We start from the raw sequence: 57,671 nt of genomic DNA, 5'->3' as shown, positions 1-57,671 counted from the left end.
ATGCAGTATCAGCCGAGCCATGTGGCTGTGGTCTTTGATGCGAAAGGTAAAACCTTCCGTGACGAACTCTTCGAGGATTACAAATCACATCGACCGCCTATGCCGGATGACCTGCGGGCGCAGATCGAACCCCTGCATACCATGGTTAAAGCCATGGGCCTCCCTCTGCTGGCCGTCAGTGGCGTAGAAGCTGATGATGTGATCGGTACGCTTGCGCTTGAAGCCGGCAACAAAGGCCAGTCGGTGCTGATCAGTACCGGTGATAAAGACATGGCACAGCTGGTTACTCCGAATATCACGCTGATCAACACCATGAACAATACGATCCTCGGTCCAGAGGAAGTTGAGCAGAAATACGGTGTTCCCCCTTCACTGATTATCGATTTCCTCGCCATGATGGGCGACAGCTCAGATAACATTCCTGGCGTTCCTGGAGTGGGTGAGAAAACTGCGCAGGCACTGTTGCAGGGTCTGGGCGGGATGCAGTCAATCTATGAAAATCTGGATAAGGTCGCTGATTTGGGCTTCCGTGGTGCAAAAACCATGGGTGCAAAACTGGAACAGAATAGAGACGTTGCGTTCCTTTCTTACCAGCTGGCAACAATTAAGACTGATGTTACGCTTGATTTGACCTGCGAGCAGCTCACCGTTAACGAACCTGATGTCGCGGCACTACAAACCCTGTTTGCCCGTTATGAATTCAAACGTTGGCTGGCTGATTTGGAAGATGGTACATGGTTACAGGGCAAAAAGGGCGGCACCAAAGCAGCACAACAGGCATTGCCAGATGAGCCACCGGCTAAGGCTGAGGCCTCAAGCGTATTATCCTCAGAGGGCTATGTCACCATTCTGGATGAGAGCACCTTCGATGAGTGGTTTGAAAAGCTCTCAAATAGCGAGGTGTTCGCTTTCGATCTGGAAACGGATTCTCTCGACACGCTCAGCGCCAATATTATCGGACTCTCTTTTGCCACAGCGCCTGGTGAAGCGGCTTATCTTCCCGTCGCACATGACTATCTTGATGCGCCAGCACAGTTAGATCGGGATACGGTATTGGCCCGCCTCAAACCACTGTTGGAAAATGGCAAAGCAGCCAAAGTGGGGCAAAATCTCAAGTACGATCGTGGCGTGCTGAAGAACTACGATATTGAGTTAGAGGGTATCGAATTCGACACCATGCTGGAGTCCTATATTCTCAACAGTGTGGCAGGAAAACACGATATGGATTCGCTGGCGGCGCGCTGGTTGAACCATAAAACCGTCACGTTTGAAGAGATTGCTGGTAAGGGAAAAAATCAGCTCACTTTTAATCAGATCGCGTTAGAACAAGCCGCACACTATGCCGCAGAGGATGCGGATGTTACGTTACAGCTGCATTTAAAGCTCTGGCCTGAACTGGAGAAAGCCAGCGGACCGAAGAAAGTCTTCCAGCAGATCGAAGTTCCGTTGGTGAATGTGCTTTCCCGTGTCGAACGCACCGGAGTGTTGATCGATCCTGCGATACTGTCTAAGCATTCGCAAGAGCTGGCTATTCGCCTCAGTGAACTGGAGCAGAAAGCCCACGAGCTGGCTGGTGAGCCGTTTAATCTCTCTTCGCCAAAACAGCTGCAAACCATCCTGTTCGAAAAGCAGGGGATTAAGCCTACGAAGAAAACCCCTGGTGGAGCACCTTCAACCAGCGAAGAAGTATTAGCGGAGCTGGCTCTGGATTACCCACTACCAAAAGTGATCCTTGAACACCGTGGTTTATCGAAGCTGAAATCCACTTACACCGATAAGCTGCCGCTGATGATTAACCCGAAAACCGGCAGAGTGCATACCTCCTATCATCAGGCAGTGACAGCTACCGGACGCCTCTCTTCGACCGATCCTAACCTGCAAAATATCCCGGTGCGCAACGATGAAGGTCGACGTATTCGTCAGGCGTTTATTGCGGCGAAAGGTAACCGGATTCTGGCAGCGGACTACTCGCAGATTGAGCTGCGCATCATGGCACATCTGTCACAGGATAAAGGCCTACTGGATGCGTTCGCCGCAGGTGAGGATATTCACCGTGCGACTGCATCCGAAGTGTTTGGTGTAGCGTTGGATAAAGTGAGCGGCGAACAACGCCGTAGTGCCAAAGCCATTAACTTTGGTCTGATCTATGGCATGAGTGCTTTTGGTTTGTCTCGTCAGTTAAGCATTGGTGCGGGCGAAGCGAAAAAGTATATGGATCTCTACTTTGAGCGTTACCCTGGTGTGCTGCGTTATATGGAAGATACACGTCGTCTGGCGGCGGAAAAAGGCTATGTGGAAACCCTTGATGGCCGTCGTCTCTGGCTGCCGGATATCAATTCCAGCAACGCTATTCGTCGTAAAGCCGCTGAACGTGCGGCGATTAACGCCCCAATGCAAGGTACTGCTGCGGACATCATCAAGCGTGCGATGATCGCTGTAGATGCCTGGTTAGAAGAGCAACAGGGTGATGCAGTGAAAATGATCATGCAGGTTCACGATGAACTGGTATTTGAAGTTCGGGCTGAAGATGTCGAGGCTGCAAGCGTAAAAATCCAGCAGCTGATGCAAAACAGTATGCAGCTGGACGTACCTTTGCTGGTTGAAGTTGGTGTGGGTGATAACTGGGATCAGGCTCACTAAGCCCGACGATCTGCAAAACAACAGCGTTTAAAGGTGATGCCCGTCTCAGGATGGGCATTTTGCTAACTGACTAAACAATAAGCATTTTTTAAGTAATTAAACTACAACTATAAGACAAATATGTGACGCATCTTGTATAAAAATACTCTTTTGCTGAAAATTAACTACAAAAAAGCCTTTGTCACGCACGGAAATTAAGGTAAAGTTTGAGGCGTAGGGTACAGAGGTAAGATGTTCTATCTTTCAGACCTTTTACTTCACGTAATCGGATTTGGCTGAATATTTAGCCGCCCCAGTCATTTATGACTGGGGCGTTTTTTATTGGGCCGCGTCTGGCCCGACAGGATCAATTCTCGTCTTCAGCGACAGCAGGTTCCAGTTCAGCGAACCAGTTATCCAGCTTGAGACGCAGCTTATCGACACCGAGTTTTTTCAGTGAAGAGAACATCTCCACCTGGATATCTCCGGCGAATGCCTGAGCGGCTTCACGCACCATGTTTAGCTGTGCCTTACGTGCGCCAGATGCCAGCTTATCTGCTTTAGTTAACAGCACCAGAACCTGGATGCCACTCTCTACTGCCCACTGGATCATCTGCTGATCGAGATCTTTCAATGGATGGCGAATATCCATCAATACCACTAATCCCTTCAGGGACTCACGTTTTTGCAGATATTCACCGAGTGAACGCTGCCACTTACGTTTTACTTCTTCTGGTACTTCGGCATAGCCATAGCCCGGCAAATCGACCAGGCGTTTTCCCTCAGCAACCTGGAAAAGGTTGATTAATTGGGTTCGACCCGGTGTTTTACTGGTACGAGCCAGACTTTTTTGGTTCGTCAGGGTGTTCAGTGCGCTGGATTTTCCTGCGTTTGAGCGGCCCGCAAAAGCCACTTCAATCCCTGAATCGCTGGGCAAATGGCGGATGTCCGGTGCACTGAGGACGAAATGTGTAACGTGATAATTCAAAGCAGACAAATGAGGACTCCACAGACCTGTTCAGGTGATGCGCTGATTATACGCATAATCGCACTAAAGTACCTGATGGCGTCTTTGCTGTGTGCTTTGTAAGAGATCGCCGATAATTCATGCCAGTGATTGCTGTTTTAATTATTTAACAATTAAATAATAGTGTTAAATTTCAAATAATTAAATTATCAGCGTTCTTGAAGAACATAAATTACAGAAAACTCCGGGTTGAGACTTTTAGTAGTTAGTCTACATTTTAATGCAGTGCGGGGGCGCACCCATCAGGATGATGTGTTCAGGAACGTTGGGATAACGAAGAGCATTAGGCTAAGGAAAGGGGTCAACGGAAAGACCTGACAAGGAAAAGGAACGGCCCTGGAGTGGGCAGGCGCAGGATAAACCGGGATGTTGCGAGCTGGCAGGGAATGACAACCGAATTCCTTCATCTGAAGGTGTGAAAAAAGGCGACAGCAGTGAGCTGTCGCCTTTTCTCTTTGCGCAGTTTCTGCTAGATTTCGCCGCAATTCTATACTGTTTAAAAACCGCCGAGAAACACCATCATGAAGCAACCCGCACGAGCGCCGAACGCTAAACGTAAAACACGTAAATCGCGTGAAGAACTGAACCAGGAAGGACGCGCCCGCAAGCGCGATCAGAAGAAGAGTGGCCACTCTGCTGGTAGCCGTGCTAACCCACCGGCGAAACAGAATAGCGGCTCAGCGGGCAATAAAGCCGATCGCGATCCACGTACCGGTAGCAAAACCCCGGTGCCATTAATTGCAGAAGGAAAAACGCAGCCTGTGGTGAAGGCTCAGCCAAAACCTAAGCCTGCGGTACAGAAAGTACGCCTGACGCCTGAGGAAGAGCTGGCGAAACTTGAAAATGACGATCGCCTAGATAGCCTGCTAGATCGCCTTGAACAAGGTGAAACACTGTCTGCTGAAGAGCAAGCATGGCTGGATGAAACCCTTGATCGCATCGATGAGTTGATGGAACAGCTGGGCATCAGCATGGATGATGAAGAAGAGGACAAAGCCGCAGAAGACGATATGTATCGCCTGCTGAAAGGTCACTAATTCGACATTGGCATGGGGCTCACCCCATGCCAGAACCCGGTATCTGACAATGCTTTGGCCTGGATCAATTTTAGCGCTAATGCTGGCGTGTTTTCTCGCGGCGCTGTTGTTTAAACTACGGCGACTGTCGCGCCTTAAGTCACGATTACGCCGTGCTGTAACCGCTTCTGCGCTGCGACCTTCCTACAGAACTTCCCGGAAGGAGCTACCATGTCCACGCAGCAAGCGGAGTGGCACCAGGCGCTGATTGAGAAATACAACTACGCTGGGCCACGTTATACCTCATATCCTACTGCGCTCTCTTTTCAGGAGCGTTTTAGTGAAGCTGATTACCTGCACGCTGTTGAGCAGTATCCAGAACGCAATCTCTCGTTGTATGTTCATATCCCTTTCTGTCATCAGCTCTGTTACTTCTGTGGCTGTAATAAGCAGGTTACGCGTCAACCCCAAAAAGCCGACCGTTATCTTGAAGCGCTCACACTCGAGATTCGCCAGCGCGCGCCGATGTTTCAGGGCCGCCGGGTAACGCAACTGCATCTCGGTGGTGGTACACCGACCTTTTTGACCAAGAATCAACTTAGTCGCCTGATTGAGCAGCTACGGCGGCAATTCAGTTTTAGCGCAGACATTGAGATGTCGATTGAAATTGATCCCCGTGAACTGGCCAGTGGCATGATTGAACATCTATGGCTATTAGGGTTCACGCGGCTGAGCATCGGTATCCAGGATTTTGATCCGGCCGTTCAGCAACGGATTAATCGCATTCAGGATGAAAGTAGCATTGAGCAGCTGATGCGTGAGGCGCGCAGCGTTGGGTTCCGTTCAGTAAGCTTTGACCTGATTTATGGCCTGCCGCTGCAAACCCCAGAGAGCTTTGCCGCCACACTGGCAAAAGTCATATCACTGGCACCCGATCGTCTCAGTGTCTTCAACTATGCCCATTTACCCGAACTGTTTGCTGCACAGCGTAAGATAAAATCCCATGAGTTACCGAGTGCGGGTCAAAAGTTAGTGATTTTGCAGCAGAGCATCGCAACCCTTACGGCGGCCGGATATTGCTACATCGGTATGGATCATTTTGCGCTGCCGCAGGACGAGTTAGCCGTCGCTCAGCGTGAGGGGCGGCTACACCGTAATTTTCAGGGCTATACCACGCAAGGGGAGTGTGATCTGCTTGGGCTTGGGGTCTCGGCGATCAGCTCGCTGGGTGAGAGCCATGCGCAAAATCACAAGGTGTTGAACACCTGGTATTCCTGTCTGGAGAATCAAGGTAGCGGGCTATGGCGCGGTGTAACGCTTAACGATGATGACTGCTTACGGCGAGATGTCATTAAGCAGTTAATTTGCCACTTCCGGCTCGACTTTAGCGCCATCGAGGCGCGCTGGCCAATCGATTTTTGTCGCTATTTCGCTGAAGATCTCGCGCTGTTAGCACCTCTGGTAGCGGATGGACTGGTGACTCTGGATGATGAAGGTTTGAAGGTAACATCTGCGGGAAGGCTGCTGATTCGCAATATCTGTATGTGCTTTGATCGCTATGCCCGTCGCACTGCGCAACTGCAACAGTGCTCAAGGGTAATCTGAATTACTGAAACAGCTGGAACATGATGGCGCACATCAACGCAGCAATGGCGGTTTGTGGAGCATGGCTGGCAGCGGTAACGATAGCCATAACATCATGGCTGATGATGCGGATAAATGTCTCGAACATGGTCTCTTCTCCCGGTAGCCGCCGTATAATACTCAGCGGCACCGTGGAGTAAAGCTTTTAACCGATCAAAATTCATCCAGCTTGTTCGGCTTATTCCATACCTAATTCTTTTAGCTTACGTGTCAGGGTATTACGCCCCCAACCCAGTAAGCGAGCGGCTTCCTGCTTATGGCCTTGAGTATGGCGCAGCGCTGTAGTGAGCAGCGTACGTTCCATTTCAGGCTGTGCCTCGGAAAGCAGGTTTTGATGACCGGAACGCAGCGCTCGATCGGCCCATTGTGCCAGTAACGTTGCCCAGCTGTCGGGTAGTGACTGTACCGGGCTATCTGGTGCAGTGGATTCAAACAGCTCTGGCGGTAAATCCTGAATCAACACTTCCTGACCGGCGGCCATCACCGTTAGCCAACGGCAGGTATTCTCCAGCTGGCGCACGTTACCTGACCAATGCAGGCGTGTTAAGGCGGTTTCAGTCTCTGGGTGCAGGATCTTAGCCTCAACGCCCAGCTCTTTTGCTGCAATTTGCAGGAAATGACGCGCCAGGCGAGGGATATCCTCACGACGCTCACGCAGAGGCGGAAGGTGAACGCGAATCACGTTCAGGCGATGGAATAAATCCTCGCGAAATTTACCTTCCTGAACGCCTTTCTCCAGATTCTGGTGGGTCGCAGCGATAATACGGACATCAACTTTGACCGGCGCGTAACCGCCAACACGATAAAACTGCCCGTCAGCTAAAACACGCAACAAACGCGTCTGAACATCCAGTGGCATATCACCGATTTCATCAAGAAACAGTGTGCCGCCATCGGCCTGTTCAAAGCGGCCCTGACGGATCTGATTTGCGCCGGTAAATGCCCCTTTTTCGTGGCCAAAAAGCTCCGACTCGATCAAATCTTTGGGGATTGCCGCCATGTTCAACGCGATAAATGGCGATTTAGCGCGAGGACTATGCCGATGCAACGCATGTGCGACCAGCTCTTTACCCGTTCCTGATTCACCGTTGATGAGCACGCTGATGGACGAGCGTGACAGACGACCAATGATGCGAAACACATCCTGCATCGCTGGCGCTTCACCAATGATATCGGTGGTAGGGCCATTAACCTGCTGATTACGCGGCTGCTGCTGTTCCTGATAGTGACTAATTGCGCGTTCAACCAACGCAACTGCCTCATCAATATCAAACGGCTTAGGCAAATAATCGAAAGCCCCTTGCTGGTATGCGCTAACGGCAGCATCCAGATCAGAGTGGGCGGTCATAATGATGACCGGCAACATCGGATGACGTTGTTTAATCTGTTTCAGTAGCGTCAGGCCGTCCATGCCTGGCATACGGATATCTGATAACAATACGTCCGGGGTTTTACTGGCAAGTGCTTCCAGCACTTCATTTGCGCTATCAAATGTGGCGCAGCTTAAACCGGCTCCAGTGAGCGCACGTTCGAGCACCCAGCGGATGGAGCTATCGTCATCGACGATCCAGACTATCCCTCGTTGCATAGAAACCTCACTGGCGAATAGGCAGGTAAACCGAAAATTCGGTATGACCTGGCCAACTGTTAAATTCTATTTTTCCTGAATGCTGATCAATCAGGCTACGCGCAATGGACAGGCCAAGACCTGTGCCTCCCTCGCGGCCACTAACCATGGGGTAAAACAGGGTATCCTGCAGCAAGGCGGGAATACCGGGGCCATCATCTTCAATATCGATACGCGCGACGAGCCGGTAGCGGGTGCCGTGCAGGGTCAGTTGAAATGCAGTGCGGGTGCGCAGGGTAATCGTGCCACCGGCTTCGCCCAGCGCCTGCAGTGCATTACGAACCACATTCAAGAGGACTTGCTCAATCTGGTCGGGGTCGTGCGGTAATTCTGGCAGGCTGGGATCGTAGTCTCTCACCAGCACTACGTTATCCGGCAGCTCCATCGAAACGAGGTTAACCACGCGTTCCGCGACCTGATGAATACTCTGCGTGACGTGCATTCCCGGCTGTTGTGGTCCGAGTAAGCGGTCTACCAGATTACGCAGGCGATCGGCCTGTTCGATAATGACTTTGGTGTATTCATGCAAAGAAGGGTCCGGTAGCGCACGCGTTAACAGCTGGGCTGCACCGCGTAATCCACCGAGTGGGTTCTTGATCTCGTGCGCTAGTCCCCGCACCAAATCGCGAGCAGCCACCTGCTGTGCATGTTGCAGCTGTTCCTGACTGAGACGACGCTGATTATCCATCGGGGCCATTTCAATCAGAATTAAACCATCGGGCAGGCGTTGTGCCGTCAGCGCCATAATGTGCGCCTTGCCATCGACTACAAGAGTGACTTCGCTATCGGTAAAGCCCTGGCCTGCTTCCAGACTTTCACGCATGACCTCAATATTCAGCGAAAAATAGCCGATAAGGTCGGGCAAAGGGGTGCCAAACAGTTTGCGTGAACTTTGTGCCAGAATCTGTTGCGCCGCAGGATTAGCGTAATGGATGACGAGATGGTCATCTACCAACAGAACACTGTTAATCAGGGAGTTTAGAATCTGCCCTGCATCGGGTAGTGTGCCAGTTGCCATACAACGTTCCTCTGCACCAATTTAGTGCATTATAGTCTTTGAGCCGGGGTTTTGGCGTCTGAACGATGAATTCGTGGAGAAAAAAACCCATCCGAAGATGGGCTGAAAAGTTTCCACGGCAACAAAAAAATTTCCTCAGGGTTTCGTGTCGCTACGACACGACTGCGTCACGAAACCTCTGGGATTTTAAATATCCACGGCGAATTAAACGCTGTAGTACATCTCGAACTCTACTGGGTGCGGAGTCATGCGCACGCGGTCTACGTCTGGCTTAAGCAGTTCGATGTACGCGTCGATAGCGTCATCAGTGAACACGCCGCCACGGGTCAGGAACTCGCGGTCTTCGTTCAGTGCGTTCAGTGCTTCTTCCAGAGAACCTGCAACTTTTGGAATCTCAGCTTCTTCTTCCGGTGGCAGGTCATACAGGTTTTTGTCCATCGCATCGCCAGGGTGGATCTTGTTGATGATGCCATCAAGACCAGCCATCAGCAGCGCGGTGAATGCCAGGTATGGGTTAGCCGCTGGATCTGGGAAGCGAGCTTCGATACGACGAGCTTTCGGGCTAGCAACCACTGGGATACGGATAGAAGCTGAACGGTTACGTGCTGAGTAAGCCAGCATTACCGGTGCTTCGTAGCCTGGGACCAGACGCTTGTAAGAGTTGGTGGTTGGGTTCGCCAGGGCGTTGATCGCTTTAGCGTGCTTGATAACACCACCGATGTAGAACAGCGCAGTTTCAGACAGGCCGCCGTACTTGTCGCCAGAGAACAGGTTCACGCCGCCTTTTGACAGGGACATGTGGCAGTGCATACCAGAACCGTTATCGCCGAACATTGGCTTAGGCATGAAGGTAGCAGTTTTGTTGTACGCGTGAGCAACGTTGTGCACTACGTATTTGTAGATCTGAATTTCGTCAGCTTTTTTGGTCATGGTGTTGAAGCGGGTAGCCACTTCGTTCTGACCAGCAGTTGCTACTTCGTGGTGATGGGCTTCAACAACCAGACCCATCTGCTCCATGGTCAGACACATAGCAGAACGGATGTCCTGAGATGAGTCGACTGGTGGAACCGGGAAGTAGCCGCCTTTCAGCGCTGGACGGTGACCTTTGTTACCGCCTTCGTATTCTCTGCCGGTGTTCCAGCACGCTTCGATATCATCGATAGCAACGTGTGAACCAGAGGTAGAAGAACCGAAACGGATGTCATCGAACAGGAAGAACTCTGGCTCTGGTCCGAACAGTACGGTATCCGCGATGCCAGAAGAACGCAGGAACTCTTCTGCGCGCTTAGCAATGGAACGTGGGTCGCGGTCGTAACCCTGCAGGGTACCTGGCTCCAGAATGTCACAACGGATGATCAGGGTAGAGTCCGCGAAGAACGGATCCATTACCGCAGAAGTTGAGTCTGGCATCAGAACCATGTCTGATTCGTTAATGCCTTTCCAACCGCCGATGGAAGAGCCATCGAACATTTTGCCTTCTTCGAAGAAGTCAGCGTTAACCTGGTGCGCAGGGATAGTAACGTGCTGTTCTTTACCTTTGGTATCGGTAAAACGCAGGTCAACAAACTTAACTTCATGTTCGTTCATCATCGAGAGAACGTGTTCAGCGGACATACTCAACTCTCCTGGAAATGGTCTTTATCGTCGTGGTGTAGAGAACTTTTTCGTTGCCTGGACTGTGTCTCGGGTGGAAGACATCCTGACTAAGATCTCGGCAAGCTCTGCAACCGTCGTAAAACTGTCGTTTTCGCTTGAAAGATATAAAGCGAATTCTGTGCCAACTTTTCAGTCGAGGGCAAAATCGCGCTATACTGCGCCCTCTCATGAAACGGAGACTGCACCAGTATGGAAGAGATGCACCAAAAGTGTGCTTTTTATTTGTGTGTAGGCACTGTTTTGGTGCAAAAACCGAGTTCAGTGCGAATCCTGCACCATCATTGATGCGGGAAATGACCGTTGAATTAAACTTTACCGCGTAAAGTGTGATCGTATTCAGTCTTCCGCTTAATCCGTGTACAATAGCGCGCTATTTCTAAATGCCTGAGGCAAAGCTGTGATCGAAAATTTGCGTAACATCGCCATCATCGCGCACGTTGACCATGGTAAGACCACCCTGGTTGATAAACTGCTACAACAGTCCGGTACTTTTGATGCCCGTACCGAAGCGACTGAGCGCGTAATGGACTCCAACGATTTGGAGAAAGAGCGTGGGATCACCATCCTCGCTAAAAACACCGCCATCAAATGGAACGACTACCGTATCAACATCGTTGACACCCCAGGACACGCCGACTTCGGTGGTGAGGTAGAGCGTGTAATGTCTATGGTGGACTCGGTGCTGCTGGTCGTTGATGCGATGGATGGCCCGATGCCGCAAACCCGCTTCGTGACCAAAAAAGCCTTTGCTCATGGTCTGAAGCCAATTGTTGTTATCAACAAGATTGACCGTCCAGGCGCACGTCCTGACTGGGTTGTTGATCAGGTGTTTGACCTGTTCGTTAACCTCGATGCGACTGACGAGCAGTTAGATTTCCCTATCATTTATGCTTCAGCGCTGAATGGTATCGCCGGTCTGGATCACACCGACATGGCAGACGACATGACCCCGCTGTATCAGGCGATTGTTGATCGTGTTTCTCCACCACAGGTTGAAGTTGAAGCGCCATTGCAGATGCAAATCTCGCAGCTGGACTACAACAACTACTTGGGTGTTATCGGCATTGGCCGCATCAAGCGCGGTAAAATCAAGCCGAACCAGCAGGTCACTATCATTGATAGCGCAGGCAAAACCCGTAACGGTAAAGTCGGTAAAGTACTGGGCCACCTCGGTCTGGAACGTATTGAAAGCACCGAAGCAGAAGCTGGCGATATCATCGCGGTAACTGGCCTGGGCGAGCTGAACATCTCTGACACCATCTGCGATACGCAGAATGTGGAAGCGCTGCCAGCCCTGAGCGTCGATGAGCCAACCGTAACCATGTTCTTTAACGTCAACACCTCACCTTTCTGCGGTAAAGAAGGTAAGTTCGTGACCTCGCGCCAGATCCTTGAGCGCCTGAACAAAGAACTGGTTCACAACGTTGCTCTGCGCGTTGACGAAACCGAAGACTCGGATGCATTCCGCGTTTCTGGTCGTGGTGAGCTACACCTGTCTGTTCTGATCGAAAACATGCGTCGTGAAGGTTTCGAACTGGCGGTATCCCGTCCGAAAGTTATCTTCCGTGAGCATGAAGGTCGCAAGCAGGAGCCATTCGAGAACGTAACCCTCGACATCGAAGAAACCCACCAGGGTTCTGTGATGCAGGCGATGGGTGAGCGTAAGGGTGATCTGAAGAACATGGACCCAGATGGCAAAGGCCGTGTGCGTCTTGACTACAGCATCCCAAGCCGTGGTTTGATTGGCTTCCGTAACGAATTCATGACCATGACTTCAGGTACTGGTCTGCTGTACTCCACCTTCAGCCACTACGACGATGTTCGTCCAGGCGAAGTGGGCCAGCGTCAGAACGGTGTACTGATCTCTAACGGCCAGGGTAAAGCAGTAGCATTCGCACTGTTCAGCCTGCAGGATCGCGGTAAGCTGTTCCTGGGTCACGGTGCTGAGGTTTATGAAGGCCAGATTATCGGTATTCACAGCCGTTCAAACGACCTGACTGTAAACTGCCTGACCGGTAAAAAACTGACTAACATGCGTGCGTCAGGTACCGATGAAGCAACCACTCTGGTTCCGCCTCAGAAAATGACGCTGGAACAGGCTATCGAGTTCATCGATGATGACGAACTGGTAGAAGTGACTCCACTGTCAGTACGTATTCGTAAACGTCACCTGACTGAGAACGATCGTAAGCGCGCTTCACGCGGCAGCAAAGAGTAATCGAGCTGTTTGATTGCGCCAGTCTGGCGCATCAAAGATCAGTAATAAAAACCCCGTACTCAGGTGCGGGGTTTTTTTATGTCAGAACTTCCAGCCAGCGCCTAATGTATAAGTACTGATGCGTCGTTCATACAGCTTTGTTCCTTCATAGCTGGCATCAAGAAACACATTCTCTACCGGATAGACCTGAAATCCGACGCTGTAAACCATGCCGGTTTTATCGTGTTGGCCCTTCTCTTTGTGTGTGCCATTCGTCGCGGTATATTTTTCGCCTAATCTGGCAGCACCTAACATGGCATACGGACGTAACCACGGCGTGCTCTCATAACTCAGACCACCCTGTAATGAATGGTAGGTCACCTTACTGATTACCCAATTACCCCGTAGGTCTTCAGCCGTGCTTTGTGCGGCATAGCTGTAAGAGGTCATTAAACCCAGCGGGCTATTGTCTGGCTGATAGCCCGCTTTGACATTCATACCATTCAGATTGCTGCCTTCGAATCGGCTTGTTGCCCAGCCTGCTGAGAGCGTGATGCTTTCAGCAAGTGCCGATCCCGACAGTGTGAGTAACAGAGCCATCAGTGGATATTTCATTCTTTCCTCTTTCATTGAACTTTAAAAGTTCAGTCTAAGGAGTCGTACTATTACCGCCCAGACAGACTGGTCTCGATAATATTCATGCAAGGGAAAACAGACAAAATAGTGCCAGATAAACAGGGTATTGCTGAAACTCCGACGCGGCGAGAGCAGAAAGTGATTGGGGTAAAATTCAGTTATCCGCGTTAGCGATCGCATGAAACCCATGCTCAGATACACACGCCTTTTACGACGTATCGCGCAACCGCTGTTTTCCTGAACATCGTGCCTGTTCAGCATCTGTTTTTCCCGCTAGAGTGAATACTCCAGGGAAAATGCAGGAGGCTATATGCTTTACATTTTTGATTTGGGCAATGTGATTGTAGATATCGACTTCAACCGCGTGCTCGGCGTCTGGAGCAATCTGGGTCGAGTCCCTTTGGCGAACCTGCAAAGTCGCTTTCATCTTGGAGAGGCGTTCGAATATCACGAACGCGGAGAGATCAGTGACGAGGAGTTCGCAGCAAGATTATGTGCTGAACTGGATGTCGCACTCAGCTATCCTCAATTCGAAGCGGGCTGGCAGGCTATTTTTGTCGGCGTACGGCATGAAACGCTGGCGATCATGCAGCAGTTGCGCCAGCAGGGAGAGCGGGTTGTTATTCTCTCCAACACCAATAAGCTTCACACCCAATTCTGGCCGAGCCAGTACCCGGAAGTGCAGCAGTCAGCCGATCATATTTATCTCTCGCAAGAGCTAGGGATGCGTAAACCTGAAGCACGTATCTATCAGCATGTGTTAGCGCAGGAAGGGTTTAGCGCTGAGCAGGCGGTATTCTTTGACGACAACCAGGATAACATCAACGCGGCCAGGGCCCTCGGTATCACCAGCGTATGGGTCGAGGATAGCCGTACTGTGCCGGGTTGGTTTGCACGGTGAAGCAGTGGCACTATGCGCACCACGGTTGCCATGCCTTTTTACTCTGGCTGAAGCTGCTGTGGCGGCGTATTAATGAAGACAAGATGACCACGCATGCGGGAAATCTGGCCTATGTCTCTTTGCTGGCGCTGGTCCCGCTGATTGCCGTGGTTTTTGCCCTGTTTGCCGCATTCCCGGTGTTCTCTGATATCAGCGTGCAGCTAAAAAACTTCATCTTTAATAATTTTGTGCCCGCTGCGGGTAGTGTTATCCAGCGCTATCTGGAGCAGTTTGTCACCAACGTTAATAAAATGACGGCGGTGGGTGCGGTTGGTTTAATTGTCACTGCGCTGCTGCTGATGCATTCGGTGGACAGCGCACTTAATGAGATCTGGCGCTCTCACAAAAAACGTCCTCTGGTTTACTCGTTTGCCGTGTACTGGATGATTCTTACGCTCGGTCCACTGCTCGCAGGTGCAAGCCTGGCAATTAGCTCCTATTTGCTCTCGCTGCGCTGGGTTAACGTCACAGGCGTTACCGGGCTCATCGATCATGCTTTACGCATCTTTCCCTTACTCCTCTCCTGGTTGGCTTTTTGGCTGCTCTACAGCCTTGTCCCGGTGAAGCGGGTAAAACCACGGGATGCTCTGATCGGTGCGCTGGTTGCGGGTGCGTTGTTTGAGCTGGGTAAAAAAGGATTTGCCCTCTATGTTACGATGTTCCCTTCGTATCAGTTAATTTATGGCGTTTTGGCCGTGGTGCCAATTCTGTTCCTGTGGGTCTACTGGACCTGGTGTATTGTGTTATTGGGTGCGGAAATTACGGTCACACTTGAGGATTATCGCCTGTTTAAACAACAAGAAAGAGAAAAAGAACGAGAGGAATTATGATTGCGTTAATTCAACGTGTACGTCACGCCAGTGTAAAGGTAGACGGCGCGGTGGTTGGAAAAATTGATCAGGGATTGTTGGTTCTTCTCGGTGTTGAGCAGGGCGATGATGATAAAAAAGCCCAGCGACTGAGTGAGAAAGTGCTGGGATATCGCGTCTTCAGCGATGAACAGGGAAAAATGAACCTCAATGTTCAGCAGGTTGGCGGCAGCGTTTTAGTTGTGTCGCAGTTTACCCTCGCCGCAGATACCCAGAGCGGAATGCGCCCCTCTTTTTCCAAAGGTGCCGCACCAGCAGAGGCTAACCGCCTGTACGAATGCTTTAGTGACAACTGCCGTCGTCAGGGAATAAACACTGAAAATGGCCGTTTTGCTGCAGATATGCAGGTATCGCTAGAGAACGATGGTCCAGTCACCTTTTGGTTGCAGGTTTGAGTCTGTTAGCTGAGCGGCAAGGGATTGGTCAGGCTAGCAGCGAACGGGAGAACCCCTTTATGTATCATCTTCGTGTACCACAAACCGCCGAAGAGCTGGAAACCTACTACCAGTTCCGCTGGGAAATGCTGCGTAAGCCACTACACCAACCCAAAGGCTCTGAGCGAGATGCCTGGGACGCCTTAGCACATCACCAAATGGTGGTGGATGAACACGGTGCACTGGTCGCCATTGGCCGGTTATATATCAACGCAGAAAACGAAGCAGCAATCCGTTTTATGGCCGTTGATCCTTCCGTTCAGGGGAAAGGACTGGGGACACTGGTGGCGATGACGCTGGAGTCGGTTGCGCGTCAGGAAGGGGCAAAACGTATTACCTGTAGCGCCCGTGAAGACGCCGTCGGCTTCTTTGCCAAACTGGGCTACGTGAATCAGGGTGAAATCACGGCGGCGCAAACGACACCGTTACGCCACTTTTTGATGATAAAACCGATCGTCACACTGGATGACATTCTGCATCGTGCAGACTGGTGTGGGCAATTGCAGCAGGCCTGGTATGAGCATATCCCTCTCAGTGAAAAAATGGGGGTGCGCATACTGCAATACACCGGGCAAAAATTCATCACTACCATGCCTGAAACGGGAAATCAGAACCCTCATCACACCTTGTTTGCGGGGAGCTTATTCTCTCTGGCAACCCTCACGGGATGGGGCTTGATTTGGCTGTTACTGCGCGAGCGCTGTCTGGGCGGGACAATTATTCTGGCCGATGCGCATATTCGCTATAGCAAACCGATTCAGGGGCGGCCTGGCGCGATCGCCGATTTAGGTTCACTGAGTGGCGATCTCGATCGTCTGGCGCGGGGTCGCAAAGCACGGGTACAGATGGAAGTTGAACTGTTTGGCGATGAAGAGTGTGGTGCGGTGTTTGAAGGTGTTTACATTGTTCTGCCAGCCGATCCGGATGAGCCGCTGGAAGAGGGCGGTTCCGGAGCGCGTATCAACTAACCAAGAAAAACGGGGCTAACAAGCCCCGTTTTTTTAAGGGAGTTGTCCGGCGTGCAGGGTCTGTTGCTGTGACTGGCTGTCGGTCTGAATATTCAGGGTTGCGTTAACCGAGGGCCTTAAAGGTGATGCTGCCGCCAGCGATGCCTTCAGTTCCAGTTGGAGGTTGCTGTCACCCTCCAGGGCAATTTGCGGCCATCCCCAGTTTTGCAGCACATTCACCGGTACCCCACGACCTTTGAGGCTGAGAGATAATGGGCGTTCAGGTTGCTGGCCAATATTGGCAGTCCCTTCAAGCAGTCCTTTGTTATTAAAAGCGCTCATCTCAGTAATTTGAATCCCACTCTCATTGGCCGCTAGCGTCAATGAAGGATGGCGCAAGTCTGTGCGGTTAAACGTGGCTTCGGCGGCGTTGAAGCTGGCTTGACCCTCCCAGATCCCCCACTGTTGCTGCTTAGCCAGTAACAGATTGCTGGCGTTGCCATCCAGTGAAGTCATCTGGAATGGCCAGGCAGGATTAATATCTATCACCAGGTTGTGATTAAACTGTGCTCGTTGTACCAGCACGCTCTCCAGCCATTCAGGCAGGGCTGCTTGCCATTTATCCCGCCAGTCTTGTGGCAGCGTATACTCCAGCCCGGCTACGGCGAGGTTGTTCAGCGTCAGGCGTTTATCACTCCGTGTCCAGTTACCATCAGCACGTACTACACCGTTCACCCAGCGTGAGCTGAACTGCTTCAGGGCAATACCCTGTGTGGAAAAGTCAGCGGCAATAATGGGATCGTTTAACGTCAGGCTGCCATTAATAAAGTTACCGGCATTGAGGACCAACGAGCCATCTTCACTTTGCCAGTCACCGTTGTTCCACGTCAGATTTTTCAGCGTCAGATCAAGGTCGGTCACCGCCCAGTCGGGGCCTTGCAGGCGTGCATCGGTCATATCCAGACGGTTGATTGCAATCGACGGACCGCCAAGGAATTGTTGCAGGAAATCGTGCAGATTATCTGCGGACTGGTAACGGATATCGTTCAGACGCAACTGATTAATATCCCAGTTGCCTGCGGCGTCACGGCTGGCGCTGCCGGTCATTGAGCCCCGCGCGATATCCGCACCCACATTGGTCAACTGCAGGTTACCCTTATCTACACTTCCTTCAATCAGAACGTTTTCACCGACGACTTTATTCAGCTCCAGGCGTTTGGCACTGAGGCGGAATTGGGTATCGTGACCCAGCAGATCGTGTTGGCCTGGTTGCCAGGGCGTAATGCCGCCGTTCACCGCAACGGAAGAAAAGGCCTGGCGATGAGCAGGGCTGTCGATACGCATATTATGCAGTTGTAACCGGTCAGCTTGCATCGGTAGCGTCGTGTCATCGGTCAGGTTAGCCAAATTAGCCGTGCCATCACTCAGCCCAATACTGGCGAAATGGAGCGGGTCGCTAAACTGCACCAGTGAAAGGCCAAGATCGACCTTAGCGACCACGATCACTGCCGGTTGGCCATCATGACCAAAGCTAAAATCATCCAGAATGATATGTGAGGGCGAAGAGAAGTTGTGCTCAATTTTACTGATCGAGAGATGCCATGCAGTTTTATCGCTGATCCAACGGCTGAGCCAGCCTGCTCCCCACTGTGTCTGGAGCATGACGTAGATCACCACAAAGCTGAAAACAATCAGCAGCAGTAAGGTGAGGAAAAATTTGCCGAGGAATTTCATCGCATCCATCCCGAGAGTTATCCGGTGAGTGGTTGTTATGCCTGAATTACCGTTACAGCTCAACAGCCTGGATGTAAAGAGGGATAAATAGCAGGCAGGCGCATGGCCTGCCTGCTGGCTGTTATTTTTCCTGCGGGAAGATGAGGTTCAGCACGATGGCGGTAATTCCACCTGCGGCAATACCTGAAGAGAGCAGGGTTTTGAGCCAGTCTGGGGCGAATTGCAGGATCAGTGGCTGCTGAGAAACACCCAGACCCACGGCCAGCGACAGCGCGATAATCATGATGGCACGGCGATTGAGCGGCTCACGTGACACGATACGCACGCCAGAGGCAGCAATGGTGCCGAACATGACAATCGTTGCACCACCCAGCACGGGTTCTGGAATGTGCTGCACAAAGCCGCTGACTGCCGGGAACAGGCCCAACAGAACCAGCATCAGTGCGACGACAAACCCAACATAACGGCTGGCAACTCCAGTTAACTGGATAACGCCATTATTCTGGCCAAAGCAGGAGTTAGGGAAGGTATTAAACAGCGCTGAGACGCAGGAGTTGAGGCCATTCGCCAAAACGCCCCCTTTCAGGCGCTTCATATACAGTGGGCCGCTGACGGGTTGCTCTGATACATCTGAAGTGGCGGTGATATCACCAATGGTTTCCAGTGAGGTCACCATAAATACCAGCATCAGTGGGATCAACAGGTTCCAGTCAAAGCCAAGGCCATAATAGAAAGGCTTCGGAATGGCGATAAGGTCATGATTGGTGGTAGCGGTGGACGTTGGCAGCATATCCATTGCCCATGCGGCCAGATATCCCACTGCCATCGCGATCACCAGGGAAGCCACACGCAGGTAGGGGTTACGCTGACGGTTGAGCAAGATAATCACCGCCAACACAATCCCGGCCAGCAGCAGGTTCTTCGGTGCACCGAAAGTATGGTCGCTCATGGCGGCAAAGCCTCCGCCGATGGAGGTCAGGCCGACCTGGATCAGTGACAGGCCGATAATCATCACCACAATCCCAGAAACCAGCGGCGTAATCACTCGACGTGCCAGATGCAGCACCCGGGACAACACCATTTCGGTGCAGGAGGCAATCATCAGGGTGCCAAACAGTGCCGCCATCATGGTCGGTACATCAGCTCCGCCATTTTTGAGCGCCATACCACCCATGATCAGGGGAGAGACGAAGTTGAAACTGGTGCCTTGAATAGACAGCAAGCCAGAGCCGACCGGTCCCCAGGTTTTAATTTGCAAGATTGAAGCAACGCCCGAGGCGAACAGTGACATGCTGATAATATGCTGGGTATCTTGTGCTGGTAGACCCAGCGCCTGGCAAATCAGCAGTGCCGGAGTGATCACCGCCACAAACATTGCCAGCAGATGCTGGCATGCAGCAAACAGGGTTTGCGGCAGCGGCGGGCGGTCTTCAAGGCGGTAAATCAGTTCGCTTTTTGCCTGACCAGCAGGACTGGATGGCTGATGCGGATCGGCAGTTTTGGTCGACATCTCAAGGTTCTCAATCACAACAAAGGGGCGATTTTAACCGGTTGCGCGCTGAAAGCAATCGTTTGCAAAGCGTCGACAAATGTGAAAATGCGCATCCAGAGTCAGCTCGCAAATTTGCGGATTTTAGGCGGGATTTTTGTCGAGGTTTTCCTGGCGGCTGATAAATGAAAGTTGATTATTACGGTGAGACTGAAAATAAGTTATGCCGGGTTTCCCCGGCATATAAACATTATTTTGGCTGTTTATTAAACCATTTAACGTAGATTTTGTTATAGGTGCCATCAGCACGTAAATCTTTCAGCGCGGCATTAACCTTTGGTGTCAGGCTGCTGTTTTTCTGCATCGCAAAACCGTATTGCTGTGGCAGGATGCTGTCCGTTTCTCCGGTTGATTTGACTTTGCCATCTCCCGCAGTCTTCACGTAATACAGCACATTGGGTGAGTCATGTACAACCGCATCCAGATTGCCGGCTTGCAGGTCGAGATACGCGTTATCGATATTAGGGAACTCAACGTAGTTAGCTTTATATTTGGCTTTCATAAAGCTGGCCGCTGCGGTGCCCTGTTTTAAACCCACGCGCTTTCCTGCTAAGTCACTGAATTTTGTGATTGAGGTGTCGCTGCTTTTTACTGCCATGAGTAAGTCGGCGTTATAGTAGCCATCACTAAAATCGACCACTTTTTTACGTGCATCGGTAATGGTAATACCCGCCATGGCGACGTCGAGGTTACGTGCCTGCAAACCAGGAATCAGTCCGCTGAAATCCATTGGATGTAATTCATAACTTACGTGAATTTTTCTGGCGATCGCATCCCAGAGATCAATATCAAAACCAACATATTTATCACCCTGCTTGAATTCAAAAGGAACAAAAGCAGTATCAACACCCACCATAATTTTATCTTGTGCCAGTGTGGAAAAGCTGGCGGAAAGAATTGCAACGGCGAATGTGGCTTTAAGCTTATTAATAATTGCTGACATGATAACCCCTGGCGTTAGTAAAATAACACGCAAAATTATGTTCTACTGCTGAAGTTCTGGGGTTTATAGTGCCGGATTCATTTGAATCCTGTCAACTCACCAATGATTCAGATGCATTCTGTTTTCTTATGACGCAGCCAGGGGCGAGATTAAGCGTTGCTGTAACGTGAAGTCTCTGGCAGCCAGCGCTCAATCAGGGCGACAGCTTGCTCAGGATAGTGCTGATGGATATGGCGCGCGACGCGTTGTACTTCGGGGATCATTTTCTGATCGCGCAGTAAATCGGCCACTTTAAATTCAGCATTGCCGGTTTGACGGGTGCCTAACAGTTCTCCAGGACCACGAATTTCCAGATCGTGTTGGGCAATCACAAAGCCATCATTACTGTCACGCAGGACTTGCAGGCGGCGCTGCGCGGTTTTACTCAGTGGCGCTTTATACAGCAGCACGCAGTGGGAGGCGACCGCTCCGCGCCCGACCCGGCCACGTAGCTGGTGCAACTGAGCCAGCCCTAGTCGCTCTGGGTTTTCGATAATCATCAAGCTGGCGTTTGGCACATCCACCCCAACTTCAATCACTGTTGTTGCCACCAGTAGCTGAATCTCATTGGCTTTAAATGCCTGCATGACGGCCTGTTTTTCCGCCGATTTCATCCGGCCATGGACCAGACCGACCTGTAAATCCGGCAGTGCTAATTTTAGTTCGGCCCAGGTCGCTTCTGCGGCCTGAGCTTCCAGCAGTTCCGACTCTTCAATCAGAGTGCAAACCCAGTAAGCCTGGCGCCCTTCACCACAGGCGAGACGCACGCGTTCAATAATATCGGCGCGGCGGCTATCTGGAATAGCGACGGTGGTGACCGGAGTACGGCCGGGCGGCAGTTCATCAATGGTTGATGTATCCAAATCGGCATATGCCGTCATTGCCAGCGTTCGCGGGATTGGTGTCGCGGTCATAATCAGCTGATGGGGATGGAAACCTTGCTCTTCCCCCTTTTCCCACAACGCCAGGCGTTGGTGTACGCCGAAGCGATGTTGTTCATCGATGATGACCAGAGCCAGCCCGTTAAACTGAACTTGCTCCTGGAAAAGGGCGTGCGTACCCACCACCATTGCGACCTGGCCGTTGGCAATCGCTTCCTGCTGCGCCAGACGTGCTTTGCCTTTTTGTTTACCGGCCAGCCAGCCAACGTCGAGGCCCAGCGGCATCAACCATTGGCGGAAGTTATTGGCATGCTGCTCTGCTAACAGCTCGGTAGGTGCCATCAAAGCAACCTGCTTGCCGTGGGCGATAACATTTAAAGCCGCCAGCGCAGCCACCAGCGTTTTACCGGAACCCACATCACCCTGTACCAGACGCATCATCGGGAAATTTTTTGCCAGGTCTTGCTCGATCTCGCGGCCAACACGCTGCTGCGCGCTGGTGGGAGAAAAGGGCAGAGCGGCTAACAGTTTGTCACTCAGTTCATGGCGCGCCGGCAGGGGTAAAGCGTAATGGCGCTGTGCGCCTGCTCGTACCGCCAGCATACTCAGATTATGTGCCAGTAACTCTTCCAGAATCAGTCTGCGTTGGGCGGGATGCTGCCCCTGCTCCAGCTCCGACAGGCGTAAATCTGGCGGCGGACGATGCAGTGTCCGCAGCGCATCCTGTAGGCTCATTAGCCCCTGGCTTAGCTGGGGCGGGAGCAGTTCTGCAATCGCACAGGTATCCAGCAACGTTAGCGCCTGATCGGTCAGATTACGCAATGTTGCCTGACGGACGCCTTCCGTCGTGGGGTAAACGGGTGTTAGCGTCTCTTCCAGACTGAGCGTGCTTTGTTCGCCCTGAATACGGTATTCGGGATGGATAATCTCAGCACCACGCTGCCCGCGTTTAATTTCGCCATAGGCGGTAACGCGTCGACCTGTGGCGAGGCTGTTTTTCATCCCGGCATTGAAATTAAAGAAACGCATTGCAAGCACACCGCTGCCATCGCTGATTTGGCACACCAGCATTCTGCGGCGACCAAAAGTGACTTCGGTATGGAGGACTTCACCTTCGACCGTCGCCCAGACGCCGGGCAACAGATCATTGATGCGATAGAGCTGCGTGCGATCTTCATAACGCAAGGGCAGATGCAGCAGAAGATCCTGAATGGTGTGGAGATGCAGTTTTGCCAGCTTAGCTGCCTGGCTGGCACCGACGCCGGTCAGGGTACTGAGCGGTATGGCATCCAGCAGACGACCCTGCATTATTTACCCGTAGACTGCATTGTGGCCCACCAGCTTGGGTCGGCTTCTACTTCGCCTTGCTGGTTAACGCGTGGATAAGGTAAGCCTTTCTGTTTTGCCACTCGTGCCAGAACCGGATAGCCGCCTTCGAACAATAAGCGCTGCTGCTCATCTTCTTCCAGGGTGCTATAGGTACGCTGATACATCCCGGCATTTTGTCGCTGGCGCTGGGCTTCATATAAAATCAGCGCGGAGGCAACGGACACATTGAGTGACTGCACCATGCCGACCATCGGGACAATAATATCCTGATCCGCCAGCGCTAAGGCCTCTGCGGTAATGCCGGTTTTCTCCTGCCCCATCAAAATACAGGTTGGGCGGGTATAGTCGATTTCACGGAAGTCGACGGCTTTGTCTGACAGATTGGTCGCCAGCACCTGCATGTTTTGGGCTTTAAGATGGCTCACCGCTTCAGCGATGTTTTGGTGCGTTTTGACTTTGACCCAGCTATTACTGCCCGCAGAAGAAGAAACCATGACCTTCATACGCTGGCTAGGCCATACGGCATGTACTTCATGGATACCCACAGCGTCAGCTGTGCGGATGACTGCAGAGACATTGTGCGGTTTGTGAACCTGCTCCATGCAGACGGTAAGGTCATGCTGGCGCAGGGCCAGCATCTCCTGGATTCGAGCAAAACGTTGAGCGTTCATGCACTAATTACGGTTTCGGTGAACTTTAATCACATCAGGCATCACGCGGATTTTTCGCATGATATTCGCCAGATGGACGCGATCGTTGGCGGTAAGGCGAATAAAGGCGCTGTATACGCGGCCATCGCGCTCTTCAGTATTCAGGCTTTGAATATTTGAGCTGGCGGTATTGATCGCTGCCGTCAGATTGGCTAATGCCCCCTGATGATTGAACATGTCGACTTTAATTTCGGCGACAAATTCCTGATCGGTCACTTTATCCCATTCCACCGGCATAAACTTCTCCGGCTCTTTTTGGTAACCGCGAATGTTGCGGCAGGATTCGTGATGCACCACCAGACCCTTACCTGGGCTGACATGCGCGATAATCGGGTCGCCTGGAATCGGACGGCAACACTTCGCAAAGGTGATCAGAACGCCATCGGCGCCCTTGATAGGCAGTTTGCCAGGTTTGCTGTTCGCCTGAACTGTTCCGCTCTGCTGTAGCAGATTTTTAGCCACGACGACGCTCATCGCATTACCGAGGCCAATTTCAGCCAGCAAATCGTCCAGCGTGGCGAGCTTCATACGCTCTAATTCGTGCTGTACAAAGTCAGCCGGGATTTCAGCCAGTTTACGGCTGCCACCCAATGCGTGGCTCAACAGACGACGCCCCAGATTGACGGAGTCTTCGCGCTTGAGGTTCTTCAATAGCTGGCGAATTTTAGCGCGAGCTTTGGAACTGACGACGAAATTAAGCCAGGCGGCATTAGGGCGAGCACCCGGTGCCGTTATAATTTCGACAGTCTGTCCGCTGGTCAGTGACTGCGAGAGCGGATAAGGCTGACGATCGACGCGTGCACCTACACAGGCGTGACCGATATCCGTATGAACGGCGTAAGCAAAGTCTACCGGGGTCGCGCCCGCTGGCAGTTCAACAATACGCCCTTCAGGCGTGAAGACGTAAATCTCATCTGGGAAGAGATCGGATTTTACGCTTTCGATAAATTCAAAGGAGTTACCGGCACTCTGTTGCAGCTCCAGCAGGCTTTGTAACCAGCGCTGAGCACGAATTTGTGCCGTAGTACCGCTTTCACCGGCCTGTTTGTAGGCCCAGTGTGCCGCAACACCCATTTCAGCCATCTGATCCATATCTTCGGTACGGATCTGAACTTCGACGGGCACGCCGTGCGGGCCAATCATCGAGGTATGCAGAGATTGATAGCCGTTAGCTTTGGGAATTGCGATGTAATCTTTGACACGTCCTGGACGTGGCTTATACAGACTGTGCATCTGGCCGAGCACGCGATAGCAGGTATCAACATCCTTCACGATGACGCGGAAGGCATAGATATCCATGATCGAGTGAAAACGCTGCTCTTTCAGGTGCATTTTACGGTAGATCGAATAGAGATGTTTCTCACGGCCACTGACACGGCAGGGAACACCGGCTTCCTGTAGGCGTCCGTCGATTTCAGAAAGGATCTTCTGAATCATCTCTTTTCGGTTACCGCGCGCCGCTTTCACCACCTCTTTAATCACCCGGAAACGATTCGGATAGAGGGCTTCAAAGCCAAGCTCTTCCAGTTCGGTTTTCAGGTGATGGATACCGAGACGGTGCGCCAGAGGGCTGTAAATCTCTAGCGTTTCCAGCGCGATGCGACGTTTTTTATCCGGTCGCAACGCGCCGAGGGTGCGCATGTTATGGGTGCGGTCAGCCAGTTTGATCAGAATGACGCGGATGTCTTGCACCATCGCCATGATCATCTTGCGAAAGTTTTCGGCCTGCGCTTCTTTCTTGTCGCGGAACTTCAGCTTATCCAGCTTGGATACGCCTTCCACCAGTTCGGCAACGCTCTTACCAAACAGCTGTTCCATATCCTGATAGGTTGCGGGCGTATCTTCGATGACATCGTGGAGCAGCGCGGCCATGAGTGTCTCATGGTCGAGCTTCATCTCGGCCAGAATACAGGCCACAGCAACCGGATGGGTAATGTAAGGCTCACCGCTGGAACGTGTTTGTCCCTCGTGAGCATCACGTGCAACAAGATAAGCTTGCTTGAGGCGCTTGATCTGCTCCTCTGGCAAGTATTTTTCAATCAGTTGATTGAGACTTTCAAACAGATACAAGGGTGACCTGCGGCTGGCTGTTAACGACGACCTTCAGCGATAGCAGTAACCGCTTGCAGTTCCGCAGCTTCCTGCTCTTGCTGTTCCTGGCGATCGCGCACATCCAGAATCTGGTTGGTGATCAAGCCTTCTTCGATTTCGCGCAGAGCGATAACGGTAGGTTTATCGTTCTCTTCTGGTACTAACGGATCTTTACCGCCTACCTGCATCTGACGTGCACGACGTGCAGCGACCAACACCAGGTCAAAACGGTTACCAATTTTTTCTACTGCGTCCTGAACGGTTACGCGTGCCATAGGTGTGCTACTCCACAGATGAAGAAATGACTGGGCATCATACTGAAAGTGACTTCAGACTGCCAATAGTTTGCTGATTAAAGCATCATGCCGCATTTTCTGCCGCGACATGCGCAGACGCTCGGCACGAATAATGTGTTTTAGATCGGTCAGCGCCAAATCGAAATCGTCGTTGATGATCAGATAATCGTATTCCGCGTAGTGGCTCATCTCAGCGACGGCCTGTTCCATACGACGGGTGATGACTTCTTCGCTATCCTGGCCTCGGCCACGCAAACGGCGATCCAGTTCATCGGTCGACGGTGGCAGAATGAAAATGCTGCGTGCGGCGGGCATTTTCTGCCGAATTTGCTGCGCGCCCTGCCAGTCGATATCCAGGAAAACGTCAACGCCAGTCGACAATACGTGCTCGATGGTTTTACGCGATGTACCGTAATAATTGTCAAACACCTGCGCGTGTTCAAGGAAGTCATCCGCAGCGATCATGCCTTCAAACTCTTCTTTGCTGACAAAGAAATAGTGTTCGCCATGAACTTCACCGGGACGCACGTTACGCGTGGTGTGAGAAACAGACACCTGCGTATCGTACAGTGGCTGTGTCTTTAACAGTGCCTGAATCAGGCTAGATTTACCTGCGCCGCTGGGGGCAGAAACAATAAAAAGCGTGCCTTGAGCCATGATCTTCTTGAATTGCGTAAAGAGCGGAGTTGATTTCCTGCACAGTATACACGGCTTAAGCCACTCTCGCAGCGTTTGCGCGAAAGCGTAGGGTAATTCTTTTTATCGAGCCCGGTCGCAAACGCTAATGAATACCCTGTATTTGCTGCTGATTGTTTGCGAGGGGCTTCCGGAAGAGGAAGATTTCACCTGGCAGCAATACGGGAAAGGCGCTGCAATAGCCGCCGGGAAAAACCGGAGGGTGAGTTATGCAGGGATGCTTTTTTGTACTCTTTTCACTGATGCTATTCGTCTGCCCAACCGTTGCCGTTGGGCTCTGTCCCGACTGGACACCCGCTCGTGCCGAAAAGGAAATGACGCAGTTACAGCAGCAACTTCGGTACTGGGATGATGCCTACTATCGCCAGGGGAAAAGCCTGATTGAAGACGCTGACTATGACCGTCTGACTCAGCGCCTACAAGACTGGCAAGCGTGCTTTTCACCCGAACTCGCACGCTATAGCCCGAACCTTCCCGATCAGGGTGGGCAGTGGCATCCGATAGCGCACACCGGAGTACGTAAGTTACGTACTGCTTTGGATGTCGCCTGGTGGATGCAAAATCGAGGCGAGGTCTGGTTACAGCCCAAAGTGGATGGCGTTGCAGTTACGCTGGTCTACCAACAAGGAAAACTGGTCTCTTTGATCAGCCGGGGAGATGGATTGAGAGGAGAAGAGTGGATAGCTAAAGCTCCCTTCATTCCCGCTATTCCGCTAAACATTTCTACGGATCTTGCTGAAGTGACGCTTCAGGGGGAATTGTTCCTGATGATGACCGGTCATCGTCAGTCGCAGGCGGGTGGAATGAATGCCCGCGCCCAGATTGCTGGAGCGATGATGAGTAAAAAGAATCCGCCCTTGCTGAGCCAGACAGGCATATTTATTTGGGCCTGGCCCGACGGGCCGCGCACCCTCTCACAGCGCCTGCAACAACTGACTGAGTGGGGCTTTCCTCTGGCCGAGCAGTGGAGTGAACGGGTAGCGAATGAAGACGAGGTCGCGGCCTTACGCGAACGGTGGTTCAGGCCACCGCTGCCGTTTGTGACGGATGGTGTGGTGTTACATCAGTCTGCGGTGCCGCAGGGAAAACACTGGCGTCCGGGGCAGGGAAGTTGGCTGGCAGCCTGGAAATATCAGCCGCCGCACGTCACTGCTGAAGTGCTTTCCGTGGCGTTTAACGTTGGGCGAACAGGTAAAGTCACAGTGGTGCTTAACGTGCAGCCGGTACAACTGGACGATAAAACAGTTCGGCGTGTTAGCCTGGGATCTGTGCGGCGCTGGCGCGAACGGGATATTGTGGCGGGAGACCAGATAACCTTGAGCCTTGCCGGACAGGGTGTGCCCAGGCTGGAACGGGTTATCTGGCGGGTGGAGGCACGTGACTACCCACAGCCACCCGCAGAGCAGTTCCATGCTTTGAGCTGTCTGGCTTTTTCCGCAGGGTGTCAGCCGCAGTTTCTGGCCCGTTTGGTGCATCTCAGCGGCAAGAAATCCCTCGCTATTTCGGGGATGCAACGCAGCAACTGGCTGCGCCTGATCGGCGAGGGAGATGTTTCACATCTGTTTTCCTGGCTGGCGTTGACGCCGGAACAGATTGCGCATGCCGGTGGTTTTACGCCGCAGCGTGCAGAGAAAGTCTGGCAGCAGCTACAGCAAACCCGTCGCCAGCCATTTCAGCGTTGGGTCGCAGCTCTCGGGCTACCCATACCACATCAGGCATTAAAGGCACTTGATGATGAAAGTTGGGAGCAGTTGCTGGCACGAGATCAGCAGGCGTGGCAGTTGTTACCTGGAATTGGCAATCAGTTGGCGCAACAGCTTGTGACGATGTTAGCGAATGAAGAGCTGCGTGCCCTGATACTGTTTCTCCAGCAGCAGGGCATTCCACAGACAGAGTTAGTGGTCGGCGTCGGGGTAATTGAAGATAGGTAAGCCAAGGCGGAAACGGAGTGCCAGCAAGCGCGAAGCGAAGCCAAACAGCAGAGTAATAATCACGACAACTTCGTTAGGCAACGCCGTTTTCAGCAGCAAAATATAGAGCCAGCCAGAAGCAAAGGCTATGCCGGCATAAATCTCTTTCTGGAACACCAGCGGAATCTGATTACAGAACATATCGCGCAGCACGCCGCCAAAAACACCCGTAACTACAGCGCTGATTGCGGCGATTAACATGGCATGACCGGTATCCAGTGCGACCTGAGCACCAATAATTGAGAAGACCACTAAGCCGAGTGCATCCAGTACCAGAAATACTTTGCGTAAATGCGTCATCAGGCGTGCGACTAAGGTGGTGATAACTGCAGCGGCTGCAACAATCATGATGTATTCAGGATGCTTAACCCAGCCCAGTGGATAGTGACCCAGCAGGATATCGCGCACTGATCCTCCGCCAATGGCGGTCACGGAGGCAATAATGATGACCCCAAACAGATCCATTTTACGTCGCCCGGCCGCTAACGCACCGGTCATGGCTTCTGCGGTGATGCCAATGATATACAGGACAGTTAATAACATAGTGGACTCCTCAAGAGAGGCGCTATGTTACTTCAGCTCTTGATGTTCGTCAGCCCGTGTACCGTGGAGGATGAAAAATAAAAATGATGCCGCAAGTAACCCGTTCAGGGTGCACAAAGCGGCTTCAGTTCTGAGCGTGCAATACCAATTTAATGCATTGTTTTATTTGGTTAATATTGCATCTAGTCGTGCCAGGTCTTTCTTCACCCAGGCGATGTCCTCAGCGTATTTCTCATCGGACATCAGCGGCTGACGATAAACGGTGATGAGAATTTGTGCCCCTGCCTCATTAGCGATGACGCGCATAGGCATATAGATCTCTTTACCAAAACCAGTATCGACCCAGTGATCCATTACGCCCAACGTGTTGTGCGGGGTAAAGCGAATTTTCACGCTCCCTTCAGGGCCAGTGGCGCGCCAGGCATTGCCCTCGGGTTCTAATGTGCCATTACTAATTCCTGATGCCCATTTGGCAAAGAACTCCGGCTTCCAGATGGTTTCATACAGATCTAACCAGTGTCGGGCTATGGTGATGCTTAGAGTTTGTGATGGCAGCATGATCCCTCCTGAAAAAGTGCTAAAAATGCATTAAAGCATGTCCGGCACAGCGGGAAAATGCCGTGTATGCAGAAGTGTGGAGTAAAAGCGGCTTTGGCAGTACGGGCCGAATGCCCGTACCTTAAGTTAAATAAACTGGCCGCGTGCGTCGATCAACATCAGTTGGCTATTGCCATCCTCTTCTCGTAGCACGTAGCTGTTCGACTGCGCCATGACAGCACAGCTGTGGTTCGGATAGATGCGAAGCAAGCTACCAGGCTCTGGCGTCACCCCGGACAGGTTAAGGAACCCGTGCTCTTCCGAAAGTTTAGCCACTTCCCATTGATTGCCATTTGCATCCATAGCAATCCCAAAGCCACTGGCATTTGTGCCGTGTGGGCCTTTGTCCGAGCTCAGCATTTTCGAGCCTGCATCAACAATGATGTAGTGAGCATTCACCGAAACCACGCGCGTTGTAACGCTCATGGCTAACTCGTTGGGCTGGCACAAGCCGAGCCGCCAGGCTGTCAGATCTAACAGCGCATAATTCCCGGGGCGAATCTCATTCACGCCTGCAGCAACGGGGGCTGCCAGCGCGGTAGGTGTGGAACCGACCGAGATGGGGCATTCGCTGACACCCTGCGCCAAAATGCGCTCGCGCAATGCCAGCAAAGTGGCGGCTTCTTGTTGGGCGATCTGTGCAATCGCATCCGGCGCACCAGCACCATAAGCGTGGCCCGCGTGAGCGACTAGCCCTGCGAAAGGGATGTGATGCATATTAAGCGCGTCGAGCAGTTCAAGTGCTTCATGACCGTCAGGATTAACCCCAATACGATGCAGGCCTACATCCACTTTAATAGCGACACGAACCCGATCGTTGGGCGTTATGCGCAATGCCTCCGCGATGGCTGCAACCGACCCCTGAGTCGCAACAATCAGCGTCAGTTGCGCCTGGTAGCGCCGCGCTTCTTCCAGTAATGGTTGCAATGTACTGGCAGTAACAAGGGGATAGGCCACCAGAATATCGCGTACGCCTGCACGCAGAAACACTTGTGCTTCACTGGGTTTGGAGGCCGTAACCCCTTGTGCTCCTAGCGCAATTTGCTGCTGAGCAATATAAACGCTTTTGTGGGTCTTAATGTGTGGACGTAATGCAACACCTGCCTGATTAGCTTTGTGCTGCATCTGCGCCAGATTACGTTGCAGTCGCAACGCATTGACTTCGATATACGGGGTGGGGCGATCGTCAAACAGCGGACAGGAAGCCTCGCGAGGCAGAGAAAACTCCATTCGTTGATCCTTTCACATGACATCGGCGAAAGGGGATAGTAAGCGGAAAACGAAAAGGAAAGCCAGACGGAAAGAGATAACGGGTAACCGCGGAGAGCAGTTACCCGTTAAGGCGATTATGGCTGGAAGCCACCGCCCAGATTTTCAATCAATACCACGGCAAGGTTAATCTGCTGTGCTTTCAACTCAACCATCTTCTCGTCGGATTCGATAAGCTGGTTCTGGATGCTCAACACGTCCAGGTAAGGGCGCAGACCGCCGGTGTATTCGCGATGCAGGTCTTCCCACGAGCTGTGAATCAGCTCATCAGCACTCTCTTCCTGGGCAATTTGATCCTGGAGTGAGGCCATCTGGGTAATGGTATCGCTAATATTGTTTACTGAGCTAATAAGTAGCTGGTTATAACGCGCTACGGCTAAGTCGTAGTCCGCATTGCTGGCCGCCAGATCCGCACGGCGTTTTCCACCGTCAAAGATAGGCAGTGACAGGCTTGGGCCAACGTTAAAGAAGCGGCTTGGGGCACCGAACAGGGCATCGCCCAGCAGTGAACGCGTCCCCGCTTCAGCCACCAGGTTGATATTCGGGTAGAACTCGGTGCGTGTCGCCGCGATAGTTTTCGAGGCGGCCTCAACGCGCCAGCGCGCCGCAACAACGTCCGGCCTACGACCCAGCAAGTCTGCGGGGATGGTGGTTGGCAGTGTTGCTTCAATCGGAATATTGATGGTGGTTGGTTTCAGGCTGTGCCAGTAGTCCGGCCCTTTACCGACCAGCGTTGAAAGCTGAATACCGGCATCGGTAACGGCTTGTTTAGCCGCAGTCAGAGAAGATTGTGCACTGCGTTGCTGTGAGAGCGCTTGCTTATATTGATAATCAGAAGCGAGGCCAGCAGAGACGTACTGCTGCTGGATTTTGGCAATGCCATCCGCGCGGTCAAGAGTATCTTTCGCCAGCTTTTGCTTCGCCCAGGCCAGATTCAGGTTGATCCAGCCACGAGTGACGTTAGCCGCCAGGGTGAGCTTACTCGCCTGGGTATCCAGTTCGCTGGCGCGCGCAGCACCAATGGCGGCTTCAGCGGCATCTTTCTGGCCGCCCCACAGGTCAAACGTATAGCTGGCGCTCAGGTTCGCAGTGCGCAGCGTACTGTAGCTTTTGCCCTGCAATAATGGGTCATCAACCTTGGCAACTCTCGAACGGGTAATCCCCGCATTCGCGTCCAGGGTTGGATAACGCGCAGCCTGAGCCGCGATCACGCCCGCGTTCGCCTTGGCCGCCTGTGCATTGACTACTTGCAGATCCGGGCTGGATGCCATGGCATCGCCAATCAAACGGTTGAGTTGGCCATCGTTAAACCCTTTCCACCACTCGGCTTTTGGCCAATTAGCGGGACTCAGTTTAGCGGATTTAAGCGTATCACTAGCCTGGAGTGTATTTGCATCCAGTTTATGATTACTGGTGTGCAGCCCATGAGGATTGGCGCAGCCAGCGAGCAAGGCACTAGCAATAGCGACACCGAGCATAGCACGGCGTTGAGCATGAAAAGGGATTGTCATGATTACCGGTCAGAAAAAAGAAATGGACACCATTACAAAAGGCTGCACAAATTTTGACAACCTGTTTTTCGTTAAGAATAGTTGATAAATGTTTGGCTGCCAGAAAAAAACCAGGAATTTTAAGATGATGTGACAAGGGTCATTTAATGCGGTTTGGGAGGCGGCGGCGCGGATGAAAAATTACCCGCGCCTTTTGCTGGCGCATTTCGTGCTGTGAAATGGTCAGTTTTAAACGTAGAGCGAAGCCTCACCCGGTGGACGGGTTTTAAAGCGGCGGTGCAGCCACAGATATTGCTCTGGTGCGCGCAAGATCTCGCTCTCAATCACTTTATTCATGTAAGCAGCAGCAGCCGCTTCATCATCGTGCGGGTAATTCTCCAGCGTTGGCCCAATGATAAGCTTATAGCCATCTTTGGCACTGTTACGAATCAGCACAATGGTCAACATGGCAGGCCTTGCCAGGCGTGACAGCACAAAGGTTCCGTTGGTGGTTGCCGCTTTTTCGACAGCGAACAACGGGGCAAAGGTGCTGCCTTTCGGGCCATAATCCTGGTCTGGCGCAAACCACACCGATTCACCCTGTTTTAATGCCTGAACCATGCCACGCAGATCGCGACGGTCAATCATGGCTTTGTTAGAACGCATGCGGCCTTTGGTTTGCGCCCACTCCATCGCACGATTGTTGTGCGGGCGATACATCGCCATCATGGGTTGGCACAACCCGCTGATACGTCCACCTAATTCCAGCGACATAAAGTGTACGCCAATCACCATCACTCCACGCTTTTGATCCTGTGCGGAGTGGAGGTTGTGGAGGCCGCTGACCTGGAACAGCTTCTTCACTTTACGGTCGGACCAGAACCAGGCAATACCGGTTTCCGCTAACGCCATCCCCAGCGAAGCAAAGTTAGCCGCGATCATTTTCTCGGCTTCCTCATCACTAATCCCTGGGAAGCACAGTTCGATGTTGCGACGCGTGATCCGCTCTCGGCGTTGCAGGAAGTGGCGCGACAGACGCCCAGCGCCCGCCCCAAGGCGAATCAAAACCGGATAAGGTAACTGCACCAGCAGCCAGAGAACACCAAGGCCAAACCAGGTAAACCAGTAGCGTGGGTGCAGCAGAGATGAGTTGAAGCAACTGCTATTTTTCATGACAACCTTCGTTGGGGCGAGCAAATGTAGCGCACAACCATTGGTTGTGCTTCTTCTTCAGACGTTACAGCCGTATAGGATGTGACCGGCAATGTAGCAAAAAGTGCCGTGATTAAAAGGTAAACTCTGCAATCAGCAGGATTTATTTCGTTTATGGTGCTATGAATTATCAATCAGTTCACTAATTTATTTCGTTTTTTTTGATTTAAATCATAAAGTTATTAATTTCACCATACTTTCTGTGTTTGCGTACTCAGATACAAAAACACATGATTAAGAATATGAAAAAATGGTTCCTTACGATTTATTTACATCTGTCTTGCGGCGAATATTCTTAAAAAATTAGGGGCCTGTTAATAACGACACATTAATTTTTTTTATTAGTATGAGGTCTTACCTTCTGGATAAAAAGGCTAATAGTCTGAATTATGATCAGGATAGCTCTCAAGGTTAAAAAATGACCTGATGGCAGCCTGGCGAACAACGTGAAAAGACCGGAGATTAAGCAAGGTTATCATAACGCGGCAAAATTTTTTTTTAAATTTAAGCGATAAAAGGTTAAACTCTTTTTTCAATTATTAAGTTTTTGTATAAAAGTACCGCCAAAATGTTTAAATCAAAAAATTTCACGCCTGTCATTACTCTCTCGGCTTTGTTAGTTTGTTCAAGCAGTTACGCTAATACCACCCCGGAAAAAACCGATGTATTGCTGATCGGCGGCGGTATCATGAGTGCTTCTCTGGGAACCTGGCTGGAAACGCTGCAACCGCAGTGGAAGCAGCTGATGGTTGAGAAGCTGGATGGCGTAGCGCTGGAATCGTCCAATGGCTGGAACAATGCCGGAACTGGACACTCCGCTAACATGGAACTGAACTATACGCCTCAGCGTGCCGATGGTTCGATTGACGTCAGCAAAGCGCTGGAGATCAACGAAGCCTTTATGATTTCGCGCCAGTTCTGGACGGCTCAGGTCAAACAGGGCGTATTGCACGATCCACACTCATTCATTAACTCAACACCGCATATGAGCTTCGTCTGGGGCGATGCGAACGTTGATTATCTTGGTAAGCGTTATGCTGCACTGCAGCAGACCACGCTGTTCCAGGGCATGAAATTCTCTACCGATCACAAGCAAATTGAACAGTGGGCACCACTGATCATGGAAGGTCGCGATCCGCAGCAGAAGGTTGCCGCAACCTGGACTCCGGTTGGTACCGACGTAAACTACGGCGAAATTACGCGCCAGTTGATTGGTAGCCTGAAGAAGAATGATAACTTCAAGCTGGAAACTTCTGCTGAGGTCACTGATTTCAGCCGTAACGCTGATAACAGCTGGCACGTCACAATCAAAGATGTGAAAAGCGGTGAAGAGCACGCGGTAGATGCAAAATATGTGTTTATCGGTGCTGGCGGCGGCGCATTGAAGCTACTGCAAAAGACCGGTATTCCTGAAGGTGAAAACTACGCAGGTTTCCCTGTAGGTGGCTCATTCCTGGTGAGTGAAAACCCAGCCATTACCAGCCGTCATCTTGAGAAAGTTTACGGCCAGGCTTCTGTTGGTGCACCGCCGATGTCGGTTCCACACCTTGATGCCCGTTTCCTGGATGGTAAGCGTGTGGTGCTGTTTGGGCCATTTGCTACCTTCTCGACCAAATTCCTGAAACAGGGTTCATTCCTCGATCTGCTGAGCACCACAACCACCAAAAACCTGCTGCCAATGTCTCACGTTGGTATGGATAACTTTGACCTGGTGAAATACCTGATTGGTCAGGTGATGTTGAGTGATGACGATCGTTTCGCCGCGCTGAAAGAGTACTTCCCGAACGCGAAGAAAGAGGACTGGAAGCTGATTCAAGCCGGTCAACGCGTGCAGATCATCAAGAAAGATGCTGACAAAGGTGGCGTGCTGAAGTTGGGTACTGAGATCGTTACAGACCAGCAGAAAACCGTTGCTGCCCTGTTGGGTGCTTCACCTGGTGCTTCAACAGCAGCACCGATTGCTCTGAACGTAGTGAAGCAGCTGTTCCCGCAGGAGTTCAAATCAGCGGAATGGCAGGAAAAAATCCGCACCATCGTGCCAAGCTATGGCCAGGAGCTGAACGGCAATGTCGCACTGACACAGCAGGTCTGGGATGACACCGCAGCAACGCTGCAGTTGACCAAACCACCGGTGATTCAGATGCCAGCCGCTGCACCAGCGGAAGCAATGCCACAGGCAAAACCTGTTGAGCATAACGCTCACGATATGGCGCTGTAAGCTATTTCCCCCAGCTTCGGCTGGGGGTTCTCTAAAAAATAAGTCAGTGATCCTCGGTTTTAACGTTATTTCCCTTCTTGTCTTTTTATTATAAAAATCAATGCATACCCTCATAATAACCATTTTTTATTAAACGAGCGTGTTGCTGTTTTTTCTCTGTAAAGTAAAAGTAGTCAGGTTTATTTTAAGATAACTTGCTAATTTAACTCTGAATTTTAGATGGGATAAATATCTACATCCTCTATGTTATTAAAAGGTGCCTAACATTTCGCGAGCTAAGTATCCGCTGATTCAGGGGTATAATGTGGTGTGTGGATTTTTATTTAAATCATTTTTTACTGAGATCAAACGCTAAAGCTAATTCCTGCGTTATTATAATGGCTTGTGCCTAATCGGCTTTTATCCTTTTTGATTTGTTGAGATATCATGATGCAATGCCCTCCTTGCCCCCAGTGCCAGTCTGAATATACCTATGCCGATGGTAGCCTGTTTATCTGCCCCGAATGCGCCCATGAGTGGGATGACACAACGTCTGCTGAAGAGAGCGATGTGCTGATTGTCAAAGATGCCAACGGCAATCTGCTGGCGGATGGCGACAGCGTCACCGTCATCAAAGATCTCAAGGTGAAAGGTAGCTCGTCGATGCTGAAGATTGGCACCCGTGTAAAGGGCATCAGACTGGTAGAAGGCGACCACAATATTGATTGCCGCATCGATGGCTTTGGCCAAATGAAGCTGAAATCTGAATTCGTGAAAAAAGGTTAACAGCGAAACCTGTGCAGCGAGGCTGCACAGGTGGAAAGCGTTACTCGATATTCTGAATCTGCTCGCGCATCTGCTCAATCAGCACTTTCAGCTCAATCGCGGAAGCGGTGATATCCGCATTAATGGATTTTGACGCCAGCGTATTCGATTCGCGGTTAAACTCCTGCATCATAAAGTCGAGGCGGCGGCCTACGGCTTCTTTCTTCTTCAGGATGTTATAGGTCTCTTTTACGTGGGCATCGAGGCGATCCAGCTCTTCGGCAACGTCTACGCGCTGTGCCATTAATACCAGTTCCTGCTCCAGGCGGTTATTCTCTAACTGCACTTCCGCATCTTCCAGCTTAGCGACCAGGCGTTCACGCTGCCATTTCAGCACTTCTGGCATCTGTGCACGTACTTTTGCCACTTCTTCGCTCACGCCTGCGAGGCGCTGCTCAATCAGCGCTTTCAGGGCATTACCTTCGGTTTCACGTGCAATGATGAATTCATCTAACGCGACATCCAGTGCCTGTAGCAGTTGGGCGTTAATCGCATCCAAATCCTGGTCTTTTGCCGACATCACACCCGGCCAGCGCAGAATATCCAATGGGTTAATTGCGCCCTCGTCGCTCTGCATTTTTACCCAGTTGGCGGATTTCACCAGCTGTTTCGCCAGAGCTTCGTTGAGAATCAACTCGCCCTGTGCGCTTGGGTCAGCATCAAAGCGCAGGTTGCACTCGATTTTACCGCGCGTCAGGCGGTTGCGGATGCGCTCGCGGATCACCGGCTCAAGACTGCGGAACTGCTCTGGCAGGCGGATATAGGTTTCCAGATAGCGCTGGTTTACGGAACGAAGCTCCCAGGCTGCGCTGCCCCAGTCTCCTTTTGCTTCACGGCGTGCGTAAGCGGTCATACTGCGGATCATAAGCATTACTCGATGGCGGAATTTATTGCTGAAGTATAGCGGTCAGCGCGGCGGCATGACAGACCAAATCCTGAGCGTTAAATGCCTTTGAAATATTTCACCTTTTTTTACCGCGTTACTTATGATGAACAGGGAATTCTCACCTTAAAGGATCGCGTAATGATGATACGAAAATTCGCACTGGCTACTGGATTGGCAATGCTACTGGCTGCCTGCCAGGCCCCGGTGCCTTCGGTGGTTTCTGCTCCTGTCAGCAAGCCTGTTCCGGTGTGTGCGGGCGGCGATATCATGATGCAAACTACGTTGTGGTTTGGTTTAAATCGCCCTCATGGCGCAGCGATTACCGCCCAGGAGTGGCAGAGCTTCGTTGATAAAGATGTGACGCCACGCTTTAAAGAAGGGTTGTCTGTTTACGATGCAAAGGGACAATGGTTGGGCCAGGACGGGACAGTCGCACATGAAAACAGCAAAGCACTGATGCTGATTCATGGTTCAGATCGTACTAGCCAGGCCAGTATTGAAGCACTGCGTGAGATCTATAAGAAGCGATTTGCGCAGGAGTCAGTGATGCGCGTTGATGCGCCGGTGTGTGTGAGTTTTTAACGAAAAAACGGGAGGCCTGAGCCTCCCGCTTCCATTAAATGAACAGCCCGGCAAACGCGGCGGAGAGTAAACTCACCAGCGTAGAGCCATAAACCAGCTTCCAGCCATAACGGGAAACCACATTACCCTGGCGTTCATTCAGCCCTTTAATCGCACCCGCAACAATACCAATCGAGGCAAAGTTAGCGAACGAAACCAGGAACACAGAAAGGATACCCAGGCCACGCGGCGTCATCTCTGCTGCCACTTTTTTCAGATCGATCATCGCGACAAACTCATTGGCTACCAGCTTGGTTGCCATAATGCTGCCAGCCTGAAGCGCATCTGCCGCAGGAATGCCCACTAACCACGCCAGCGGATAGAACAGGTAGCCCAGCAACTGCTGGAAGCTGTGACCAAAAACAGCCGCGAAGATTTCATTCACAGCCGCGATTAGCGCAATAAAGCCGACCAGCATCGCCAGAATAATCATCGCAACCTTGAATCCCGCCAGAATATATTCACCTAACATCTCAAAGAAGCTCTGATCTTCGTGCAGCTTGTCGAGGGCAATATGCTCTTCGCTTTCCGGGCGTAGTGGATTAATGATTGAGAGAATAATGAACGTGCTGAACATGTTGAGCAGCAGCGCCGCAACCACATATTTCGGCTCGATCATCGACATATAAGCACCGACGATAGAGAGGGAAACCGTGGACATTGCCGTCGCGGCCATGGTGTACATTCGCGCGGAAGAGATATCACCAAGAATGCCTTTATAAGCGATGAAGTTCTCCGACTGACCGAGAATCAAGGTACTGACCGCATTAAAGGACTCCAGTTTGCCCATGCCATTAATTTTGGACAACAGCGTACCAAACAAGCGGATGAGCAGTGGCAGAATGCGCCAGTGTTGCAGAATACCAATCAGCGCCGAGATAAAGATAATCGGGCAAAGTACCCCGAGGAAAATAAAGGCCAGTCCCTGTTTACTCATATTGCCAAAGACAAAGTCACTGCCCTGGGCCGCGAAGCCTAATAGCGTTTCAAAAAATCCGCTGACAGAGGTGACCACGGCAAGGCCGCTGGCAGAGTGTAGGAAAAACCAGCCCAACAGGGCTTCAACGACCAGTAGTTGTACGATATAGCGTGGGCGAATCAGTTTACGGTCATGGCTGACCAGCAAGGCGAGGGCAAAGATCACCACCAACGCCAGCAGGAAATGCAGGAGTGCTGTCATCATTTTTCTTCATATTTGTGAGGAGTATGGCGCATTTAGCCACAGCCAGGGCGAAATTTCATCCGCCATTGTGCCGATGCAGGCAGGACAGTAGCCGGGTAAGTCCGTATAATGCGCATCCAGTCATTAGCAAGCCGGAGAATCCCATGCGTCCAGCAGGCCGAAGCGCGCAACAAGTGCGCCCTGTTACACTCACCCGTAATTACACTAAACACGCTGAAGGTTCAGTGTTGGTTGAGTTTGGTGAAACCAAAGTGCTGTGCACCGCCACCATTGAAGAGGGTGTGCCACGCTTCCTGAAAGGCAAAGGCCAGGGATGGATCACCGCAGAGTACGGCATGTTACCGCGCTCAACCCATAGCCGTATGGCGCGCGAAGCGGCCAAAGGTAAACAGGGTGGGCGTACGCTGGAAATCCAGCGCCTGATCGCACGCTCACTGCGTGCAGCTGTCGATTTACAAGCGCTGGGCGAATTTACCATCACGCTGGATTGTGACGTGATTCAGGCCGATGGTGGCACGCGTACCGCCTCAATTACCGGTGCTTGTGTGGCGCTGGCTGATGCCCTCAACAAACTGGTTGCCGATGGCAAGCTGAAATCCAGCCCGCTGAAAGGCATGGTTGCAGCGATCTCTGTTGGTATCGTGGGGGGTGAAGCGCTGTGTGACCTTGAGTATGTTGAAGATTCGACGGCTGAAACCGACATGAATGTCGTGATGACCGAAGATGGCCGCATGATTGAAGTACAGGGCACTGCGGAAGGCGAGCCGTTCAGTCATGACGAACTGTTAGCCCTGCTGGCATTGGCCCGTGGCGGTATTGAACAGCTCATCCAGGCGCAGAAAGCGGTACTGGAAAATTGATTTAACAGGCGACCAGAGAGTCGCCTTTTTTTTGTTTGAAGGAGTGAGAAATGAAAGCCTGGCAGCGTCAGTTTATTGAATTCGCCCTGAACAAAGGGGTGCTGAAGTTTGGTGAGTTCACCCTGAAATCAGGACGTATTAGTCCTTATTTCTTCAACGCAGGTTTGTTTAACAGTGGCCGCGATTTAGCGCTGTTAGGGCGTTTTTATGCGCAGGCGTTGGTAGACGGCGGCGTTGAGTTCGACCTGCTGTTTGGTCCGGCTTACAAAGGCATCCCAATTGCCACGACGACCGCAGTGGCGCTGGCTGACCATCATGACCGTGATGTGCCTTACTGCTTTAACCGTAAAGAAGCGAAAGATCATGGCGAAGGCGGTTTGTTAGTGGGTAGCCCATTGGCAGGCAAAGTCATGTTAGTGGATGACGTGATCACCGCAGGGACTGCGATCCGTGAATCGATGGAAATCATCAATACGCATAAAGCTAAACTGGCTGGCGTATTAATCTCGCTCGATCGTCAGGAGCGTGGACGTGGTGATATTTCAGCAATTCAGGAAGTGGAGCGGGATTATCAGTGTCAGGTGACGGCCATCATCACCCTGAACGATTTGATCGCCTACCTGGAAGAGAAGCCTGAAATGGCCGACCACCTGGCTCAGGTGCGTGCCTATCAGCAGCAGTACGGAATCTGATCGTCTGGCGGGCATTTGCCCGCCAGAGTATTACACCAGCTGCGCCACAATCAGTGGCCAGCGCACGTCAAAGTCCGCAGTAGGACGATAGCGGAATTCAGAGCGCACATAGCGCGACAGCAGCCCTTCGCACATTGCCAGCAACTGACTCGCCAGCAGTGTTTCGTCTGTCTGGAAGCCAACGCCTTCACGCATTTTTCGCTCACGCATCACCTGACGCAGTTGCGCTTCAATACGTTCGAACAGCTGATTGATACGCCCTTGTAGGCGATCTTGTTCAAACATCAGTGCATGGCCAGTCAGAATGCGTGTCAGCCCCGGATTACGCTCACCAAAGCCGAGAATGAGCTGAACCATCAGGCGTAGGCGTGAAAGTGTCTCTTTCTCATCGTTCAAAATCAGATTGATGCGGGTAATCAGACTGTCTTCGATAAACTCAATCAGACTGTCAAACATGCGTGTCTTGCTGGGGAAGTGGCGATAGAGTGCCGCTTCAGAAACACCGACATTTGCCGCCAGCTTTGCGGTAGTGATGCGCTGGCTACCATCGTCGGATTCCAGCATTTGTGCCAGAGCCTGCAAAATCTCTTCGCGACGGTTCCGTTTCGCAACTTTTTTTTCTGCCATGACCTAAAAGACCCCTGAAAGTAACCAAAACAGGCAACACTTACGCGTCTGCCACAAGCAAGGCGCTTATGGAGAGGATAAAAATGGCAGAGGCGTAAGTGGGAGTGCGAGCGTTACTGGCGACCAGAATGACCGAAGCCACCTTCACCGCGTACGCTGGCGTCAAAGTCTTGCACCAGGTTGAATTCCGCCTGCACGACAGGTACGAACACCAGCTGTGCCAGACGATCGCCCGGTTGCAGCGTAAAGCTTTCGCTGCCGCGATTCCAGACCGAAACCATCAGTTGGCCCTGGTAATCGGAGTCAATCAGGCCGACCAGGTTGCCCAGCACGATGCCATGTTTATGGCCCAGGCCGGAGCGTGGCAGGATAACTGCCGCCAGAGAAGGATCGGCAATATGGATAGCCAAGCCGGTTGGTACCAGCGTTGTCATGCCTGGTGTGATTTCCAGAGCTTCATCGAGACAGGCGCGTAAATCCAGGCCTGCTGAACCTGCTGTCGCATAAGAAGGCAGGGGGAACTCGGTGCCTACACGCGCATCCAGAATTTTAACGTCGATTTTTTTCATCATAACGGCTGACTATCTCGTCTAATAATTGTTGGCCAAGGAGTGTCTTATCGCAAAGCGGTAAGCGTTTATCTCCATCCTGCCAAAAAAGGTGAAGCGCATTGCGGTCACTGTTAAAACCTTGTCCGCTCTGTGAAACGTCATTGGCACAGATCAGATCCAGGTTCTTTCGTTGCCGTTTTTGCCGGGCGTATTCTTCCACATTCTGGGTTTCTGCCGCAAATCCAACCACAAAAGGCCGACCGGTCTTACGCGCCGCCACTTCTGCAACAATGTCTGGATTCTTAATTAACTGCAGCGTCAGAGTGTCTTCTCCGCCCTGTTTTTTCATCTTCTGCTCGGCAACAGCGGCGGCACGATAGTCTGCCACGGCTGCGCTGGCGATGAAAATATGTTGTTGTTCAATGCCGCTCATCACCGCAGCCTGCATCTCAAGGGCGCTGTTTACATCAACCCGCGCGACCTGTGGTGGCGTTGTCAGAGTAACCGGGCCGGCTACCAGCGTCACTTTTGCGCCGCGCTGTGCAGCCGCAGCCGCAATGGAAAAGCCCATCTTACCCGAACTGTGGTTAGTGATATAACGCACCGGGTCCAGCGCTTCCCGCGTTGGGCCGGCGGTGATCATAATGTTGAGATGTTGCAGATCTTTGACGGGGGATGCCCACTGCACCGCATGGTCAACAAGGGTGAGCGGGTCTGACATGCGGCCCGGCCCGACATCGCCACAAGCCTGGCTGCCGCTGTCTGGTCCCCAAATCATCACACCACGTGCGTCAAGCAGTTGCAGGTTATGTTGAGTGGCTGCCGCACGGTACATCTGCTGGTTCATAGCAGGAGCAATCGCTAATGGCGCGGCACTGGCCAGACAGGCGGTGGTTACCAAATCATTGGCCATTCCTGCGGCCAGCCGGGCAATTAAATCGGCAGTAGCGGGAGCGAGTAAAATCAGATCGGCCCATTTTGCCAGCTCGATGTGCCCCATAGCCGCTTCGGCCGCAGGGTCGAGCAGATCGTCCATGACGGGATAGCCCGATACGGCTTGCAGGCTCAGTGGGGTGATAAAAGCTTTGGCGGCTTCGGTCATCATGACCCGTACGTCCGCACCGCGATCGCGTAGACGGCGAACCAGTTCAGGGGTTTTATAAGCAGCAATGCCGCCGCTCACACCCAGCAGGATTTTTTTCCCGGCTAAACCCATCATGCTTGTGACCTCGTGAAATCGGGTGCTGTATCTGGCACAGCAGAATGGATGAACTTTACCACAAAACCCGATTTTCGCCTTTGCCACGCCCTGTGGTTTGCGAGCCGCTTCCAGAGTTTGTCACGCCAAACAGACAGTTCATCCGCTGCCAGGGCAGGATAGCGCTGGGTGAAACGAACAGGGAAGCAGTGATGGCACCACGAGAAAAACTACTGGAAATGGGCGCTGAACACCTGACAGATGTCGAGCTGTTAGCGATTTTCCTGCGTACCGGTGTGACCGGTCTGAATGTGATGGCGCTGGCACAGCAACTGCTGACGAAATTTGGGCCGCTCTATCATATCCTCAGCGCCAGCCGTCAGGAATTTGGTGAGATTAAAGGGGTGGGGAACGCGAAACTGGCACAGCTACACGCCATTGCCGAGCTGGCAAAACGCGTGTTAACCACCCAGATTGCGTGTGAAAACGTCATGGAAAATCCGCATGCGACGCGTTCTTACTTACAAAGCCTGTTGGCCAACCAGGAGCGTGAGGTTTTCATGGCGCTGTTTTTAGATAACCAGCATCGGGTGCTACAAGCACAGCAAATGTTTGCGGGTTCGATTAGCAGCGTTGAAGTGCATCCACGTGAAATTGTCAGAGAAGCGTTAAAGTTTAATGCGGCTGCTTTGATACTGGCGCACAATCATCCTTCGGGGAAATCCGAGCCAAGTAAGGCCGATCGTGAGGTGACCTGTCGCGTCCATGAAGCCTGCCAACTGCTTAATATTCGCCTGCTTGACCATTTAGTGATTGGTCGTGGTGAATATGTTTCTTTTGCTGAAAGAGGCTGGTTATGAGGGCCTGAGCCAGGAAAAATCGGTGTAAACGGCGGCTTTTTACGCGATCCATTGGGATCTTTATTTGTTCGGGACTTGAGCACTTACGCTGAGCGGCGTATACTACGCCACCTTTGAGAATCTCGGGTTTGGCGTTTGGGCCAGCTTAGCGGGTTCACATGGAACTCGCCTGGGCGGGCATTAGCCTGACGAGGCGGCCAAAACCTAATTTTTAAAGCTCGAGCTGATTTGATTTTTGGAGAATAGACATGTCACGAGTCTGCCAGGTAACTGGAAAGCGTCCGGTGACCGGTAACAACCGTTCCCACGCACTGAACGCGACGAAACGCCGTTTCCTGCCGAACCTGCACTCACACCGTTTTTGGGTTGAGAGCGAGAAGCGCTTCGTTACTCTGCGTGTATCTGCTAAAGGTATGCGTGTTATTGATAAGAAAGGCATTGATACGGTTCTGTCCGAAATCCGTGCCCGTGGTGAGAAGTACTAAGGAACTGAATCATGGCTAAAGGTATTCGTGAGAAGATCAAGCTCGTTTCCTCTGCTGGTACAGGTCACTTCTATACCACCACGAAGAACAAGCGTACTAAACCAGAGAAACTGGAACTGAAAAAGTTCGATCCGGTTGTACGCCAGCACGTGATCTACAAAGAAGCCAAAATTAAGTAATTTTGGTGTTCTGCTAAAAACCCGGCTTCGGCCGGGTTTTTTGTTTTTATCCAGTAATGCAGCCGGGAGATGAGATGCCAGAATTACCTGAAGTCGAAACCAGCCGTCGCGGTATTGAGCCGCATCTGGTAGGGGAAACTATCCTGCATGCCGTGGTACGTAATGGCCGCCTGCGTTGGCCTGTTTCGCAGGAAATTCATGCACTGAGCGACCAGCCGGTAATCAGCGTACAGCGCAGGGCTAAATACCTGCTGATTGAGCTGCCACATGGCTGGATAATCGTGCATCTTGGCATGTCTGGCAGCCTGCGCGTGCTGCCGCATGAACTTCCGGCAGAAAAGCATGATCACGTTGACCTGGTGATGAGCAACGGCAAGGTACTGCGCTATACCGACCCTCGTCGCTTTGGTGCGTGGTTGTGGAGCAATGACTTAGCCGGTAGCAGCGTATTGGCACATCTTGGCCCAGAGCCGTTAAGCGAAGCGTTCAATACGGATTATCTGTTTGAGAAATCTCGCGGCAAGCGCACGGTGGTAAAGCAGTGGCTTATGGATAACAAAATCGTGGTAGGGGTAGGGAATATCTATGCCAGCGAGTCACTGTTCACCGCTGGGATCGCGCCCGATCGACCCGCTTACAGTTTGAGCAAAGATGAAGTCGCTTTGCTGGTCAGTACCATTAAAGCCGTGCTGCTTCGCTCCATTGAGCAGGGGGGAACCACACTGCGCGATTTCCTGCAAAGCGATGGTAAGCCTGGGTATTTTGCTCAGGAGTTGCAGGTTTATGGTCGTGCGGGTGAGCCGTGCCGCGCCTGTGGTACACCGATTGTCAGCGGTAAGCACGGTCAGCGCAGCACATTCTGGTGCCCTAACTGCCAGCGATAATTACTGTTCAGCCAGTTTTTTTAGCAGGGCTTTATGTACCTCTTCCGGTAAGAAGGCGGCAACATCACCAGCATGGCGCGCCACCTCTTTGACCAATGAAGAGGAGATAAATGAAAAGCCCTGGGAAGGCATCAGGAACACACTTTCCAGGCTGGGCAGCAGGTGACGATTCATCTGCGCCAGTTGCAGCTCATACTCGAAGTCGGCGACCGCGCGTAGCCCTCTCACCAACACGTTTGCACCCTGCGCTTGAGCGAAGTTGGCCATCAGGTCAGAAAACCCTTTCACTTCAACGTTAGGCAGATGTGCCGTCGCCAGCTTAGCCAAAGCAACGCGTTCGTCCAAAGAGAACAGGGTTTTCTTGTGTGGGCTGGCCGCAACGGCAAGCAGGATGTGGTCAAACATCTTTGCGGAGCGGGTAACAATATCAACATGGCCACTGGTGATGGGATCAAAAGTGCCGGGGTATATCGCTTTTGTGCTCATACGCTGCCTTTTGCAGAAGGGCGATTCAGCGCCCACAGAGTGGAGTATTTGTTAAAGGTATACTGGGCATTGACCACGGCCAAAATCCAGCCTTGTTTACCATCGAGAAAACCAGCCCGCAAAATCAGCGTCTTGCAGAATGCCCCCAGCGTGTGGGTAAAAATACTGACGATCCCACAACGTTTGCCACGCTGATGCCGCTCCTGCGCCCATGCAGCGGCATAGTTAAGCTGTTTGCGCTGGAATGCGACCAGATCGCGACAGGTGAGATGCTGTAAATCCCCTTTCAGGGCGACCACAGGCGCACCCTGAGTTTCCAGTGACTCATGCACCAGATTGTCGTTATAACTCAGCTGGCGCGGGTAGAGGCGCATAACACGGTCAGGATACCAGCCGCTGTGACGCATAAAACGTCCCAGAAACAGATTACTACGACCAAGGCTGTACACGGTGTTACTGACAGGCGAACTCAGCACCTGTTCAATCGCCTGGCGCAGCGGCGGCGTTACGCGCTCGTCAGCATCGATCATCAAAATCATGTCATTGCTGGCGTAGCTTTGGGCCAGCTGACGCTGTTTACCAAAGCCCTGCCAGTGGGTCGATTGCCACACCAGAGCGCCAGCCTGCCGAGCGACCTCAACGGTATTATCCTCACTGCCAGAATCGAGCACGACGATTTCATCGGCCCAACTGACGGATGCCAGACAGTCTGGCAACAGGTCGGCTTCATTTTTGCTGATGATTACCACAGAAAGGCGCTGGCGTGAGGTCATTAATGTGCCCGAGGAGGAAGGTAAGGTTCGAGTAACTGTAGCAGACGATGCAGTGCGCCCTGGTTTTGATGCAGGACTTCTACCGCATGGCGGCCATAGTAGAGGCGATAGTCTTCATCTTGCAGCAGATTAGCCACTTCTTTTTCCAGTGAAGCCGCATCAGTGACGGTGATCAGACCCTGTGCCTGTTGCAGCTTGCTGCAAATATCTTTGAAGTTCCAGGTATGTGGTCCCATCAGCACGGGAATCGCATGTGCTGCTGGCTCCAGCGGATTATGACCACCGCGTTCGACCAGGCTACCACCGACAAAAGCCAGATCGGCAATCCCGTACAACAACATCAGTTCGCCCATGGTATCGCCAATAACAACCTGGGTCTCCAGCGCGGGAATTTGATTGCTGCTACGGCGGATGAAGCTAAAGCCCCGCTTTTGGGTCAGTTCTTCCACATCACGGAAGCGTTCAGGGTGACGCGGTACCAAAATCAACAGCAACTCGGGCCATTTTTGCAGAAGTTCACGGTGTGCCGCCAAAATAATGGCTTCTTCACCTTCATGCGTGCTGGTTGCGATCCAGACTGGACGGCGAGAAGCCCACTGGCGGCGTAGCGTAATTGCACGGGCAGCCAGTTCTGGCGTCACAGAAATATCGAATTTCAGGCTGCCAGTTACCGTCAATTGGGAACGTTTCAGGCCGAGTGAGAGAAAGCGCTCGCCATCTTCACCGTTTTGCGCGGCTATCAGCGTAATGGATTGCAGCAGCTGGCGCATAAATTTGCCCAGCTTGCGATAACCCCTGGCGGAACGTTCAGACAGACGCGCGTTGGCGATCACCAGCGGAATGTTGCGCTGATGCAGAATACGAATAATATTCGGCCACAGCTCGGTTTCCATAATGATGACCAGACAAGGATCGACATTATCAAGAAAGCGGTTGATCGAGCCGGGCAGATCATAAGGCAGGTAGACATGATGAACATCTTTGCCAAATGCAGACTGCGCGCGCTCTGAGCCGGTTGGCGTCATGGTGGTGACAGTGATCGGCATATCAGGGTAACGATGGCGTAAAGCGCGCACCAGCGGCACGGCCGCTAGTGTTTCACCAACAGAAACAGAGTGCAGCACAATGCCGCCGGGTTCTACTTTGCCGCTACAGTAGCCATAGCGTTCTGCCCAGCGTTTGCGATAGGCCGGTGCTTTACGTCCACGCAGCCACAGGCGAAGCCAGATGAACGGCTGAAGAAGGTAAAGCAGGGCGGTATAAATTATCGTCATAGATAGTGTTATGACTCACTGGTGTCAAAAAGCACGAATGGCGGCATGTTATCAGAAACCACTCAGCCGCTCATCCCACATTATCGCCTTTGCTCTAGCACTTGCTGATACAGCTCGGTCAGCGCATGGGCCAGCCTCTGAGGGCCAAAAGGTTCAATTCTACGTCGTGCCGCTTCACCCATCGCTGAGTTTTGCGAAAGTGCAGGTATCGCGTTAACTGCTTCAGTTAATGCACTGATATCTAAGGCATCACAGACGAAGCCTTCCTGACCAGCAACAATAAATTCAGCGCCACCACAACCGGTGCTGGTGATCACCGGCAGTCCACAAGCCATGGCTTCCAGCACCACATTCGGAAAAGGATCATACAGCGTGGGTAACAGCAGGCCATCTGCCGCGTGATAAAACGCGCGGACGTCTTGCTGTACGCCGACAAAACGCAGACGCTGCGCGCAACCAAGCTGTTGCGCCAACTGATGATAACGTTGTTGTTGCTTGTCCTGGCCGACGACGATCAAATAACGGTCACTTTTCGCTATCGCCTCAATAGCGGCTTTTAGCCCTTTGCGCTCAAAGCCGGAGCCAACATAAATGAAGACCGTGGCGTTCTGCGGAAGATTAAGCGTCTCGCGCGCCGCAAAGCGTGCTGCCTCGGTTGCTGGCTGAAAATGCTCGCCGTTAATCGCGTTGTGGATGACGTGAATGTTGTCTGGCTGAACCTGGTAGCAGCGGAGGATATCCTGCTTCACCATCTCTGAGTTGCAAATCACCGCTTTGAGCGCGGGTGAATGGAACATCTCTTCTTCCGCGCGCAGCACATAGCGATGATAGGGGCTAAGAGTGGCGCTCAGGCGCTGTAGTGGCGAGACAATGCGAGCGCGCTGTTCCAGCCAGACGCGATGGACGCCATCGCCCGCACGGAAAATATCACAGCCAGCAATGCGTTCATGGCTCTGTACGATGTCGAACTGTTGTTGTTCCCAGCAGGCGCGGGCCGCGCTGGCAAAGCCGCGCTCACGTGACACACGACCCCACTTCGCCGGATTGCAGATGTGCAGATGCCACGCCGGATTCGGTGTGCCCTGCCAGCTGCGGGTGATGATGTTGAGATCCAGCTGTTCGCTATCCAGTGCTTCTAAGGCCCGCGAGATAAAACGTTCCGCGCCGCCATCGGGGCGATACTTCTGCCGGACAATGGCCAGGCGTAGCTTACTCATCTAAAAAACTCCTTGCCGCAGCAACCACATCACTCACCGGAATGGCGGAAAGAAAACGCTGCTGGGTATTGGTATTGATTGAATCAGGGTCAGGCAGTGGGGCGTAATCGCCTGCCCAGAATACCTGATTATGTTGCCCCCAGGGGTGCCATAACTGCAGTTTTGACGGGCCAAACAGAGCAATGCAAGGTGTTTCCAGCGCCGCAGCCATGTGCATTGGGGCGGAATCAACGCCAATAAACAGACGGGCATGATCAATCAATGCTGCCAACTGACGAAGAGAGAGCTGGCCGGCCAGTGAGATCACCGTTTTGCTGTGGCACAGTGCAAGAATGTTGTCGATCATCGCGAGCTCTTTGCTATCCGGGCCTGCGGTGAGAATCACACGGTAGCCTTCGGCACTGAGCTGGTCGATAGTGGCTGCCACTTTGTCATCATCCCAGCATTTGAACTGCCAGCGTGAAGTGGGCTGCAAAACGATGAACGGTGACGTCACCTGCTGAGCAGCAAGCAGAGCTTCTGCTTTTTGCCAGTCGGCAGTGTGGTAGTGCATTGAGGCTCTTGCACCCTCTGCACTGATACCCAGCGGCGTTAATGCCGTCATGTTTTGTTCAACGGTGTGCAATTGCTCGTGATTATCCGTGGGAACCAGGACATTGTGACAACAGCGCCACAGAAAATTGTCGCGTTTGCGAAAAGCGAAACCGATACGCGTGCGCGCGCTACTGAACAAGGCGATCACAGCACTGCGCCATTGATCGGCGAGATTAATCACCAGATCATAATTGGCGTGGCGGATCTGCCCGATCAGGCGTGCTTCGTGGCGTAATTTCTGCCAGCCACCTTCCTGCTTCCATTTTCGATCCAGGACATGCAGCTGATTCACCGCCGGATGCGCATCAAGCATTGGGCTGGTTTCGGCGTACAGGAGAACGTCGATTTTTGCCTGCGGATAGCGTTGATGAAGGGCATTGATGACGGGGGTGGTAAGCAGCATGTCACCGTGATGGCGCAGCTTAATCAGCAGTATTTTCTGAGGCGTCAACGTGGTCAGGATCGGACTTGCCATACTTATAGGTTCCCGGAATTTTGTGACCCGATTGTAGGGTAAAGCCACCGGGTGTGAAAGACGACATTCTTGATTTCTGGTTCATGCAGAAATATCTGGCAAAATGAACAGGATACACATTGAATAATAATGGTTAGTTGTCGCGAACTTTTCTGAAATAGATGGTCAAAGTGGCCAGTGATAGCAGCTTTAACCTGTGAGCAAATAATGAAAAATATACTGGTTATTCGGCGAGACAATATTGGTGATATGGTCTGCACAACTCCACTGTTAGAGGGAATAAAGCGCACTTATCCGGATGCGAAGCTAACCCTGCTTGTGAACAAAGTGGCGCAGGATGTTGTTACACATAATCCGTGGGTAGATCGCCTGTTTGTGTATAAAAAAGCCAAGCATCGTGCGGCCCATGAAACCACCCTCGGCGTTTACTGGCAGCGCCTGAAAATTATGCTTACGCTGCGCCGCACCCGGTTTGATGCGACGATTCTTGCAAACCCAGTGCCGTGTAAATACAGCTTACGTCTGGCAAAAATGGCAGGTGCCAACAATATTATTGGCGCGGGTGAAGGTAACCCCGAACTGGCTCATGGCTTTGCGCGGAGTGATTTTCGTGGCCAGCATCAGGTTGAGCACACGTACAGCTATCTTTCTGCACTCACCACCACACCTCCACCGGTGCCTGACGTCAGCCTGTTTTTGTCACCTGAAGAGCGTGCAAACGCTGGATCTCGGGTGCAGCAGTTGCTGCCAGGCGCGGGGCGTATTTATGGCGTTCATATCAGCAGTCGCAGCGCTAAACGCCGTTGGCCACTGGAGCGCTATGCGGCTTTTATCCACCAGTTACTGGCTGATGAGCAGGCGCAGGTACTGATCTTCTGGTCACCACAAGGCACGCTGCATCCCGGCGATGTGGGCGATGACGCGCGAGCTGAATCTCTGTTGCAACAGGTCAATTCACCACGCGTTGCTCGTTATGCCACGGCTTCGGTACGTGAGTTGATTGCGGGCTTTGATCGCTGTGAGCAAATCCTGTGCAGTGACGGTGGGCAAATGCATCTGGCTGCTGGGCTGCACAAAAAGCAGGTGGTCTTTTTTGGCGACACCAATGCTGCGCTCTGGCACCCGTGGTCAGGGCAATATGAGATTCTGCAAACGGAATCAGGGGATTGTGTCGATGTCACCGGGGAGCAGGTTTGGCAGGCCTGGCAGAAATTACAGGCGCAGTAACGCGCCTGTATTCGCTTAACGTTGTGTCAGATCGACGTACTGTTTGCTGATAGTGACCACATCGTATTGATCTAATGCCGCCTCATTAATGGGCGGCAGATGCGCATACACTTCACGCATTTTTGCTGCCAGAGCATGTTCATCCAGCTCGGTGAGCATGTCGGACATCCCGGTTTTAAGCAGAATCTCTTCCGGCCCACCAGGGCAGCGGGTGCTGATCACGGGCGTGCCCAGCACCAACGACTCTACAATGACATTGCCGAAGCCTTCACTGTCGGAGCTCATTACCATTAAACGGGCATGTTTGATGTAGGGGAACGGGTTCTGCTGGAAGCCGAGAAAGAGCACGCGATCGGCGATGCCGAGCTCTTGTGCGAGTTGCTTAGCAAAGGCGACGCGCTCATCGGTTCCGGTCCCGAGTAGCACCAGCTTGCACGGCAAATCTGCCAGTGCAAAAGCGCGTAATAACCGATCTTGACGCTTCTGCGGGTGAATACGCGCGACGTTAATCAGATAATCACTGCCCGCTAACTCACAGGGCTCGCTGGCGCGCTGGCGCAGTATATTGAGGTCAAACGGGTTGTTGATTACGGCACTTTTGGCCGGCGCTACCTGCATCACCGTCAGCATATCGTCCAACACCGCTTGTGAAACCGCAGTCAGATTTTTGCCCTGATAGATTTGCGCCATTTTGCGCTTTTTCCACCAGTAATTCAGTCCGGTACGATGCCCAAGATAGGTTGAAGAGAGCACGCCATGAATGCAGTACCACAACTTCGCCTGATCAATGGATTTGCAACGTGCCACGATGCGGTCAGTTTTATGCAGATTCGAGACAATCAGGTCAAACTTACCGTTCTGGGCTTCGTCTGCACGCAGAACCTGATCCAGTTTTTGGGCACGACGAGACAGTTCTGTCAGCTTGCGCCAGGGGGCACGGCTAGGTTGGGTGATAACCCGGTAGTCAACACCTTCTGGCAACGTGTAGGCACAGACCTCATCCAGCGAATAAAGGCTGACGGCGTGGCCTAATTGCTGCATACATTCACTCAGCGTTAGCACTACCTTTTCTGCACCGCCGCCGGGCAGGCCGTCAATAATCATTAGAATGCGCATAGTACGTCCGGTCTGCTGGGTAAAGTGAAGCGCTCTTTATACCTCTTCAACCGATCCGGCGCTATCCCGGGCGGGTATAATTTGCACTCCACTTACCTGTGTTTGCATAAACTTTCGACTTTAGTGACGCCGCGTAATCAACTCCAGTTCAGAATGACTTTTCCGGAGTGTCCTGAGCGCATCTCATCAAAGCCCTGCTGGAACTCATCAATGGTAAAACGATGAGTGATGATCGGGCTTAAATCGAGCCCTGACTGTATCAGTGCGGCCATTTTGTACCAGGTTTCAAACATTTCACGACCATAAATACCCTTAATAAATAGCCCTTTAAAGATGACTTTATTCCAGTCGATAGCCATTTCTGAGGGGGGAATACCGAGCAGAGCAATACGCCCGCCGTGATTCATCACATCCAGCATCTGCCGGAAAGCGGGGGGCGCACCTGACATCTCCAGCCCGACATCAAATCCCTCTGTCATGCCTAACTCAGCCATCACGCTGCGCAAATCTTGCTGCGCGACGTTAACCGCGCGCGTTGCGCCCATCCGGGCTGCCAACTCCAGCCGATAGGGATTTACATCTGTAATCACCACATGACGTGCGCCAACATGACGGCAAATCGCTGCTGCCATGATGCCGATTGGCCCTGCTCCTGCAATTAGCACATCTTCTCCCACCAGGTCGAAGGAGAGGGCAGTGTGCACAGCGTTACCGAAGGGATCAAAAATGGCGGCGATCTCATCAGGAATGCTTTCCGGAATACGGAAGGCGTTCCCTGCTGGAATCACCAGATACTCAGCAAAACAGCCTTGCCGGTTAACGCCTACGCCAATGGCGTTACGGCACAGGTGTGTGCGCCCACCGCGACAGTTGCGGCAGTGGCCACAGGTGATGTGTCCTTCACCGGAGACGCGATCGCCAATGTTAAATCCCCGCACTTCCTGGCCGATGGCAACCACTTCACCCACATACTCATGGCCGGTAATCATAGGAACGGGAATGGTTTTTTGCGACCATTCATCCCAGTTGTAGATGTGAACATCAGTGCCACAGATAGCGGTTTTGCGAATTTTGATCAGCAAATCGTTATGACCAGGCTCAGGGATTGGCGCATCCGTGATCATCCAGATTCCTTCGCGCGGATAGAGCTTAGCGAGCGCTTTCATCGTTTCTCTCCTGATTGATCACGCCCATTTGCCTGCCGATGCGGCTAAAAGCAGAGACCGCTTGTTCAAGCTGCTGTTGGGTATGTGCTGCGGAAATTTGCACGCGGATACGCGCCTGACCTTTCGGAACCACCGGGTAGAAGAAGCCCGTGACGTAAATACCTTCCTGCTGTAACCAGTGGGCAAACTCTTGTGCGACGCTGGCTTCCCCTAGCATCACGGGAATAATCGCGTGATCGGCCCCGGCGAGGGTGAAACCAGCCGCATGCATTTGGCTGCGGAAAAAGTTCGCGTTGTGCCACAGCCGCTGGCGCAGCCCGTCACCCTGATTGAGCAGTTCGAGCACTTGCAAAGAGGCTGCGACGATGGAAGGGGCAAGAGAGTTAGAGAACAGGTAGGGGCGTGAACGCTGGCGCAGCCACTCCACGACTTCCGCTTTCGCTGCGGTGTAGCCACCGGAAGCACCTCCCAGCGCTTTACCTAGAGTACCTGTAATGATGTCAACGCGGCCCATGACATTGCAATGTTCATGCGTACCGCGCCCGCCAGCGCCAACGAAGCCAACCGCGTGTGAATCATCGACCATCACCAGCGCGTTAAACTCATCAGCCAGGTCGCAAATGCCCGCTAAGTTAGCGATGACACCGTCCATAGAAAACACGCCATCGGTTGCGATCAGAATATGACGTGCACCTTTGCTACGTGCCTCTTCAAGGCAGCTTCTTAGCGCGGCCATATCATTATTGGCATAGCGATAACGTTGTGCTTTACACAGCCTCACGCCATCAATAATCGAGGCATGGTTGAGGGCATCAGAGATAATCGCATCTTCCGCGTCCAGCAGCGTTTCAAACAAGCCGCCGTTGGCATCAAAACAGGAAGCGTAAAGGATGGCATCCTCCATGCCTAAAAATGCCGCCAGTCTTTGTTCCAGTTGTTTATGAATGTCCTGCGTGCCGCAGATAAAACGCACCGAAGCCATGCCAAAACCGTGTGAATCCAACCCGGCTTTTGCCGCCTGAATCAAGGCAGGATGGTTAGCCAAACCGAGGTAGTTATTGGCGCAGAAGTTGATGATAGCCGCGTGATTCTGTGTCGTAATTTCAGTTTGTTGCGGCGAGGTGATGATGCGCTCCTGTTTAAATAGCCCCTCACTGCGGCTATTTTCCAACTGCTGACTGATCTGAGAATAAAATTGCGCTGACATCATTTTCTCCTTTGGGACGGTCTTTCGGCACATCTTACTGAGAGAATTGTCAGTAAACGTTGAATCCACTCGCTAAATGTAAAATTTGCAGCATAGTTCACGGGCTGCAATGTAAAAGCGCATGCGTTACGGAGTCATCTGGCTGTCGGCTCTGGAATGAAATGTTATGATGGCAACCATTCGCGCGTGAAACCTCCCGTTTCACCCCCAATTTAAGGTTAAGCAGATGATTATCGTAACTGGTGGTGCCGGCATGATTGGCAGCAACATCGTCAAGGCACTCAACGACCGTGGTCACACCGATATTCTGGTGGTGGATAACCTCAAAGATGGCACTAAGTTCGTCAATCTGGTGGATTTAGACATCGCTGATTACATGGACAAAGAAGAGTTCCTCGGGCTGATTGTCTCCGGCGAAGATCTCGGCCCGATTGAGGCCGTGTTCCATGAAGGTGCCTGCTCTGCAACCACCGAGTGGGACGGCAAGTACATGATGGATAACAATTATCAGTACTCTAAGGATCTGCTGCACTTCTGCCTTGAGCGTGAAATTCCGTTCCTGTATGCCTCTTCTGCCGCGACCTACGGTGGCCGTGATGACAACTTTATTGAAGAGCGCCAGTACGAGCAGCCGCTGAATGTGTATGGTTACTCAAAAATGCTGTTCGACCACTACGTGCGCCAGATTCTGCCAGAAGCAGAATCACCGGTATGTGGTTTCCGCTACTTCAATGTTTACGGTCCACGTGAAGGCCACAAAGGCAGCATGGCGAGCGTCGCATTCCATCTGAATACGCAGATTAACAACGGTGAGAATCCAAAACTGTTTGCAGGTAGCGATACTTTCAAACGCGACTTCATCCACGTTGATGATGTTGCAGCCGTGAATCTGTGGTGCTGGGAAAATGGTGTTTCGGGTATCTACAACTGCGGAACAGGTCGTGCCGAATCTTTCCAGGAAGTGGCTGATGCCGTCCTGAAGTTCCACCAGAAAGGTCAGTTGGAAACCGTACCGTTCCCGGAAAAACTGAAAGGCCGTTATCAGGCTTATACCCAAGCCGATCTCACCAAACTGCGTGCTGCTGGCTATGACAAACCGTTCAAAACGGTTGCTCAGGGTGTGGCTGAATACATGACCTGGCTGAATAAGGCATAACAAGGAAGCGTGCACCAGTTATGAAGATTCTGGTCATTGGCCCGTCGTGGGTCGGCGATATGATGATGTCGCAAAGTCTCTATCGTACCCTCAAGGCGCAACATCCTGAGGCGATTATTGATGTGATGGCACCCGCGTGGTGTCGTCCGCTACTGTCGCGTATGCCAGAAGTTAATCAGGCACTGGCGATGCCGCTCGGGCACGGTGCGCTGGAAATTGGCGAACGTCGTCGACTGGGCAAATCGCTGAGCGCTAGCGGCTATGACCGGGCTTATGTACTGCCGAACTCGTTTAAATCGGCGCTGGTGCCGTTCTTTGCTGGCATTCCTCGTCGTGTTGGCTGGCGTGGCGAAATGCGTTATGGATTGCTGAATGATCGTCGGATGTTGGATAAAGCCGCATTCCCACTGATGGTTGAGCGTTACGTTGCGTTAGGTTACGACACGCCGTTAGCCGCAGCGAGCCAACTGCCACAGCCATTGCTGTGGCCAAAGCTGGCCGTGGCTGACGCAGAAAAACAGGCGGTTGCGGCGCAGTTTTCACTGGCTGCTGAACGCCCGATCATCGGTTTTTGTCCTGGCGCTGAATTTGGCCCGGCGAAACGCTGGCCGCATTATCACTATGCGGCGCTCGCGCAGCAGCTTATTGCTGAAGGCTATCAGGTGGTGCTGTTTGGCTCCGCCAAAGATCATGAGACGGGTGAAACCATCCTGCAAAGTCTGGATGAGCCCGCCCGCCCGTGGTGCCGTAATCTCGCCGGGGAAACACAGTTGGAGCAGGCGGTTATCCTGCTGGCGCAGTGTGCGGCCGTGGTCAGTAATGATTCGGGGTTAATGCACATTGCAGCGGCATTAGATCGCCCGCTGGTGGCGCTTTATGGCCCAAGCAGTCCAGATTTTACGCCGCCATTATCCCATCAGGCGCGCGTTATCCGCCTGATCAGCGGTTATCAC

General features: G+C 52.2%; 54 protein-coding genes (2 of these 54 cut by a window edge). 22 read left to right on the top strand and 32 right to left on the bottom strand.

Annotation, left to right across the window (positions count from 1 at the left end; all coding sequences use genetic code 11):
• Both polA and B880_RS27390 read left to right on the top strand, forming a co-directional pair.
• Positions 1-2,640, top strand: partial view of a DNA polymerase I gene (gene polA / locus B880_RS0118225; protein ID WP_017348892.1) — the 3' portion only. The gene continues 150 nt to the left of window position 1, outside the view; only the last 2,640 of its 2,790 coding nucleotides appear in the window; its start codon lies beyond the left edge, outside the window; its stop codon occupies positions 2,638-2,640.
• 231 nt (positions 2,641-2,871) lie between these two features.
• Complete coding sequence (locus B880_RS27390) at positions 2,872-2,919, top strand: spot 42 RNA, inhibition of DNA synthesis (RefSeq protein WP_071892919.1); 48 nt, start codon at positions 2,872-2,874, stop codon at positions 2,917-2,919.
• Between the two features lie 67 nt (positions 2,920-2,986).
• Here the strand turns inward: B880_RS27390 and yihA are convergent, their stop codons facing one another.
• On the bottom strand, positions 2,987-3,616 hold the full coding sequence (gene yihA, locus B880_RS0118220; protein WP_026042758.1) for a ribosome biogenesis GTP-binding protein YihA/YsxC: 630 nt from the start codon (positions 3,614-3,616) through the stop codon (positions 2,987-2,989).
• A 551-nt stretch (positions 3,617-4,167) separates the two neighbouring features.
• Here yihA and yihI point away from each other — a divergent pair.
• Both yihI and hemN read left to right on the top strand, forming a co-directional pair.
• Entirely contained in the window at positions 4,168-4,683 is a 516-nt protein-coding gene (yihI, locus tag B880_RS0118215; RefSeq protein ID WP_017348890.1) for a Der GTPase-activating protein YihI, read from the top strand.
• A 210-nt stretch (positions 4,684-4,893) separates the two neighbouring features.
• Positions 4,894-6,267 carry an oxygen-independent coproporphyrinogen III oxidase gene (gene hemN / locus B880_RS0118210; protein ID WP_017348889.1) on the top strand — a complete coding sequence of 458 codons (1,374 nt, stop codon included), beginning with the start codon at positions 4,894-4,896 and terminating at the stop codon, positions 6,265-6,267.
• 1 nt (position 6,268) lies between these two features.
• On the opposite strand, the gene B880_RS26760 is transcribed toward hemN, so the two are convergent.
• From B880_RS26760 to glnA, 4 genes are all read right to left on the bottom strand, one after another.
• Positions 6,269-6,394 carry a YshB family small membrane protein gene (locus tag B880_RS26760; protein WP_017348888.1) on the bottom strand — a complete coding sequence of 42 codons (126 nt, stop codon included), beginning with the start codon at positions 6,392-6,394 and terminating at the stop codon, positions 6,269-6,271.
• A 90-nt stretch (positions 6,395-6,484) separates the two neighbouring features.
• Positions 6,485-7,894, bottom strand: a complete 1,410-nt coding sequence (glnG, locus tag B880_RS0118200; RefSeq protein WP_017348887.1) for a nitrogen regulation protein NR(I) — start codon at positions 7,892-7,894, stop codon at positions 6,485-6,487.
• A gap of 7 nt (positions 7,895-7,901) precedes the next feature.
• A complete protein-coding gene (glnL, locus tag B880_RS0118195; RefSeq protein ID WP_017348886.1) occupies positions 7,902-8,951 on the bottom strand; it encodes a nitrogen regulation protein NR(II) in 1,050 nt (349 codons plus the stop codon).
• Between the two features lie 204 nt (positions 8,952-9,155).
• Positions 9,156-10,565, bottom strand: coding sequence for a glutamate--ammonia ligase (gene glnA, locus B880_RS0118190; RefSeq protein WP_017348885.1), 1,410 nt, complete (start codon positions 10,563-10,565; stop codon positions 9,156-9,158).
• Positions 10,566-11,004: 439 nt separating this feature from the next.
• Here glnA and typA point away from each other — a divergent pair, with 439 nt between their 5' ends.
• Positions 11,005-12,825, top strand: a complete 1,821-nt coding sequence (gene typA / locus B880_RS0118185; protein WP_017348884.1) for a ribosome-dependent GTPase TypA — start codon at positions 11,005-11,007, stop codon at positions 12,823-12,825.
• Positions 12,826-12,906: 81 nt separating this feature from the next.
• Here typA and B880_RS0118180 read toward each other — a convergent pair whose 3' ends face one another.
• Positions 12,907-13,419 carry an Ail/Lom family outer membrane beta-barrel protein gene (locus B880_RS0118180; RefSeq protein WP_017348883.1) on the bottom strand — a complete coding sequence of 171 codons (513 nt, stop codon included), beginning with the start codon at positions 13,417-13,419 and terminating at the stop codon, positions 12,907-12,909.
• Positions 13,420-13,750: 331 nt separating this feature from the next.
• Here B880_RS0118180 and yihX point away from each other — a divergent pair, with 331 nt between their 5' ends.
• Genes yihX through fabY form a run of 4 tightly spaced genes read left to right on the top strand, consistent with a single transcriptional unit; the run spans position 13,751 to position 16,651 of the window.
• On the top strand, positions 13,751-14,341 hold the full coding sequence (gene yihX / locus B880_RS0118175) for a glucose-1-phosphatase (RefSeq protein ID WP_017348882.1): 591 nt from the start codon (positions 13,751-13,753) through the stop codon (positions 14,339-14,341).
• Complete coding sequence (locus B880_RS0118170; RefSeq protein ID WP_017348881.1) at positions 14,338-15,210, top strand: virulence factor BrkB family protein; 873 nt, start codon at positions 14,338-14,340, stop codon at positions 15,208-15,210. Before yihX ends, B880_RS0118170 begins: the two co-directional genes overlap by 4 nt.
• A complete protein-coding gene (gene dtd, locus B880_RS0118165; RefSeq protein ID WP_017348880.1) occupies positions 15,207-15,644 on the top strand; it encodes a D-aminoacyl-tRNA deacylase in 438 nt (145 codons plus the stop codon). The genes B880_RS0118170 and dtd overlap by 4 nt, the downstream gene beginning before the upstream one ends.
• 59 nt (positions 15,645-15,703) lie before the next feature.
• Positions 15,704-16,651: a fatty acid biosynthesis protein FabY gene (gene fabY, locus B880_RS0118160; protein ID WP_017348879.1), complete on the top strand. Its 948-nt coding sequence runs from the start codon at positions 15,704-15,706 to the stop codon at positions 16,649-16,651.
• A 33-nt stretch (positions 16,652-16,684) separates the two neighbouring features.
• Here the strand turns inward: fabY and B880_RS0118155 are convergent, their stop codons facing one another.
• From B880_RS0118155 to gmk, 8 genes are all read right to left on the bottom strand, one after another.
• A complete protein-coding gene (locus B880_RS0118155) occupies positions 16,685-18,364 on the bottom strand; it encodes an AsmA family protein (protein WP_026042756.1) in 1,680 nt (559 codons plus the stop codon).
• A 121-nt stretch (positions 18,365-18,485) separates the two neighbouring features.
• Positions 18,486-19,874: a nucleobase:cation symporter-2 family protein gene (locus B880_RS0118150; protein ID WP_017348877.1), complete on the bottom strand. Its 1,389-nt coding sequence runs from the start codon at positions 19,872-19,874 to the stop codon at positions 18,486-18,488.
• A 229-nt stretch (positions 19,875-20,103) separates the two neighbouring features.
• Positions 20,104-20,856, bottom strand: a complete 753-nt coding sequence (glnH, locus tag B880_RS0118145) for a glutamine ABC transporter substrate-binding protein GlnH (RefSeq protein WP_017348876.1) — start codon at positions 20,854-20,856, stop codon at positions 20,104-20,106.
• A gap of 149 nt (positions 20,857-21,005) precedes the next feature.
• The gene (gene recG, locus B880_RS0118140; protein WP_017348875.1) at positions 21,006-23,084 is read right to left on the bottom strand and encodes an ATP-dependent DNA helicase RecG; all 2,079 of its coding nucleotides are present in this window, start codon (positions 23,082-23,084) and stop codon (positions 21,006-21,008) included.
• A complete protein-coding gene (gene trmH / locus B880_RS0118135) occupies positions 23,084-23,776 on the bottom strand; it encodes a tRNA (guanosine(18)-2'-O)-methyltransferase TrmH (protein WP_026042755.1) in 693 nt (230 codons plus the stop codon). Before trmH ends, recG begins: the two co-directional genes overlap by 1 nt.
• Before the next feature lie 3 nt (positions 23,777-23,779).
• Positions 23,780-25,885, bottom strand: a complete 2,106-nt coding sequence (gene spoT, locus B880_RS0118130; protein ID WP_017348873.1) for a bifunctional GTP diphosphokinase/guanosine-3',5'-bis pyrophosphate 3'-pyrophosphohydrolase — start codon at positions 25,883-25,885, stop codon at positions 23,780-23,782.
• 20 nt (positions 25,886-25,905) lie between these two features.
• The gene (rpoZ, locus tag B880_RS0118125; RefSeq protein ID WP_017348872.1) at positions 25,906-26,181 is read right to left on the bottom strand and encodes a DNA-directed RNA polymerase subunit omega; all 276 of its coding nucleotides are present in this window, start codon (positions 26,179-26,181) and stop codon (positions 25,906-25,908) included.
• A 54-nt stretch (positions 26,182-26,235) separates the two neighbouring features.
• Positions 26,236-26,859: a guanylate kinase gene (gene gmk, locus B880_RS0118120; protein ID WP_017348871.1), complete on the bottom strand. Its 624-nt coding sequence runs from the start codon at positions 26,857-26,859 to the stop codon at positions 26,236-26,238.
• Between the two features lie 248 nt (positions 26,860-27,107).
• On the opposite strand from gmk, the gene ligB reads away from it, so the two are divergent.
• A complete protein-coding gene (gene ligB, locus B880_RS0118115) occupies positions 27,108-28,829 on the top strand; it encodes an NAD-dependent DNA ligase LigB (RefSeq protein ID WP_026042754.1) in 1,722 nt (573 codons plus the stop codon).
• On the opposite strand, the gene B880_RS0118110 is transcribed toward ligB, so the two are convergent.
• The 5 genes from B880_RS0118110 to lpxP form a co-directional block, all read right to left on the bottom strand.
• Positions 28,794-29,411: a trimeric intracellular cation channel family protein gene (locus B880_RS0118110; protein ID WP_017348869.1), complete on the bottom strand. Its 618-nt coding sequence runs from the start codon at positions 29,409-29,411 to the stop codon at positions 28,794-28,796. The genes ligB and B880_RS0118110 overlap by 36 nt on opposite strands.
• A gap of 162 nt (positions 29,412-29,573) precedes the next feature.
• Positions 29,574-29,969 carry a hypothetical protein gene (locus tag B880_RS0118105; RefSeq protein WP_017348868.1) on the bottom strand — a complete coding sequence of 132 codons (396 nt, stop codon included), beginning with the start codon at positions 29,967-29,969 and terminating at the stop codon, positions 29,574-29,576.
• Between the two features lie 126 nt (positions 29,970-30,095).
• Positions 30,096-31,238, bottom strand: a complete 1,143-nt coding sequence (locus tag B880_RS0118100) for an alanine racemase (RefSeq protein ID WP_017348867.1) — start codon at positions 31,236-31,238, stop codon at positions 30,096-30,098.
• 116 nt (positions 31,239-31,354) lie between these two features.
• Entirely contained in the window at positions 31,355-32,788 is a 1,434-nt protein-coding gene (locus B880_RS0118095; RefSeq protein WP_017348866.1) for an efflux transporter outer membrane subunit, read from the bottom strand.
• Between the two features lie 228 nt (positions 32,789-33,016).
• Positions 33,017-33,940, bottom strand: a complete 924-nt coding sequence (lpxP, locus tag B880_RS0118085; RefSeq protein WP_017348865.1) for a kdo(2)-lipid IV(A) palmitoleoyltransferase — start codon at positions 33,938-33,940, stop codon at positions 33,017-33,019.
• Positions 33,941-34,547: 607 nt separating this feature from the next.
• Here lpxP and mqo point away from each other — a divergent pair.
• A complete protein-coding gene (gene mqo / locus B880_RS0118080) occupies positions 34,548-36,197 on the top strand; it encodes a malate dehydrogenase (quinone) (RefSeq protein ID WP_026042753.1) in 1,650 nt (549 codons plus the stop codon).
• Positions 36,198-36,626: 429 nt separating this feature from the next.
• Entirely contained in the window at positions 36,627-36,962 is a 336-nt protein-coding gene (locus tag B880_RS0118075; protein WP_017348863.1) for a zinc ribbon domain-containing protein YjdM, read from the top strand.
• A gap of 40 nt (positions 36,963-37,002) precedes the next feature.
• On the opposite strand, the gene B880_RS0118070 is transcribed toward B880_RS0118075, so the two are convergent.
• A complete protein-coding gene (locus tag B880_RS0118070) occupies positions 37,003-37,866 on the bottom strand; it encodes a YicC/YloC family endoribonuclease (protein ID WP_026042752.1) in 864 nt (287 codons plus the stop codon).
• A 162-nt stretch (positions 37,867-38,028) separates the two neighbouring features.
• Between B880_RS0118070 and B880_RS0118065 the strand changes: the two genes are divergently transcribed.
• On the top strand, positions 38,029-38,469 hold the full coding sequence (locus tag B880_RS0118065; RefSeq protein ID WP_026042751.1) for a DUF3574 domain-containing protein: 441 nt from the start codon (positions 38,029-38,031) through the stop codon (positions 38,467-38,469).
• A gap of 34 nt (positions 38,470-38,503) precedes the next feature.
• Here B880_RS0118065 and B880_RS0118060 read toward each other — a convergent pair whose 3' ends face one another.
• Positions 38,504-39,688, bottom strand: a complete 1,185-nt coding sequence (locus tag B880_RS0118060; RefSeq protein WP_017348860.1) for a NupC/NupG family nucleoside CNT transporter — start codon at positions 39,686-39,688, stop codon at positions 38,504-38,506.
• Positions 39,689-39,834: 146 nt separating this feature from the next.
• On the opposite strand from B880_RS0118060, the gene rph reads away from it, so the two are divergent.
• Together rph and pyrE are read left to right on the top strand one after the other, a co-directional pair.
• A complete protein-coding gene (gene rph, locus B880_RS0118055; protein WP_017348859.1) occupies positions 39,835-40,551 on the top strand; it encodes a ribonuclease PH in 717 nt (238 codons plus the stop codon).
• Between the two features lie 50 nt (positions 40,552-40,601).
• A complete protein-coding gene (gene pyrE / locus B880_RS0118050) occupies positions 40,602-41,243 on the top strand; it encodes an orotate phosphoribosyltransferase (RefSeq protein WP_017348858.1) in 642 nt (213 codons plus the stop codon).
• Positions 41,244-41,273: 30 nt separating this feature from the next.
• Here the strand turns inward: pyrE and slmA are convergent, their stop codons facing one another.
• From slmA to coaBC, 3 genes are all read right to left on the bottom strand, one after another.
• Positions 41,274-41,870 carry a nucleoid occlusion factor SlmA gene (slmA, locus tag B880_RS0118045; protein WP_017348857.1) on the bottom strand — a complete coding sequence of 199 codons (597 nt, stop codon included), beginning with the start codon at positions 41,868-41,870 and terminating at the stop codon, positions 41,274-41,276.
• A gap of 113 nt (positions 41,871-41,983) precedes the next feature.
• Positions 41,984-42,442 carry a dUTP diphosphatase gene (gene dut, locus B880_RS0118040; protein WP_017348856.1) on the bottom strand — a complete coding sequence of 153 codons (459 nt, stop codon included), beginning with the start codon at positions 42,440-42,442 and terminating at the stop codon, positions 41,984-41,986.
• A complete protein-coding gene (coaBC, locus tag B880_RS0118035; protein WP_017348855.1) occupies positions 42,420-43,640 on the bottom strand; it encodes a bifunctional phosphopantothenoylcysteine decarboxylase/phosphopantothenate--cysteine ligase CoaBC in 1,221 nt (406 codons plus the stop codon). The genes dut and coaBC overlap by 23 nt, the downstream gene beginning before the upstream one ends.
• A 191-nt stretch (positions 43,641-43,831) precedes the next feature.
• Here coaBC and radC point away from each other — a divergent pair, with 191 nt between their 5' ends.
• From radC to mutM, 4 genes are all read left to right on the top strand, one after another.
• A complete protein-coding gene (gene radC / locus B880_RS0118030; RefSeq protein ID WP_017348854.1) occupies positions 43,832-44,479 on the top strand; it encodes a RadC family protein in 648 nt (215 codons plus the stop codon).
• A gap of 248 nt (positions 44,480-44,727) precedes the next feature.
• Positions 44,728-44,964 carry a 50S ribosomal protein L28 gene (rpmB, locus tag B880_RS0118025; RefSeq protein ID WP_026042749.1) on the top strand — a complete coding sequence of 79 codons (237 nt, stop codon included), beginning with the start codon at positions 44,728-44,730 and terminating at the stop codon, positions 44,962-44,964.
• An 11-nt stretch (positions 44,965-44,975) separates the two neighbouring features.
• Entirely contained in the window at positions 44,976-45,143 is a 168-nt protein-coding gene (rpmG, locus tag B880_RS0118020) for a 50S ribosomal protein L33 (RefSeq protein WP_001051798.1), read from the top strand.
• 74 nt (positions 45,144-45,217) lie between these two features.
• Entirely contained in the window at positions 45,218-46,027 is an 810-nt protein-coding gene (mutM, locus tag B880_RS0118015) for a bifunctional DNA-formamidopyrimidine glycosylase/DNA-(apurinic or apyrimidinic site) lyase (RefSeq protein ID WP_017348852.1), read from the top strand.
• Here mutM and coaD read toward each other — a convergent pair whose 3' ends face one another.
• The 5 genes from coaD to rfaQ all read right to left on the bottom strand — a co-directional run bounded on the left by coaD (position 46,028) and on the right by rfaQ (position 50,846).
• Complete coding sequence (gene coaD, locus B880_RS0118010; RefSeq protein ID WP_017348851.1) at positions 46,028-46,513, bottom strand: pantetheine-phosphate adenylyltransferase; 486 nt, start codon at positions 46,511-46,513, stop codon at positions 46,028-46,030.
• A complete protein-coding gene (locus B880_RS0118005; protein ID WP_017348850.1) occupies positions 46,510-47,286 on the bottom strand; it encodes a glycosyltransferase family 2 protein in 777 nt (258 codons plus the stop codon). The genes coaD and B880_RS0118005 overlap by 4 nt, the downstream gene beginning before the upstream one ends.
• A complete protein-coding gene (waaA, locus tag B880_RS0118000) occupies positions 47,286-48,560 on the bottom strand; it encodes a lipid IV(A) 3-deoxy-D-manno-octulosonic acid transferase (RefSeq protein ID WP_017348849.1) in 1,275 nt (424 codons plus the stop codon). Before waaA ends, B880_RS0118005 begins: the two co-directional genes overlap by 1 nt.
• Positions 48,561-48,640: 80 nt before the next feature.
• Complete coding sequence (locus B880_RS0117995; protein WP_017348848.1) at positions 48,641-49,777, bottom strand: glycosyltransferase family 4 protein; 1,137 nt, start codon at positions 49,775-49,777, stop codon at positions 48,641-48,643.
• Positions 49,770-50,846, bottom strand: a complete 1,077-nt coding sequence (gene rfaQ, locus B880_RS0117990) for a putative lipopolysaccharide heptosyltransferase III (RefSeq protein ID WP_017348847.1) — start codon at positions 50,844-50,846, stop codon at positions 49,770-49,772. The genes B880_RS0117995 and rfaQ overlap by 8 nt, the downstream gene beginning before the upstream one ends.
• A 207-nt stretch (positions 50,847-51,053) precedes the next feature.
• Here rfaQ and B880_RS0117985 point away from each other — a divergent pair, with 207 nt between their 5' ends.
• Positions 51,054-52,073, top strand: a complete 1,020-nt coding sequence (locus B880_RS0117985) for a glycosyltransferase family 9 protein (protein WP_017348846.1) — start codon at positions 51,054-51,056, stop codon at positions 52,071-52,073.
• Between the two features lie 15 nt (positions 52,074-52,088).
• Here B880_RS0117985 and B880_RS0117980 read toward each other — a convergent pair whose 3' ends face one another.
• The 3 genes from B880_RS0117980 to B880_RS0117970 all read right to left on the bottom strand — a co-directional run bounded on the left by B880_RS0117980 (position 52,089) and on the right by B880_RS0117970 (position 55,562).
• Positions 52,089-53,189, bottom strand: coding sequence for a glycosyltransferase (locus tag B880_RS0117980; protein WP_017348845.1), 1,101 nt, complete (start codon positions 53,187-53,189; stop codon positions 52,089-52,091).
• A gap of 137 nt (positions 53,190-53,326) precedes the next feature.
• Positions 53,327-54,355, bottom strand: coding sequence for an L-threonine 3-dehydrogenase (gene tdh / locus B880_RS0117975; protein WP_017348844.1), 1,029 nt, complete (start codon positions 54,353-54,355; stop codon positions 53,327-53,329).
• Positions 54,339-55,562, bottom strand: coding sequence for a glycine C-acetyltransferase (locus tag B880_RS0117970; protein ID WP_017348843.1), 1,224 nt, complete (start codon positions 55,560-55,562; stop codon positions 54,339-54,341). Before B880_RS0117970 ends, tdh begins: the two co-directional genes overlap by 17 nt.
• A gap of 226 nt (positions 55,563-55,788) precedes the next feature.
• Between B880_RS0117970 and rfaD the strand changes: the two genes are divergently transcribed.
• Both rfaD and rfaF read left to right on the top strand, forming a co-directional pair.
• The gene (rfaD, locus tag B880_RS0117965; RefSeq protein ID WP_017348842.1) at positions 55,789-56,718 is read left to right on the top strand and encodes an ADP-glyceromanno-heptose 6-epimerase; all 930 of its coding nucleotides are present in this window, start codon (positions 55,789-55,791) and stop codon (positions 56,716-56,718) included.
• A gap of 20 nt (positions 56,719-56,738) precedes the next feature.
• On the top strand, positions 56,739-57,671 hold the 5' portion of the coding sequence (gene rfaF, locus B880_RS0117960; protein ID WP_017348841.1) for an ADP-heptose--LPS heptosyltransferase RfaF. It continues 126 nt past the right edge of the window; the window shows 933 of its 1,059 coding nt (coding positions 1-933); its start codon is at positions 56,739-56,741; the stop codon falls past the right edge of the window.

The sequence above is a fragment of the Pantoea sp. A4 genome (genome assembly GCF_000295955.2).
GTDB classification, from domain to species: Bacteria; Pseudomonadota; Gammaproteobacteria; order Enterobacterales; family Enterobacteriaceae; genus Pantoea; species Pantoea multigeneris.
This window is presented reverse-complemented; position numbering and strand designations above follow the sequence as displayed.

Excerpts from the sequence above, each read along its gene's own strand:
- yihI (WP_017348890.1), top strand. The coding sequence starts at position 4,168 with ATGAAGCAACCCGCACGAGCGCCGAACGCTAAACGTAAAACACGTAAA.
- hemN (WP_017348889.1), top strand. The coding sequence starts at position 4,894 with ATGTCCACGCAGCAAGCGGAGTGGCACCAGGCGCTGATTGAGAAATAC.
- B880_RS26760 (WP_017348888.1), bottom strand. The coding sequence starts at position 6,394 with ATGTTCGAGACATTTATCCGCATCATCAGCCATGATGTTATGGCTATC.
- glnG (WP_017348887.1), bottom strand. The coding sequence starts at position 7,894 with ATGCAACGAGGGATAGTCTGGATCGTCGATGACGATAGCTCCATCCGC.
- glnL (WP_017348886.1), bottom strand. The coding sequence starts at position 8,951 with ATGGCAACTGGCACACTACCCGATGCAGGGCAGATTCTAAACTCCCTG.
- glnA (WP_017348885.1), bottom strand. The coding sequence starts at position 10,565 with ATGTCCGCTGAACACGTTCTCTCGATGATGAACGAACATGAAGTTAAG.
- B880_RS0118180 (WP_017348883.1), bottom strand. The coding sequence starts at position 13,419 with ATGAAATATCCACTGATGGCTCTGTTACTCACACTGTCGGGATCGGCA.
- yihX (WP_017348882.1), top strand. The coding sequence starts at position 13,751 with ATGCTTTACATTTTTGATTTGGGCAATGTGATTGTAGATATCGACTTC.
- dtd (WP_017348880.1), top strand. The coding sequence starts at position 15,207 with ATGATTGCGTTAATTCAACGTGTACGTCACGCCAGTGTAAAGGTAGAC.
- fabY (WP_017348879.1), top strand. The coding sequence starts at position 15,704 with ATGTATCATCTTCGTGTACCACAAACCGCCGAAGAGCTGGAAACCTAC.
- B880_RS0118155 (WP_026042756.1), bottom strand. The coding sequence starts at position 18,364 with ATGAAATTCCTCGGCAAATTTTTCCTCACCTTACTGCTGCTGATTGTT.
- B880_RS0118150 (WP_017348877.1), bottom strand. The coding sequence starts at position 19,874 with ATGTCGACCAAAACTGCCGATCCGCATCAGCCATCCAGTCCTGCTGGT.
- glnH (WP_017348876.1), bottom strand. The coding sequence starts at position 20,856 with ATGTCAGCAATTATTAATAAGCTTAAAGCCACATTCGCCGTTGCAATT.
- recG (WP_017348875.1), bottom strand. The coding sequence starts at position 23,084 with ATGCAGGGTCGTCTGCTGGATGCCATACCGCTCAGTACCCTGACCGGC.
- trmH (WP_026042755.1), bottom strand. The coding sequence starts at position 23,776 with ATGAACGCTCAACGTTTTGCTCGAATCCAGGAGATGCTGGCCCTGCGC.
- rpoZ (WP_017348872.1), bottom strand. The coding sequence starts at position 26,181 with ATGGCACGCGTAACCGTTCAGGACGCAGTAGAAAAAATTGGTAACCGT.
- gmk (WP_017348871.1), bottom strand. The coding sequence starts at position 26,859 with ATGGCTCAAGGCACGCTTTTTATTGTTTCTGCCCCCAGCGGCGCAGGT.
- ligB (WP_026042754.1), top strand. The coding sequence starts at position 27,108 with ATGCAGGGATGCTTTTTTGTACTCTTTTCACTGATGCTATTCGTCTGC.
- B880_RS0118110 (WP_017348869.1), bottom strand. The coding sequence starts at position 29,411 with ATGTTATTAACTGTCCTGTATATCATTGGCATCACCGCAGAAGCCATG.
- B880_RS0118105 (WP_017348868.1), bottom strand. The coding sequence starts at position 29,969 with ATGCTGCCATCACAAACTCTAAGCATCACCATAGCCCGACACTGGTTA.
- B880_RS0118100 (WP_017348867.1), bottom strand. The coding sequence starts at position 31,238 with ATGGAGTTTTCTCTGCCTCGCGAGGCTTCCTGTCCGCTGTTTGACGAT.
- B880_RS0118095 (WP_017348866.1), bottom strand. The coding sequence starts at position 32,788 with ATGACAATCCCTTTTCATGCTCAACGCCGTGCTATGCTCGGTGTCGCT.
- lpxP (WP_017348865.1), bottom strand. The coding sequence starts at position 33,940 with ATGAAAAATAGCAGTTGCTTCAACTCATCTCTGCTGCACCCACGCTAC.
- mqo (WP_026042753.1), top strand. The coding sequence starts at position 34,548 with ATGTTTAAATCAAAAAATTTCACGCCTGTCATTACTCTCTCGGCTTTG.
- B880_RS0118075 (WP_017348863.1), top strand. The coding sequence starts at position 36,627 with ATGCAATGCCCTCCTTGCCCCCAGTGCCAGTCTGAATATACCTATGCC.
- B880_RS0118070 (WP_026042752.1), bottom strand. The coding sequence starts at position 37,866 with ATGATCCGCAGTATGACCGCTTACGCACGCCGTGAAGCAAAAGGAGAC.
- B880_RS0118065 (WP_026042751.1), top strand. The coding sequence starts at position 38,029 with ATGATACGAAAATTCGCACTGGCTACTGGATTGGCAATGCTACTGGCT.
- B880_RS0118060 (WP_017348860.1), bottom strand. The coding sequence starts at position 39,688 with ATGACAGCACTCCTGCATTTCCTGCTGGCGTTGGTGGTGATCTTTGCC.
- rph (WP_017348859.1), top strand. The coding sequence starts at position 39,835 with ATGCGTCCAGCAGGCCGAAGCGCGCAACAAGTGCGCCCTGTTACACTC.
- pyrE (WP_017348858.1), top strand. The coding sequence starts at position 40,602 with ATGAAAGCCTGGCAGCGTCAGTTTATTGAATTCGCCCTGAACAAAGGG.
- slmA (WP_017348857.1), bottom strand. The coding sequence starts at position 41,870 with ATGGCAGAAAAAAAAGTTGCGAAACGGAACCGTCGCGAAGAGATTTTG.
- dut (WP_017348856.1), bottom strand. The coding sequence starts at position 42,442 with ATGATGAAAAAAATCGACGTTAAAATTCTGGATGCGCGTGTAGGCACC.
- coaBC (WP_017348855.1), bottom strand. The coding sequence starts at position 43,640 with ATGATGGGTTTAGCCGGGAAAAAAATCCTGCTGGGTGTGAGCGGCGGC.
- radC (WP_017348854.1), top strand. The coding sequence starts at position 43,832 with ATGGCACCACGAGAAAAACTACTGGAAATGGGCGCTGAACACCTGACA.
- rpmB (WP_026042749.1), top strand. The coding sequence starts at position 44,728 with ATGTCACGAGTCTGCCAGGTAACTGGAAAGCGTCCGGTGACCGGTAAC.
- rpmG (WP_001051798.1), top strand. The coding sequence starts at position 44,976 with ATGGCTAAAGGTATTCGTGAGAAGATCAAGCTCGTTTCCTCTGCTGGT.
- mutM (WP_017348852.1), top strand. The coding sequence starts at position 45,218 with ATGCCAGAATTACCTGAAGTCGAAACCAGCCGTCGCGGTATTGAGCCG.
- coaD (WP_017348851.1), bottom strand. The coding sequence starts at position 46,513 with ATGAGCACAAAAGCGATATACCCCGGCACTTTTGATCCCATCACCAGT.
- B880_RS0118005 (WP_017348850.1), bottom strand. The coding sequence starts at position 47,286 with ATGACCTCACGCCAGCGCCTTTCTGTGGTAATCATCAGCAAAAATGAA.
- waaA (WP_017348849.1), bottom strand. The coding sequence starts at position 48,560 with ATGACGATAATTTATACCGCCCTGCTTTACCTTCTTCAGCCGTTCATC.
- B880_RS0117995 (WP_017348848.1), bottom strand. The coding sequence starts at position 49,777 with ATGAGTAAGCTACGCCTGGCCATTGTCCGGCAGAAGTATCGCCCCGAT.
- rfaQ (WP_017348847.1), bottom strand. The coding sequence starts at position 50,846 with ATGGCAAGTCCGATCCTGACCACGTTGACGCCTCAGAAAATACTGCTG.
- B880_RS0117985 (WP_017348846.1), top strand. The coding sequence starts at position 51,054 with ATGAAAAATATACTGGTTATTCGGCGAGACAATATTGGTGATATGGTC.
- B880_RS0117980 (WP_017348845.1), bottom strand. The coding sequence starts at position 53,189 with ATGCGCATTCTAATGATTATTGACGGCCTGCCCGGCGGCGGTGCAGAA.
- tdh (WP_017348844.1), bottom strand. The coding sequence starts at position 54,355 with ATGAAAGCGCTCGCTAAGCTCTATCCGCGCGAAGGAATCTGGATGATC.
- B880_RS0117970 (WP_017348843.1), bottom strand. The coding sequence starts at position 55,562 with ATGTCAGCGCAATTTTATTCTCAGATCAGTCAGCAGTTGGAAAATAGC.
- rfaD (WP_017348842.1), top strand. The coding sequence starts at position 55,789 with ATGATTATCGTAACTGGTGGTGCCGGCATGATTGGCAGCAACATCGTC.